Annotated in this window: 56 protein-coding genes (2 of these 56 only partly in view); 25 read left to right on the top strand and 31 right to left on the bottom strand. The window is 66.2% G+C overall.

The genetic code is table 11. From position 1 onward, the window contains the following. The 3 genes from ASF32_RS22875 to ASF32_RS22865 form a co-directional block, all read left to right on the top strand. On the top strand, positions 1–30 hold the 3' portion of the coding sequence (locus tag ASF32_RS22875) for a LysR substrate-binding domain-containing protein (RefSeq protein WP_056434171.1). The gene continues 846 nt to the left of window position 1, outside the view; the window shows 30 of its 876 coding nt (coding positions 847–876); the start codon falls outside the window, past its left edge; the stop codon is at positions 28–30. Continuing rightward, positions 27–842 carry a DeoR/GlpR family DNA-binding transcription regulator gene (locus tag ASF32_RS22870; protein ID WP_056434169.1) on the top strand — a complete coding sequence of 272 codons (816 nt, stop codon included), beginning with the start codon at positions 27–29 and terminating at the stop codon, positions 840–842. The genes ASF32_RS22875 and ASF32_RS22870 overlap by 4 nt, the downstream gene beginning before the upstream one ends. Positions 843–953: 111 nt before the next feature. Then, positions 954–1,811 (top strand): EamA family transporter, encoded by an 858-nt coding sequence (locus ASF32_RS22865; RefSeq protein ID WP_244477944.1) that lies wholly within the window; start codon positions 954–956, stop codon positions 1,809–1,811. Between the two features lie 241 nt (positions 1,812–2,052). Here the strand turns inward: ASF32_RS22865 and ASF32_RS22860 are convergent, their stop codons facing one another. Next, positions 2,053–2,733 carry a L,D-transpeptidase gene (locus tag ASF32_RS22860; RefSeq protein ID WP_056434279.1) on the bottom strand — a complete coding sequence of 227 codons (681 nt, stop codon included), beginning with the start codon at positions 2,731–2,733 and terminating at the stop codon, positions 2,053–2,055. Between the two features lie 432 nt (positions 2,734–3,165). Between ASF32_RS22860 and ASF32_RS22855 the strand changes: the two genes are divergently transcribed. Next, on the top strand, positions 3,166–6,189 hold the full coding sequence (locus ASF32_RS22855) for a M10 family metallopeptidase (protein ID WP_056434167.1): 3,024 nt from the start codon (positions 3,166–3,168) through the stop codon (positions 6,187–6,189). A 46-nt stretch (positions 6,190–6,235) separates the two neighbouring features. Here the strand turns inward: ASF32_RS22855 and ASF32_RS22850 are convergent, their stop codons facing one another. Beyond that, complete coding sequence (locus tag ASF32_RS22850) at positions 6,236–7,108, bottom strand: type 1 glutamine amidotransferase (RefSeq protein WP_082470091.1); 873 nt, start codon at positions 7,106–7,108, stop codon at positions 6,236–6,238. A gap of 307 nt (positions 7,109–7,415) precedes the next feature. Between ASF32_RS22850 and ASF32_RS22845 the strand changes: the two genes are divergently transcribed. After that, a complete protein-coding gene (locus tag ASF32_RS22845; RefSeq protein ID WP_056434164.1) occupies positions 7,416–7,799 on the top strand; it encodes a hypothetical protein in 384 nt (127 codons plus the stop codon). A gap of 154 nt (positions 7,800–7,953) precedes the next feature. On the opposite strand, the gene ASF32_RS22840 is transcribed toward ASF32_RS22845, so the two are convergent. After that, a complete protein-coding gene (locus ASF32_RS22840) occupies positions 7,954–8,145 on the bottom strand; it encodes an Rmf/CrpP family protein (protein WP_244477943.1) in 192 nt (63 codons plus the stop codon). Between the two features lie 254 nt (positions 8,146–8,399). Between ASF32_RS22840 and ASF32_RS22835 the strand changes: the two genes are divergently transcribed. After that, entirely contained in the window at positions 8,400–9,068 is a 669-nt protein-coding gene (locus tag ASF32_RS22835; protein WP_056434163.1) for a DUF4142 domain-containing protein, read from the top strand. A 59-nt stretch (positions 9,069–9,127) separates the two neighbouring features. Here ASF32_RS22835 and ASF32_RS22830 read toward each other — a convergent pair whose 3' ends face one another. Next, positions 9,128–10,006 (bottom strand): DUF4336 domain-containing protein, encoded by an 879-nt coding sequence (locus ASF32_RS22830; RefSeq protein WP_082470088.1) that lies wholly within the window; start codon positions 10,004–10,006, stop codon positions 9,128–9,130. A gap of 269 nt (positions 10,007–10,275) precedes the next feature. Between ASF32_RS22830 and ASF32_RS22825 the strand changes: the two genes are divergently transcribed. The 3 genes from ASF32_RS22825 (at position 10,276) to ASF32_RS22815 (ending at position 12,727) form a co-directional block, all read left to right on the top strand. Next, entirely contained in the window at positions 10,276–10,479 is a 204-nt protein-coding gene (locus tag ASF32_RS22825; RefSeq protein ID WP_056434273.1) for a hypothetical protein, read from the top strand. A 503-nt stretch (positions 10,480–10,982) separates the two neighbouring features. Further along, complete coding sequence (locus tag ASF32_RS22820; protein WP_056434271.1) at positions 10,983–12,443, top strand: DUF2252 domain-containing protein; 1,461 nt, start codon at positions 10,983–10,985, stop codon at positions 12,441–12,443. A gap of 74 nt (positions 12,444–12,517) precedes the next feature. Beyond that, positions 12,518–12,727 carry a hypothetical protein gene (locus ASF32_RS22815; protein ID WP_056434160.1) on the top strand — a complete coding sequence of 70 codons (210 nt, stop codon included), beginning with the start codon at positions 12,518–12,520 and terminating at the stop codon, positions 12,725–12,727. Positions 12,728–12,824: 97 nt separating this feature from the next. Here ASF32_RS22815 and ASF32_RS22810 read toward each other — a convergent pair whose 3' ends face one another. The 5 genes from ASF32_RS22810 to ASF32_RS22790 form a co-directional block, all read right to left on the bottom strand. Continuing rightward, positions 12,825–13,526, bottom strand: coding sequence for a sensor histidine kinase (locus ASF32_RS22810; RefSeq protein WP_056434158.1), 702 nt, complete (start codon positions 13,524–13,526; stop codon positions 12,825–12,827). Positions 13,527–13,566: 40 nt separating this feature from the next. Beyond that, a complete protein-coding gene (locus tag ASF32_RS22805; RefSeq protein WP_056434155.1) occupies positions 13,567–14,310 on the bottom strand; it encodes a Crp/Fnr family transcriptional regulator in 744 nt (247 codons plus the stop codon). Between the two features lie 131 nt (positions 14,311–14,441). Then, positions 14,442–14,813 carry a response regulator gene (locus tag ASF32_RS22800; protein ID WP_056434152.1) on the bottom strand — a complete coding sequence of 124 codons (372 nt, stop codon included), beginning with the start codon at positions 14,811–14,813 and terminating at the stop codon, positions 14,442–14,444. Next, a complete protein-coding gene (locus tag ASF32_RS22795) occupies positions 14,764–17,712 on the bottom strand; it encodes a PAS domain S-box protein (RefSeq protein WP_056434150.1) in 2,949 nt (982 codons plus the stop codon). The genes ASF32_RS22800 and ASF32_RS22795 overlap by 50 nt, the downstream gene beginning before the upstream one ends. A 229-nt stretch (positions 17,713–17,941) precedes the next feature. Next, a complete protein-coding gene (locus tag ASF32_RS22790; RefSeq protein ID WP_348271432.1) occupies positions 17,942–18,343 on the bottom strand; it encodes a response regulator in 402 nt (133 codons plus the stop codon). A 344-nt stretch (positions 18,344–18,687) separates the two neighbouring features. On the opposite strand from ASF32_RS22790, the gene dinB reads away from it, so the two are divergent. Together dinB and ASF32_RS22780 are read left to right on the top strand one after the other, a co-directional pair. Continuing rightward, the gene (dinB, locus tag ASF32_RS22785) at positions 18,688–19,779 is read left to right on the top strand and encodes a DNA polymerase IV (RefSeq protein ID WP_056434148.1); all 1,092 of its coding nucleotides are present in this window, start codon (positions 18,688–18,690) and stop codon (positions 19,777–19,779) included. A 117-nt stretch (positions 19,780–19,896) separates the two neighbouring features. Further along, positions 19,897–20,283: a phage holin family protein gene (locus tag ASF32_RS22780; protein WP_056434146.1), complete on the top strand. Its 387-nt coding sequence runs from the start codon at positions 19,897–19,899 to the stop codon at positions 20,281–20,283. Positions 20,284–20,333: 50 nt separating this feature from the next. Here the strand turns inward: ASF32_RS22780 and ASF32_RS22775 are convergent, their stop codons facing one another. Then, a complete protein-coding gene (locus ASF32_RS22775) occupies positions 20,334–20,963 on the bottom strand; it encodes a 2,3-bisphosphoglycerate-dependent phosphoglycerate mutase (protein ID WP_056434144.1) in 630 nt (209 codons plus the stop codon). Positions 20,964–21,024: 61 nt separating this feature from the next. Further along, positions 21,025–22,041 (bottom strand): ribosome small subunit-dependent GTPase A, encoded by a 1,017-nt coding sequence (gene rsgA / locus ASF32_RS22770; RefSeq protein ID WP_056434142.1) that lies wholly within the window; start codon positions 22,039–22,041, stop codon positions 21,025–21,027. Positions 22,042–22,181: 140 nt separating this feature from the next. Between rsgA and ASF32_RS22765 the strand changes: the two genes are divergently transcribed. Further along, positions 22,182–22,478, top strand: a complete 297-nt coding sequence (locus ASF32_RS22765; RefSeq protein WP_244477941.1) for a hypothetical protein — start codon at positions 22,182–22,184, stop codon at positions 22,476–22,478. A 45-nt stretch (positions 22,479–22,523) separates the two neighbouring features. On the opposite strand, the gene ASF32_RS22760 is transcribed toward ASF32_RS22765, so the two are convergent. Further along, entirely contained in the window at positions 22,524–22,790 is a 267-nt protein-coding gene (locus ASF32_RS22760) for a hypothetical protein (protein WP_056434138.1), read from the bottom strand. A gap of 202 nt (positions 22,791–22,992) precedes the next feature. Between ASF32_RS22760 and ASF32_RS26730 the strand changes: the two genes are divergently transcribed. Further along, positions 22,993–23,301 carry a hypothetical protein gene (locus tag ASF32_RS26730; RefSeq protein ID WP_244477940.1) on the top strand — a complete coding sequence of 103 codons (309 nt, stop codon included), beginning with the start codon at positions 22,993–22,995 and terminating at the stop codon, positions 23,299–23,301. A gap of 282 nt (positions 23,302–23,583) precedes the next feature. Here the strand turns inward: ASF32_RS26730 and ASF32_RS22750 are convergent, their stop codons facing one another. Both ASF32_RS22750 and ASF32_RS22745 read right to left on the bottom strand, forming a co-directional pair. Further along, entirely contained in the window at positions 23,584–23,844 is a 261-nt protein-coding gene (locus ASF32_RS22750; RefSeq protein ID WP_056434137.1) for a hypothetical protein, read from the bottom strand. Between the two features lie 472 nt (positions 23,845–24,316). Then, positions 24,317–25,189 (bottom strand): aldo/keto reductase family oxidoreductase, encoded by an 873-nt coding sequence (locus ASF32_RS22745; protein ID WP_056434135.1) that lies wholly within the window; start codon positions 25,187–25,189, stop codon positions 24,317–24,319. 93 nt (positions 25,190–25,282) lie between these two features. Here ASF32_RS22745 and ASF32_RS22740 point away from each other — a divergent pair, with 93 nt between their 5' ends. Next, positions 25,283–26,191 (top strand): LysR family transcriptional regulator, encoded by a 909-nt coding sequence (locus ASF32_RS22740; RefSeq protein WP_056434133.1) that lies wholly within the window; start codon positions 25,283–25,285, stop codon positions 26,189–26,191. A gap of 33 nt (positions 26,192–26,224) precedes the next feature. Here ASF32_RS22740 and ASF32_RS22735 read toward each other — a convergent pair whose 3' ends face one another. From ASF32_RS22735 to ASF32_RS22725, 5 genes are all read right to left on the bottom strand, one after another. Continuing rightward, positions 26,225–27,328, bottom strand: coding sequence for a helix-turn-helix transcriptional regulator (locus tag ASF32_RS22735; protein WP_056434131.1), 1,104 nt, complete (start codon positions 27,326–27,328; stop codon positions 26,225–26,227). Between the two features lie 358 nt (positions 27,329–27,686). Next, entirely contained in the window at positions 27,687–27,965 is a 279-nt protein-coding gene (locus tag ASF32_RS22730; protein ID WP_056434129.1) for a hypothetical protein, read from the bottom strand. 250 nt (positions 27,966–28,215) lie between these two features. Further along, positions 28,216–28,368 (bottom strand): hypothetical protein, encoded by a 153-nt coding sequence (locus ASF32_RS26090; protein WP_200919237.1) that lies wholly within the window; start codon positions 28,366–28,368, stop codon positions 28,216–28,218. 71 nt (positions 28,369–28,439) lie between these two features. Then, positions 28,440–28,589 (bottom strand): hypothetical protein, encoded by a 150-nt coding sequence (locus ASF32_RS25670; RefSeq protein WP_156467939.1) that lies wholly within the window; start codon positions 28,587–28,589, stop codon positions 28,440–28,442. 266 nt (positions 28,590–28,855) lie between these two features. Beyond that, the gene (locus ASF32_RS22725) at positions 28,856–30,142 is read right to left on the bottom strand and encodes a calcium-binding protein (protein ID WP_056434128.1); all 1,287 of its coding nucleotides are present in this window, start codon (positions 30,140–30,142) and stop codon (positions 28,856–28,858) included. Between the two features lie 296 nt (positions 30,143–30,438). Here ASF32_RS22725 and ASF32_RS26085 point away from each other — a divergent pair, with 296 nt between their 5' ends. After that, positions 30,439–31,536 carry a helix-turn-helix transcriptional regulator gene (locus tag ASF32_RS26085; RefSeq protein WP_056434126.1) on the top strand — a complete coding sequence of 366 codons (1,098 nt, stop codon included), beginning with the start codon at positions 30,439–30,441 and terminating at the stop codon, positions 31,534–31,536. Positions 31,537–31,623: 87 nt separating this feature from the next. Further along, the gene (locus ASF32_RS22715) at positions 31,624–32,781 is read left to right on the top strand and encodes a LuxR C-terminal-related transcriptional regulator (RefSeq protein ID WP_056434124.1); all 1,158 of its coding nucleotides are present in this window, start codon (positions 31,624–31,626) and stop codon (positions 32,779–32,781) included. A 112-nt stretch (positions 32,782–32,893) separates the two neighbouring features. Here ASF32_RS22715 and pqqA read toward each other — a convergent pair whose 3' ends face one another. The 3 genes from pqqA to ASF32_RS26725 all read right to left on the bottom strand — a co-directional run bounded on the left by pqqA (position 32,894) and on the right by ASF32_RS26725 (position 34,202). Continuing rightward, complete coding sequence (gene pqqA / locus ASF32_RS22710; protein WP_018043773.1) at positions 32,894–32,983, bottom strand: pyrroloquinoline quinone precursor peptide PqqA; 90 nt, start codon at positions 32,981–32,983, stop codon at positions 32,894–32,896. A gap of 187 nt (positions 32,984–33,170) precedes the next feature. Beyond that, positions 33,171–33,986, bottom strand: a complete 816-nt coding sequence (locus ASF32_RS22705; RefSeq protein ID WP_056434122.1) for a shikimate 5-dehydrogenase — start codon at positions 33,984–33,986, stop codon at positions 33,171–33,173. Between the two features lie 84 nt (positions 33,987–34,070). Then, complete coding sequence (locus ASF32_RS26725) at positions 34,071–34,202, bottom strand: DUF2735 domain-containing protein (protein WP_244477938.1); 132 nt, start codon at positions 34,200–34,202, stop codon at positions 34,071–34,073. 604 nt (positions 34,203–34,806) lie between these two features. On the opposite strand from ASF32_RS26725, the gene ASF32_RS22700 reads away from it, so the two are divergent. Continuing rightward, positions 34,807–35,310 carry a ferritin-like domain-containing protein gene (locus ASF32_RS22700; RefSeq protein WP_056434120.1) on the top strand — a complete coding sequence of 168 codons (504 nt, stop codon included), beginning with the start codon at positions 34,807–34,809 and terminating at the stop codon, positions 35,308–35,310. 42 nt (positions 35,311–35,352) lie between these two features. Here the strand turns inward: ASF32_RS22700 and ASF32_RS22695 are convergent, their stop codons facing one another. The 3 genes from ASF32_RS22695 to ASF32_RS22685 form a co-directional block, all read right to left on the bottom strand. After that, entirely contained in the window at positions 35,353–36,681 is a 1,329-nt protein-coding gene (locus ASF32_RS22695; RefSeq protein ID WP_056434118.1) for an LLM class flavin-dependent oxidoreductase, read from the bottom strand. Between the two features lie 117 nt (positions 36,682–36,798). Continuing rightward, complete coding sequence (locus ASF32_RS22690) at positions 36,799–37,908, bottom strand: GNAT family N-acetyltransferase (protein ID WP_244477937.1); 1,110 nt, start codon at positions 37,906–37,908, stop codon at positions 36,799–36,801. 77 nt (positions 37,909–37,985) lie between these two features. Next, positions 37,986–38,918 (bottom strand): hypothetical protein, encoded by a 933-nt coding sequence (locus ASF32_RS22685; protein ID WP_056434114.1) that lies wholly within the window; start codon positions 38,916–38,918, stop codon positions 37,986–37,988. A 295-nt stretch (positions 38,919–39,213) separates the two neighbouring features. Here ASF32_RS22685 and ASF32_RS22680 point away from each other — a divergent pair, with 295 nt between their 5' ends. Together ASF32_RS22680 and ASF32_RS25665 are read left to right on the top strand one after the other, a co-directional pair. Next, positions 39,214–40,326 carry a hypothetical protein gene (locus tag ASF32_RS22680; RefSeq protein WP_056434112.1) on the top strand — a complete coding sequence of 371 codons (1,113 nt, stop codon included), beginning with the start codon at positions 39,214–39,216 and terminating at the stop codon, positions 40,324–40,326. 85 nt (positions 40,327–40,411) lie between these two features. Next, positions 40,412–40,573 carry a hypothetical protein gene (locus tag ASF32_RS25665; protein WP_156467938.1) on the top strand — a complete coding sequence of 54 codons (162 nt, stop codon included), beginning with the start codon at positions 40,412–40,414 and terminating at the stop codon, positions 40,571–40,573. Positions 40,574–40,624: 51 nt separating this feature from the next. Here the strand turns inward: ASF32_RS25665 and ASF32_RS22675 are convergent, their stop codons facing one another. The 3 genes from ASF32_RS22675 to ASF32_RS22665 are packed head-to-tail and all read right to left on the bottom strand — an operon-like array spanning position 40,625 to position 44,032. Beyond that, positions 40,625–41,962 carry an O-antigen ligase gene (locus tag ASF32_RS22675; RefSeq protein ID WP_056434110.1) on the bottom strand — a complete coding sequence of 446 codons (1,338 nt, stop codon included), beginning with the start codon at positions 41,960–41,962 and terminating at the stop codon, positions 40,625–40,627. Between the two features lie 13 nt (positions 41,963–41,975). Continuing rightward, a complete protein-coding gene (locus ASF32_RS22670; protein ID WP_056434108.1) occupies positions 41,976–42,941 on the bottom strand; it encodes a glycosyltransferase in 966 nt (321 codons plus the stop codon). Further along, the gene (locus tag ASF32_RS22665) at positions 42,938–44,032 is read right to left on the bottom strand and encodes an endo-1,4-beta-xylanase (protein WP_056434106.1); all 1,095 of its coding nucleotides are present in this window, start codon (positions 44,030–44,032) and stop codon (positions 42,938–42,940) included. The genes ASF32_RS22670 and ASF32_RS22665 overlap by 4 nt, the downstream gene beginning before the upstream one ends. 368 nt (positions 44,033–44,400) lie before the next feature. Between ASF32_RS22665 and ASF32_RS22660 the strand changes: the two genes are divergently transcribed. The 6 genes from ASF32_RS22660 (at position 44,401) to ASF32_RS22635 (ending at position 51,979) form a co-directional block, all read left to right on the top strand. Then, positions 44,401–45,762, top strand: coding sequence for a hypothetical protein (locus ASF32_RS22660; RefSeq protein ID WP_056434104.1), 1,362 nt, complete (start codon positions 44,401–44,403; stop codon positions 45,760–45,762). Between the two features lie 100 nt (positions 45,763–45,862). After that, positions 45,863–46,843 (top strand): DUF6492 family protein, encoded by a 981-nt coding sequence (locus ASF32_RS22655; RefSeq protein WP_244477936.1) that lies wholly within the window; start codon positions 45,863–45,865, stop codon positions 46,841–46,843. Between the two features lie 257 nt (positions 46,844–47,100). Next, entirely contained in the window at positions 47,101–47,913 is an 813-nt protein-coding gene (locus ASF32_RS22650; RefSeq protein WP_056434102.1) for a class I SAM-dependent methyltransferase, read from the top strand. Continuing rightward, a complete protein-coding gene (locus ASF32_RS22645) occupies positions 47,910–48,746 on the top strand; it encodes a polysaccharide deacetylase family protein (protein ID WP_056434100.1) in 837 nt (278 codons plus the stop codon). Before ASF32_RS22650 ends, ASF32_RS22645 begins: the two co-directional genes overlap by 4 nt. A 363-nt stretch (positions 48,747–49,109) precedes the next feature. Further along, the gene (locus ASF32_RS22640; RefSeq protein WP_056434098.1) at positions 49,110–51,149 is read left to right on the top strand and encodes a GumC family protein; all 2,040 of its coding nucleotides are present in this window, start codon (positions 49,110–49,112) and stop codon (positions 51,147–51,149) included. Next, positions 51,146–51,979 (top strand): WecB/TagA/CpsF family glycosyltransferase, encoded by an 834-nt coding sequence (locus tag ASF32_RS22635; RefSeq protein WP_056434095.1) that lies wholly within the window; start codon positions 51,146–51,148, stop codon positions 51,977–51,979. Before ASF32_RS22640 ends, ASF32_RS22635 begins: the two co-directional genes overlap by 4 nt. A 91-nt stretch (positions 51,980–52,070) precedes the next feature. On the opposite strand, the gene ASF32_RS22630 is transcribed toward ASF32_RS22635, so the two are convergent. From ASF32_RS22630 to eno, 3 genes are all read right to left on the bottom strand, one after another. After that, on the bottom strand, positions 52,071–52,727 hold the full coding sequence (locus ASF32_RS22630) for a DUF1345 domain-containing protein (RefSeq protein ID WP_056434093.1): 657 nt from the start codon (positions 52,725–52,727) through the stop codon (positions 52,071–52,073). A gap of 110 nt (positions 52,728–52,837) precedes the next feature. Next, positions 52,838–53,254, bottom strand: a complete 417-nt coding sequence (locus ASF32_RS22625) for a DUF393 domain-containing protein (RefSeq protein ID WP_056434091.1) — start codon at positions 53,252–53,254, stop codon at positions 52,838–52,840. Between the two features lie 178 nt (positions 53,255–53,432). Continuing rightward, positions 53,433–54,479 carry the 3' portion of a phosphopyruvate hydratase gene (gene eno, locus ASF32_RS22620; RefSeq protein ID WP_056434089.1) on the bottom strand. The gene runs 243 nt beyond the window's last position, so 1,047 of the gene's 1,290 nt are visible here — the last part of the coding sequence; its start codon lies beyond the right edge, outside the window; the stop codon is at positions 53,433–53,435.

Raw genomic sequence — 54,479 nt, 5'->3', positions numbered from 1 at the left:
GCGGTCGATGCGGCGGAGGCGACGCGATGAGCCGGAAGCCCTCCGCACCGGAGAGCCGGGCGCTGGCCGCCTCCCGCCACGACGCGATTCTGGCACGGCTCGGCCAGGACGGCAGCGTCAGCGTCGAGGCGATGGCGGACCGTTTCGGCGTCTCCCGCGAGACGATCCGGCGCGACCTGAAGGCCCTGGCCGAGCAGGGCCGGCTCGCCATCGTGCACGGAGGCGCGACCCGGCGCGCGGACGAGCCCGTCCTGGCCATCCGCGAGCGCGACAATCCGGCGGGCAAGGCTGCGATCGGACGGGTCGCAGCGGGGCTCGTCGAGGACGGCATGGTGGTGGTGCTCGATTCCGGCGCCACCACCCTGGCGGTGGCGAACGCGCTGGCCGGCCGCGACCCGCTCTTTTCCCGCCCCATACCCAAGGGGCTGACGATCTGCACAAACAGCCTGCCGGTGGGGCTCCTGCTCTGCCGTGTCGCCGGCGTGCGGGTCCATTTCCTCGGGGGCGAGATCGAGGGCGCAGACGAGGCGGCTTTCGGCACCGAGGCGCTCACCGCCCTGGCGCGCTTTCGCGCCGACCTCGCCTTCGTGGGTGCCGGCGGCATTTCACCAAGCGGCGAGATCACCGACTTCGCGCCGCTCCCCACCGAGTTGCGCACCCACATGCTGGCGGCGGCGGAGCAGGGCTATGTGGTGGCCGACAGCACCAAGTTCGGTCGCCTGACCCCGATCCGCCTCGCGCCGATCCCGGCGGCGACCGGTCTCATCGTCGATGTCGAGCCCCCGCCCCTTCTCCGGGACGCCCTGACCCGACGCGGCCTCGACCTGATCGTCGCGCCCTGATGTGGTTTTTTGTGGCTTTTTGATTTCTTTTGCAGCGGGCCTGCATTAGGAACGAACGACGTTTTCGGCCGCTCGTCGGCGTGACGCTGCCCTCACCGGACGCGAGATCTCATGATGGCCACCGGCATGAGCCTGCCCGTCTTCTGCGCGGTGCTTGCCGCCGCCTTCATGCATGCGGGCTGGAACGCGGTGGCGAAGCTGCGCCTCGAGCCGATTCTCACCATGGCGCTGATCTCGGCCTCGGCCGGGCTGTTCGCGCTTCCGGCCTCGATCTGGTTCGGATGGCCCCAAGCCGCCGCCTGGCCCTGGCTGGCGGGTTCGATCCTGCTGCATCTCGGCTACTACATCGCCCTGGCCGAGGCCTACCGGCACGGGGATATGGGGCAGGTCTACCCGATCGCGCGCGGCAGCGCCCCGCTGCTGACGGCCTGCGCCTCGCTCCTGGTGCTGCAGGAGGCGCTGGCCCCCCTCGCCGCCCTCGGGATCGGCATCCTCTGCGCCGGGGTCGCCCTGATGGCGTTCGCGAAAGCCGGCGGCCAGCGCCTGAGCCGGGCGGCCCTGGCACACGCGCTCCTCACCGGCGCCCTGATCTCCGGCTACACGCTGGTGGACGGGCTCGGCGCGCGGGCGGCGGGCGACCCCCACGCCTATGCCGCCGCACTTTTCGTGATCGACGCGATCCCGCTGCCGGTTTTCGTGCTCTGGACGCGGGGCCGCGACGTGCTGCGCTCCGTGCGGGGCCTCATGGTGCCGGGACTCGGGGGTGGAGCCCTGGCCCTCGGCTCCTATTGGATCGCGATCTGGGCGATGACGGTCGCGCCCATTCCCCTGGTCGCGGCGACGCGCGAGACCAGCGTCCTGTTCGCGATGCTGATCTCCGTCATCGTGCTGAAGGAGCCGCTTCTCCTGTCGCGAACGGCGGCGGTGGTCATCATCGTGGCGGGGGTCGTGGCCATGCGCCTGGCCTAGAGGCTCGATTTCGCGGCGCGCTCCGACGATCGAGCACCATGCCGCGAGGGATACGCGAAGCGCGGCAAAGCGGAGCTCCCGATGCGAGGGAATGGATCGTCGGAGCCGCCGGGCCGGGCGACCGTCTCTGACGACGAGCACTTGATTGCGTGCAGGCTGCGAATACCCACTCATGAAGCAAAGCCGGTCCCCGCGACGATGACGCGAAAGTACCGCTCCGGGCGTGTTCCTGCGCGTTTGCTTACGCCGGCAGGATGACCACCTTGGTTTTGACCGGTGTCCGCGAATACAGGTGGATCATGTCCTGGCTGAGCAGACCGACACAGCCGCTCGTGATGCCCGTGCCGATCGTGTCGGGCTCGCTGCTGGCATAGATCGTATAGAGCGTATAGGCGCCGTTCTGGTAGAGATGAAGGGTGCGGGCGCCGAGCGGATTGTCCAGGCCGCCCGGCATGCCGCGGGCATATTTGGCGGCCTCCGGCTGACGCCGGATCATCTCCTTCGGCGGTGTCCAGGTCGCCCATTCGGACTTGCGGCCGACATAGGCGTCGCCGCTCCAGAGGAAGCCATCGCGGCCGACATTCGCGCCGTAGCGGGTGGCGGAGCCGTCGCCCTCGATGCGGTAGACGTAGAAATTGCCGGGATCGACGACGATCGTGCCGGGAGCTTCCTTGGTGTCGTAGCGAACCGTCCGGCGATAATATTTCGGGTCGACCTTGCTGATATCGGCGGCCGGGATCGGGAATTTCTCGTCCGGCATCGGCCCGTAGATCTTCGCCGCCTCGGCGAGGATCAGGCCGTCGGATGTCGCGCAGCCGGCGAGCCCCAAGGCACTCAATCCAGCGGCCGAGCCGGCCAGGAAAGACCGGCGGGTGAGCGGCCGCGTTCCATGCCCGAGCGGATCGATAATCCCACCGTCCATGATCATGATCCCGGACCTTCCCTGCCCTGCGGACCGAAGAACGCGTGCTCCGGTCGCGCCTCAATGGCCAGCTAAGACTGGCAAGCTCGGCTTTTGCGTCGAGAGTATGGCGAAACTCTCTCGTTGCCGGGGATGGGGGGACGACAACGGCCTTTGAGCGTCTTCGGTGAGGACGATGACTTGCGATGCGAACGACCGGTGCCGCGCCGTCGCGCGAAGAGGCCTCGACGGATCAGGCTCAGCGACGCCCGATATCGGGTCGGCGCCAGCGAGGTGTCGCACCGGTCTTCGCCAAAGCTGGCCGTACGGGTTTCTTTACAGAATTCATCGATGACATGGAGCGATGTTGCAGGGGCTGTCGCCATGCTCCCGATCGATCTCAAGATCGGGAACGGCTCAGTCCGCCAGACGTGCGGGTGATGGGTCGATACAATGGCGACGGGCGTTCAGAATTCTCAGGTCCTCATCCCTCTCTACACCTCGGTCGGGAAGCTGGCCTACAGCCCGCTGGACTCTGCCGGCCTGCAGAGCGGCATGTACGCGCATGTCTCCGTGGTCGGCATCGCCGGGGCCGACGGAAAGCCCGTTCCCGCGTCGCTGAGCCAGACCCTGCCCGCGGCACATTCGACCCCCGGTGCGACCCCCGAGGCGAACCACGGGACGGGGGTCGACGTGTCGCCCGCCACCGGCATCTTCCAGGTGGATACCGGATCCTGGGCGACCGTCCTTCCGCAAGAGCTCGTCGAGGCCGCGGTCGGGCCGATCGATTGGACGCAGTATCCAGAATATCAAGAGGGGAGCCTGACATACAGCAGCGACGGCATCGTCGAAACCGGGCACTGGGTTCCGCTGATCCTCGCCTTCCCCGACGCGACCCTGCCGGATGGCAGCGTGCCGACGACCACGGTGACGGCTCTCGTCCGCGGCGAGGGCACCAAGACGCATATGCTCGGCGTCGGGTTCAACACCGGCTTCGCCACGGATGTGAAGGGGACCACGCTCACCTCCGCGAACAATGCCGTCCTGAACCTCGCCGAGATGAAGAGCGGGGAGATGGCCCATAGCTACATGATCGATCGCGAGGGCATGCATCTCGGCTGGTCCGGCGCCGACGAGGGGGCGGGCTGGACCGTGCAGAAGCTCGACGAGGCCCTTTCGGCGCCGTTGCCGGGCAGTCCGCAGGATTGGCTCTGGCCGACCGGCTCCGTCGTCATCGACGGCACGGTCCATAGTGGAATGGACCTGCTCTTCGACACCGGCACGCCGGAAGCCTTCGTCCATTACCCCGGCATCACGAAGCCGGGCCATTTGATGCCGGATGGCAGCGCATTCACCGTGACCGTTCCCGGCTCGAACGGTGCGGCGACCAGTTACGGCTTCGTCCTCGGCGACGAGAGAGGGGATACGCCCTCGAACGTCTGGGAGAGCCGCGCCACCCACGGCTCGGCCTCGTTCATGAATACGGGAGCCCATTTCTTCCGCGACCACACCTACGTCTACGATGCGGATAAAGGCCTGATCGGGTTCAAGACCAACGGCGCGCCGGTCTCTCCGACGATGGCCGAGGAGGTTTCGTTCATCAACGGGCTCTCGCCCGACGGAACGCTGACGGAGGCGAGCTTCGCCGGCTGGGAGGGTAGGACAGCGCATAAATGGGGGGCGCCCACCGCCGGAACCGGAGCGACCATCACCTATGCCTTCGATCCGGACTCGTCGTTCTCCGCGAACGAGCAGGCCACCGTCCTGCGGGCCTTCGCGACCTGGTCGGGCGTGGCGGATGTCCGTTTCGTGGCGGCTTCGTCGAGCACGGCCGCCGACGTCCTGATCCATCGCGGGAACGATGGCCGGGCCGACACGAGCAACACGAGTTCACGCGGCAGCGGAAGCACCCTGGGCACGCCTCAGAGTCAGGTCGTGGTCTCGATCGATACGAGCAAGCATGGGTTCGACCTGTCGGGCTCCCTCCACAAGGCCGCCGGATACGGGTTCGGGACCATCGTGCACGAGATCGGCCATGTGCTGGGTCTCGGACATGATGGCCGCTACAACGGCAAGGTCGATCCGGCGACCCAGCAATTCAGTGCCTATGACGACCGCGAATGGTCGGTCATGTCCTATATCGACTGGACCAAGGCGCATGACGCCAAGTACCGCGCGAGCGATCCGGTCGCCGGCACGGATTGGGGCCATGCCGATGGCGAAACCCGCAAATCCAGCCAATCGCTGATGCAGCTCGACATCCTTGCGATCCAGCAGCTCTATGGCGCCGCGTCGCCGGCCGGCACGCCGTTCTCGGGCGGGCAGACCTACGGCTTCAACAGCTCGATCACCGGTCCCCTGGAGAAGATCTACGATTTCGGCCTCAACACGCAGCCGGTTCTGACCCTCTTCAACGAAGGCCGCCACAATATCCTGGACCTGTCGGGTTTCGCGAAGGCCGCCTTCGTCGATCTCCGCGCGGGGGCCTTCAGCAGCGTCGCCGGCCTGACGAACAACATCGCCATCGCGCAGGGCACGGTGATCGAGACCGCCATCGGTGGAAGCGGGCGCGACACCATCGTCGGCAACGATACCGCCAACCTTCTCGACGGCGGCGGCCGGTCCGACTTCCTCTACGGCCTGAAGGGCGGCGACACCTACATCGTCGATAGCAAAGCCGATCGCGTCTACGAACTCGCGCATCAGGGCTACGACCGGGTTCTCACGGATGTCGGCTACGCCCTCGGCACCGGCCAGTCCGTCGAGTTTCTGGCCGCCAGGGACGCCGCCGCCACGGACGCCTTCAAGCTCGTGGGCAACGAGATCAACCAGGTGCTGCGCGGCAATGCCGGCGACAACGTCCTGAACGGCAAGGGCGGTACGGACAGCCTTTACGGCGGTGCCGGCAACGACACCTACATCGTCGACCGCCTCGCCGACCGTGTCTTCGAGACGGGCGACGAGGGCCGCGATACGGTCGTGGCGTCGACGAGCTATGCCCTGGCCGCCGGCCAGGAGATCGAGATACTGAAACTGGCGATCGCCACCGGAACGTCGCGTCTGCACCTCGTCGGGAACGAGTCCGACAACCTGTTGCGCGGCAACGAGGGCGCCAACACCCTCGATGGGGGATTGGGTTCCGATATCATGAGGGGGCTCGCCGGACGCGACGTCTTCGCGTTCTCGACCACACTCGGGGCCAACAATATCGATCGCCTTACCGATTTTACCGTGGGCGAGGATCGCATCCGGCTCGACGACGCCATCTTCACGGCGCTGGCCCCCGGTCGCCTCGCCGCCGACGCGTTCAAGGATGTGAGCGTGGCCAGGACCGATGCCGACGATCGCATCCTCTACGATCACGACACCGGAAACCTGTTCTATGACGCGGATGGCAGCGGTGCGGGACAGGCCGTCCGGTTCGCCATCCTGAACGACGGGGTCGATCTCGGCCACCACGACCTCTTCGTGGTGTGAGAGCGAGCCGCGCCGGCTCTGCCGGATGGGGTTCTGTCACGCGCGATCAGGGCGCCAGTGACCGTCCATGCCTCAGCAAGGCGTCGATGAAGTTCTGGATTTCCGTCTGGCGCCGCTCGGAGTCGGTGACCTGATCGTCGAGACCCAGCCGCCAGGCGAGGTCGCGCCGGTCCGGCTCGCGATGGAGGTTCTCGACCAGGGCGGCCTGCGCCTCGACCTCGGCGGGGGACAGGGCGAGCCCGCTCTCCACGAGATCGTCGGCCTGGCGGCGCAGGGCGCCCGCAACCTCGTCGAGGCCGATTTCGGGGTGGTACTGCACGCCCCAGAAGACACCCCCGTCATGGCGGATCTCGGCGGCCTGGACCGTGGTACCCCGGTTGCTCGCCAGGAGGGACGCGCCCGCCGGCAGGGTCTCCACCTCGTCGGTATGAATGCTCGGAGCGTCATAGGCGGCGGGTCGGCCGGCCAGCATGGGATGGGCACGGCCACTCTCGGTGGCGGTGATGCGGCGGGCAAAGCCAGCCTCCGGGCCGTGAAGGTTGCGTCGCACGGTTCCGCCGGCTGCGACGGTGGCGAGTTGCAGGCCGGCGCAGGAGCCGAAGGCGGGGGTGCCCGATGCGAAAGTGGCCCGCATGAAGGCGACCGCGCGCCGAACTTCCGGTGTCTCCTCGTAGAGGGCGAGCGGCGAGCCGCTGAACAAGACGGCATCGTAGCCGCCCGGCGATTCACCCGGCGGCAGGGCGCTGTCCGCGTCGGCCGGCGTGACCCGGTGACAGGTCGCGCCGGGGGCGAGTCGAGCCAGGAGATCGAGATAGGTTTCTCCGGATGACCGCCCGACGCTTTTCCGGCGTTCGTCGCGCGCTTCGGGAGGCTCGCTTTCGGCGATCAGGAAGCGCAACCCGGCTGTGGTGACCTTCAAGGAAACGCGTGCTCCGGAGAGTTATTCTCCGGTACCCGAACCGGTGGCGGCGATCCGCGTTCCAGCCTCGGCGAACCTGCCGCAGGGGGCTCTACGGTCCGCGCCACCAGCGTCGCGCTCATGACGCGTGGGGGGATCGGCGCATCATGGCTACGGTTCCGAAGTCCAGTCCCGGATGTTCCGCCGAGCCGGAGCGTCGGCTTCGTTTAAGATTTTCTCCGGGTCCGACACATCCAAAACGAAGGTCCGGGAGTTTTCAGGGCAAGCCGTCTTCGGGCGGCGTGTCTCGTGACTGAAGGAGAAGACGATGAGACTGCTCGCCTTGGGCGCACTCTCTGCGCTGACCCTGGGAGCTTGCTTGAGCGTCGGTTCGGTGACTGCACAGGCCGGCGATTACGGCTATGGCGGCTACGATGAGCCCGCGACCGTGGTCACTCGGCGCACGGTTGTCGAGCGCCAGGTCGTTCGCCCGCAACGGTTCGTGCGTGAGGAGATCATCGAGCGACCGCCGGTCTATGCGCCGCGCCGCGTCGTCCGCGAGGTGATCGAGGAAAGGCCGGCCGTCTATCGGCCGCGTCCGGTGGTTCGGGAGGTCATCGTGGACCGGGAGCGCGTCTACGACCATCGCCCTTATGGTCCTCGTCCGGTCGGGTTTCGGCACCCTGGGCCCGATTTCGAGCCTTACGATTGACGGTAGCCGACAGGGTGTAAGCCCGTGGGACAGTGCGAGGGGCCTGTGAGGCCCCTCGTCACGCTCAGACCGGGCCTCGCTGAGGCTGACATTATCGAGGCTGACTTGCCGAGACCTTGCCGCTTCAGGCCTTCCCACTTCAAGCCTTCCCACTTCAAGCTTTGCCGCCCTCGCCTTCCCTGACCGCCGCATCATATCCGGCGATCCATTCCGCATGCGCCTCGGTGCCCTCGGCATAGGGGCAATCCTCGCGCCTCAATCCCTTGCCGGGGGCGTAGTAGCCGAGGGCGCGGTGGTCGAGGTTGTCGTCGGGCGGCTGTGTCATTGCCGCAAGGTAGGGCGCCATGAGCCCGGTCCAAGAGGGCGAAGCCCGATGAAGGGCTGCGGCGGAAAGCTTGAGCGCAACAATCGCTGTATCAGGCTATTTGATCCGGGACCCCAAATATCGTGCGATGATTGATATTTGCTATAAACCTTCTATAATTGACGCGATGTCGCCATTTATTCTTGGAACATTGCTTGATCAGCATGGTTTTTGGCTGAGCACCGAAAGCTAAGCTACATCGGCGAGGTGCGCCCTCAAGCACTCGGAGCACTGCAATGCATCGTCGCGCCTTCGTACTTGGCATGCTCACGGCCACCGCTTCCCTTGCCGTCACCCGCACCGCGGCGGCCCAGCCTGTTCCCGGTGGTGGCATGCCCACGCCGGTCTACCTCAACATGGCGACCAAGGGCGGCTTGTTTCTCGAGAACACGGCGCGTGATGCGTTCGACAAGACGACCAACCCTCGGCTGAAGAAGTTCTCCCGCGCGGAAGTGGTCGAGCAGGTAAGCCTGTCCCGCAAATTGGCTCCCTATTCGGAGGGGTTGGCCTCCGCGGCGGCAGGCGGTCCTCCCGGCCCCGGAGGTCTCATCGGGGGCCTCGTCGCGGCGCCTCTGGCTGTCGCGGGTGGGGTGGCCGGCGCCGCTGTCGGTGTCGCCGGCGGTGCGCTGGGGGCCCCTCCGCCCAGCGGCATGACCACGGACGAGCAGAAGGCTCAGCTTCTCTCGCAGCTTGCCGCGACCCAGCCGGGCCTGCAATATGATGCGGCCTTCGTGAGCGCCTCGTTGCAAGGCCACCAGGAAGCCTATGCCATTCATGGCTCCTACGCCGAGAGCGGCGAAGATCCCCAGCTCCGCCGCATTGCCCAGGGCGCCATCCCGCTCATCCGGCTTCACATTTCCCAGCTGACCAAGATGCAGGCGATGATGGGCGGCCAACGCGGCTGACCGTCCCGGCGTTGCGGCGCGTGAAGGGCTCGGCGGGGTTCCACCGGGCCCTCTCCGTTTCAGGAACGGCGGCGCCCTCGTCTGACCCACGCAACGAGCGCGGCGACGCCGACAAGGGCCGCGCCGGCGAGGACGGCCCGGGGCCATGGAGCGACGGAAGATGGGCCGCTCGGCCGGGACAGAAGTCGCCCGCCGCCGCTGTCGTGTCCCAGAAGCCATGAGAGCGAGCGGCGCAGTTTCGCGGCCGCGTCACGGTCGAACCATTCGCCGTGCGTGAAGATCACTCTCTCCGGCTCGAATCCCACCAGACGTTCGGCCGCTCGCGCGACCTCGCTACGGTTCGCGCGCAGAAGAAGCCTGAGATAGAGCGGCGCCTTTCCGTCGGGGGAGACGATCCCGAGCATGCGGGCCAGGGACCGCGGCACGGCGGACAGATCATCCGCCCGCAGGTTGATGATGAGGTCGGTGAGGAGAAGCGTGCCGCTCGGTCGGTGAAAGAGGCAGACCTCTTTGAACACGGGGCCGGCGACCAGCACCTGGTCGATCTCGTCGGCCCAGAGGCGGGGCGGTCTGTTCCCGAGCTCGGCGTCGATCCGGACACCGGAGCGGCGAACCTGGCCACGATCCTCGAGTCCCGGGACCGCCCAGGTGATCGCGTTCGTGCAGGCCGCCTGCCAATCCCGGAGGAACATCCAATGGCCGACGCTCGGGGCCACGAGATGACCGATGCGGCCGAGTTCCTCCAAGCCGCGCTGTAGGCCTGGATTGTACGGGATGGGCGAGTGCAGGAGCAGTTCGCCGCCCGCCAACCGTAGAACCGTCATGCGGATCGGCAACGGTATCCCGCCCGCATGGATGGGGGCCGCGTCCACGATCCAGACGCCGTCAGCAACCTGTTTCAGGGTATTCAGAGGTGGATAGCCGGTTTCGTACGCCACGCCATGGATCTCCGGGTTCGCTGTCCATCAGAGGGTGAAACGTAGGAACCGGGCGCGAGGGTCCCATCTTGGGCGTTACTCGACGCTCGAAGGCTCTGTCTTAGAACCTGCGGCACGAGATGCCTTCTGTAGCGTCGGGCGTACCGGCTATAGCCGGTGGCCGGGGAAGCGGGCTACTAAGTCGCACACGAAAAGCCCCCGAAACCCGGCGGGCGCCGGGGCTTTTCCGCGCATTGATGCGTTGGCCGCTGCCGAACAAGGAGACCCTCATGGCAGCGAATGACAAGGCCACGACCTACACCCTGAAACAGGCCCTCGCGGCGAAGGTTGGCGACCACGTCGAGATCGCAGTGGAAGCCGAGGACGGGACCAAGTTCAAGATCGTGGCGACCGCCGAGCAGCTGGACGCGCTGACCGGCGATCTGGAAAGCATCCTTGATGAGGACGACGCAAAGGTCGAGGCCGCGGAGTAACCGCCGATCCGGCATGGCGATCATTGATTATTAACTATATTGCCCCCATCTAGGGGACATACCGATCGCGACCTCGTCGCTTCATCGGAGACGGCCACGATGCCGGGACAGGGTGACGCCGGATGTACGCGCACTTTGGCCCGGCCTTCGTGGCCGTTGGCTTTGACAGGAGCCGGGAACTCTTCGCTGAGCTTCCAACGCGACGTCTCTTCTGTCCGACATCATGTCATCCACGGGCGGGAAAGCATGCGCCGCCGCACGGTCGAACCGGGCCGTGAGCGAGGTGGAGTGACGGGCGGCCCATCCGCCCGCCTCGGGCTTTCCCATCGCTAATGTCTTCTCCTCGCGCATCTCTTCGAGGCTGTTCGCGATGATGTGTTTCGTGAGATGTCGAATGAATGCAAAAGCTGCCGGCATCGTGTTGCCCGCGATCCACCCCCGTTCTAATCCATCGCTTTGAGAAGGATCGCGACTTGGATCGATCGACGGATGTTTCCGACGTCATACACGCCGAGCCGAACGATAGCGTCGAGACTGGGCCGGACGCTGTCCTGGAACCGTTGGCGGACTTCCCCCACATCGATCTCCGCACCGGGGTAGAGCCCTGGGAGAAGCGCCGGGCCGCCGGCAAGACCTTGCGGGGGAAAGTGCCTCACGCGGTCCATGCCTCTCTCGACATCGGCTCCGACCGTCCCGATCCGGTCTCGCTGATCGAGGGCGCTCATGATGGCAGGCAGGCCCATCTGATCCCGCTCAGGGTCGCCCGCATGGCGAGCTCCCCGTTCGCCTTCCTGCGCGGCGCGGCGCATGTGATGGCCTGGGACCTGGCGCAAGGACCCCACGGGACGATCGACGTCGTGATGAACGGCGACGCCCACATCTCGAATTTCGGCTTGTTCGGGACACCGCAGGGCGAAGTGGTGTTCGATCTCAACGATTTCGACGAGGTGACGATCGGGCCCTGGGAATGGGACCTGAAACGGCTCTGCGCCAGCATCGAGGTGGCGGCGCGCGACGATGGCGTACGGGCCGTGGAGCGGCGGGCGGCCGTGCTCGCGGCCGTTGCCGGGTATCAGCACACCATGGACGATCTGGCGCCCCGTGGTTCCCTCGATGTGTGGCAGCGGGCGGCGCGGGCCGACCAGCTCGAATTTTCCGGTATCGAGATCGACGCGCAATCCCAGACGGTGGTGCGCAAGGCCGTCGAGAAGGCGCGCCGCAAGAACAACAAGAGCCTGCTCGACCGGGTCGGCGAGCGGCGCACGGATGGCAGCTGGCGCTTCAGCGAGGAGCCGCCGATCCTCATGCGCGTCGACGAGGAGACGCGCCAGAACGTGACCTCGGGCCTCGAACGCTACGCCGAGACCTTGCCGCGCGAGCGCCGCTTCATGCTCAACCGCTATCACGTCGTCGATGTGGCCCATCGGGTGGTCGGGGTCGGGAGTGTCGGAACCCGCGCCTATGTCGCCCTGCTCTGCGGCAATTCCGATCAGGACGCGCTCTTCCTTCAGGTCAAGGAGGCCGTTCGCCCGGCTCATGCGCCTTATCTGACCGGCATGCCCGAACCCTATGCGAGCCACGAGGGCGAGCGCGTCATCTACGGGCAGAAGCTCCTGCAGGCGGTGGGAGACCCCCTGCTCGGTTGGACGTCGATCGACGACCGGCCGTTCTATGTCCGCCAGATGAAAAACATGAAGGGGGAGATTCCCATCGCCAGGATGGCAGGGCAGCCCTTGCTGTACTTCTCCCACGCCTACGGCGCCCTCCTCGCTCGGGCGCATGCCCGTACGGGTGATGCGGCCGCCATCGCCGGCTATTGCGGTCATGATGGCCGCGCGGATCTGCGCGAGGCCTTCGCGGACTGGGCGCACGCCTACGGAGATCAGAACGAGGCGGATTACCGGGCGTTCCTGTCCGCGATTGCTGATGGCAGGCTCGAGGCTGCGCCGGATTCCTGCCTCTGATCGGGGAGGCGGGAGGGATGGGCGCCTCGGCCCATTGCCCTATCTCGCCATGGTCGCCGAGCAGGGAACCGACCATGAGCACCGAACGCGCCGAGGGCTATCACGAGGCATTGTCGAGCGTCAGAACCACGATCCAGCGACGCGTGAAGGCCGCCGACATATCGCATGAGGGGAAGCTGGAACTCCTCGACCTCCTGTCGATGCTGGACGATATGCTGAATTCGGGCAAGCGGGACGAGGATGCCGACCGGTCCCCACCCGTGCCCCTGAGCGGCAGCTTCTGACCACCCGTCGTCACCGCGGGGAGGTTTGATAGCGAACGCGGTCCGATCCTCCGGACGGTGCCGAGCAGGCATCGTCGGAGACGGCATCGATTCCCTGCTAAGGGTGCCCGTCCCTCTTCTCGGGGAGCGAAAGGGGGACGGCGTCCCCCTGCAGGGTCCGGCTGGTGAGGGGCATCGCCATGCGGTAGCGCAAGCCGTCGGGCGTGAAGGTGAAGCTCGCCTCGGCCTTCAGGTTGTGCGCCAGCATCTCGCCCAGAACCACCGTGCCAAAGCCCTTGCGGCGGGGCTCGCGCTCGTCCAGCGGCACGCCACGCTCCACCCAGTCGAACACGAGGTAGGGGCCGCCATCCCGCTCCTCGATTTTCCGCTCCTCGACCCGCCATGTCACGGCCAGGCCGCCCCCCGGCGTGGACAGGGCCCCGAACTTGAGGGCGTTCGTCGAAAGCTCATGCAGCGCGAGCGCGAGTGGTTCGGCCGCGCGCAGATGCAGCCGCAGGTCCGGTCCGTCGACCTGCGTGCGTCCATCCTGGTAGGCGAGCGCGCTGGTGAGTTCGTCAGTGACGAGGCGGTCGAGATCGACCCCGGCCAAGGGGTTCTGGATGATGACGTTCTGCACCCGGGCCATGGCGGCCAACCGCCCGTCGAGATGCGCGGTGTAATCCTCCAGGCTCTCGCTGAATTCGGCCGAACGCCGCGCGATCATGCGCATCGTCGCCAGCGTGTTGCGCACTCGGTGCTGCAATTCGGCCAGCAGCACCACCTGCTCTTCTGTGTCCGTCGGGTTGGATCCCATCGTCATCGCAGCTCCACGGCATGCTTGAGGCAGAACCGGTTCAGGATCACATCGATCCGTTGGCATCGAAATGATGGCCTTCGTGGTCGAGGTGAAGATAACTCGGATTGAACAAGGATGCCCTCTGTAGGGCAAGAAAGTCGGGAATGGTCAGGCGCCCACCCTTCAGCACGATCAGGCCGGTGCGTCGCAATTCCTGCAGCGTGCGGTTGATGTGCACGTTCGAGAGCCCGAGCGCATCCGCCAGTTCCACCTGCGTCAGCGGCAGGTCACAGGTGGTGCCCTCCGTCAGGCCGACGCTCTGCAAGCGCAGGAAGAGTTCGCAGAGGAGATGACCGACGCGCTCGAAGGCCGTGCGCTGGCCGAGATTGACCGTCCATTCGCGCTGGACCGCGACCGTCACCAGGGTGTCCCACCAGAGTGCCTTGGTGAGCCGCACATTGTCGTTGGCGATCTGCTCCAGCGCGGCGCGCGAGATCTCCGCCAGTTTGACGGGGGTGAGGGCAACGATGGAATGGTCCATCTCGCGCAGGAGATAGACGTGGCTGTCGCAGAGATCGCCGGGCACGAAGAAGGAGATGATCTGACGCCGGCCATCGTCGAGCTGCTTGTAGCGACAGGCCCACCCTTCCAAGATCAGGTTGACGTGATGAGGATCGTCACCTTCGCTGATGATATCGGAGTGTTTTGCAAAAATCCGCTGCTTGCTGGCCGCGATCTCCAAGGCCTGCCGGTCGTCATGCGAGAGCTTGGTGAAGTGCTCAAGCTTGCGAAGGAGATGTTGCGGCATGCTTTCCTCGTCGTGCGCAGAGCACGAATAGAGAATTGCCCACACACAATAATTTACTTGTGTTAAGTTTTCGGGGAGCTTCTCATTGCCCCCCCTGGAAATGAAAGCAAGACCTTGCACGGGTGCCGCCGTCAAGCCTTGAGGAGCGTCTCGATCGCGGCAAGCACCGTTTCGGGCTCGACCGGCTTTTCCAGGCGGAGAACATGGGCGTAGGCGTCCGGGATGACGCCCTGGTCGTAGCCCGTCGTGAAGACGAACGGCACGGATCGGGCGATCAGAACGTCCGCGAGCGGGTAGACGCACTCGCCCCCGAGATTCACGTCCAGACTTGCTGCATCCGGCTTCGTACGTGCCTCCAGGATCTGGAGGCCGCTCCGCACGGAGGCGACCGGGCCCAGCATTTCGGCTCCGGCATCCTGCAATTCGCGCCGCAACTCGTCCGCCAGGAAATACTCATCCTCCGCGACGAGGATGCGTCGGCCTTGGAATATGCTGTGCGGCATCGGTGTCCTTCTGGCGGATCGTGCGTTCCGATACGGGAAGTGCAATGGTGCAGTGAATGCCGTCGGCTTCCATCACGTAGGTTGTTCTGGCCCCGAGTTGGTAGGGCAATGCCCGTTCGATCAGTTCGCGGCCGGAGCCGCCTCCCTGCGGCTGATCATCCCGCGATGGCATCCGCACGCCGTGCTCACGCCAGTCCACATGCAGCCATGGGCCATCTTCCGGTCTGGGATACTCCACGTGCCAGCGAATTTCGAGGCGTGCCTGCCGCTGCGCGAGCGCCCCGTATTTCAGCGCATTCGTCGCCAGTTCGTGTAGGGCCAGGGCGAAGATCTGGACCGTCGAGGAGCGCAGCGCGATCGCCGCCGGCCCGATCATGCTGACGCGGGAGGCCCCGCCGTCGAGCGCGGCCACTTCGCTCCGGATCAACTCGTCGAAACTGACTCTCTCACCCTCGGCGAGGCGGGACAGTAATCCCTGCACACGGGCGAGGGCCGCCAGGCGCGGGCCGTAGCGCGCCCGGAAATCGGCGAGATCCGTGCTGTTGCGCAGGGTCTTGTCGACGGTGGCGCGCACCACGCCCATGAGATTGCGGGTGCGGTGCTGCAGCTCCGCCACGAGCACGCTCATATGCTCGGCCGTCTCCTTCTCCTCGGTGATGTCCCGGCCGACGCCGCCGATCCAGCACACGGCACCGGCCGCGTCGCGCATGGGAAAATCGGTGTCCCGCAGCCAGCGGATGCCGCCGTCACTGGGCCGCCTGACGCGATACTCGAAGGTGACGCTCTCGCCCGTCCGGACCCGTTGCAGGCTCTCGACCGCACGCTCGCGGTCTTCCGGCACGATCAGCTCGACCCAGCTGGTCATGTGGTCGCCGGCGACTGCCGTCGCACGGTCGAGACCGTAGATCGTCTCGAAGGCAGGCGTGAGATAGACCCACTGGAAGGTCGAGGCATCGCGCATCCAGAGCACGTTGGAAGAGGCTTCGCCGAATTGGCTGAGGCGCTCCTCGCTCTCGCGCAACGCCGTCTCGGCTTTCCTGCGCGCCGTCACATCGCTGGCCGTTCCCAGCCATTCCTTGATCTCGCCCCACTCCGTGAGCGTCGGCACGGCACGGGACAGGCTCCAGCCGAGCGACCCGTCGCTGCGGATCACCGCATGTTCCAGCTCGAAGATCGATCGCGTCGCGATTGCCCGGTCGATGGCGGCGCGGACCTCCGCCTGGTCGCCGGGGCGGATGTAGCGGTCGAGCCAGGTCTTGTTCGGCTGGTCCGTGGCGCTCCGGAAGGCGCGTCCCTCCAGCCGTTGCAGCTCCGACCAGTCCGGGCTCATCCGGTAGACGACGTCCGAACTGGCGGTGACGAAGGCACGGAAGCGCTCCTCGCTCTCCCGCAGGGCCGCCTCGGTGCGCTTGCGAGGTTGGATGTCCTTGAACAGGATGGCGACCCGCTGCTGTTCGGTGGTGCCGACGCGAAAGGCATAGACGTCGTACCAGCGCCCGATGGCGCTCGACCGGCGTTCGAACCGTTCCGCCACGCCGTTCAGGGCGATCCGGCCGAACGTCTCGAACCAGTTCGCCTCGAGCCCGGGGAGCAACTCCCGCATCGTCCGGCCGACGGCGTCGCCGAGCCCGGTCTGGTGACCGAATGCAGGATTGACGGAGAGGAACCGGTAATCGACCGGACGCTGCCGGTCGTCGAAGATCATCTCGACGATGCAGAAGCCCTCGTCGATGGAGTTGAACAGATGGCGGTACATCGCCTCGCTCTCCTCCAGTTTCGTTTGCGCGACCTCGTCTTGCAGACGCAGGATCTCCTCCTGAGCCGCCTTCCAGGCGGTGATCTCCTTGGCAGTGGTCGCGACGCCGTCGCCGAGTTTCACCACCGATTGGTAGAGCCAGCCGTCTCCTCGCTCGTGTGCGTAGCGGCGTTCGGCGACCGAGGACCGGCCTGTCTGCACGACCTGCCGAAAAGCCTCGAAGGTCCCTTCCTGAACCACGCCCGGACTGCGTTCGAGGAGGCTTTGTCCCCTCACCTCGCCGAGGTGCCGTTCCGACGTGTGGTTGTTCAACCGCCAGCGGAAATCGACAATCTCGCCCGAAGCGTCCCGGACAGCCTCGAAGACCTGGATCATGTCCATGGAACTGTCCAGCGTAGCCTGCAGCAGGTCACGGCTCAGCTTCAGCTCGGCCGTGTGTTCCTTCACCTCCCGTTCCAGTTCGGCACGATGCCACGCTTCGGTTTTGCGTAGTGCGTCATGGGCTTCCGTCAGGGCGCGGGTACGGTCCATGACCCGCTGCTCCAGTTCGCTCCTGCCGGCCCGTGCCTCATCGAGGGCGCCGGTCATGGCGTAAGCGGCGGAGGCGAAGTGCGTCAGCCGAGTGAGGAGCCTGAGATCCTCGCCGTCGAAGCCGCGATCGGGGTCATGCATGCCGGCCCAGAGCGTACCGACCGGCTCATCGCCGGCACGGAACGGCACCAGCAGGAGTTCCCGGATCAGCGGCTCGACACGGGCGGCCGGGAAGCGGGTATGGGGGCGGGAAAGCAGCAGGGGAATATTGCGGCTCACCACAAGTCCGCAGGGGCTCTCGTCGAAGGAGATCGAGCCGCCCATATGCGCGGCCCATGGTCCTGCGATTGCCGGCCAGTGGAAGCTTTTCGTCGGCTCTCCCGACCCGAGAATGCTGATGCCGGCCGACTCGGCCATGCCCATCTCGACGACGAGATCCGCCAGACGCTGCAGGACCGTGTCCGGCCGGACGGCCAGCGCCTGGGCCAGTTCGGCCAGCGCATGGGCTTCCGCCTCGTAGTCGGGAGGCCGTACGGGACGCCTCAGCAACGCGTCGGTGATCAGGACCTCTTCGAGGCCGGCCAACGCATCCGGTGACTCCGTGAGGGTCATCTCTCTTGGGTGCTCGTCGTTCGTTCGAGGTCGAAGCAGCCAGGAACACCGACAGCGTACTCAATTTCGCTCTCCAGCGCGAATGTCATCAATCTTTCCGCGATAGGGCGCGCTGAATCAATTTAAACTTGTGCCGAAAGCCGAATACGCATTGGTCCAATCTCCAAGGTGCCGCTTTCACTCGAGACGGACCGATCGACGTCGAGGGGACGAGCCGGCGGTGCGCGCCCTATCCGTCCGCGTCCGTCCGGGATGCCCGGTCGCCGAGGATGAGGTCGAGCTCCCGAAAGACCGCCGCATTGCTCACCGGTTTCTCCAGCCGCCGAGCGGATGCGTATCGGTTCGGGATCGTCGCCAGATCGTAGCCGGTGGTGAACAGGAACGGTACGTCGAGGGCACGGAGGGCATCGGCCACCGGGTAGACCTCGTCACCCCCGAGATTCACATCCAGGATGGCGGCGTCGGGCCGCGTTGGGCCTTGCAGGAGGCCGAGGGCGCCCTCGATGGTGGCGATGGGACCGAGCACCTCGGCGCCGGCATCGGACAAACCGCGCGACAGTTCGTCGGCTAGGAAGTACTCGTCCTCCACCACCAGGATACGCCGGCTGCAGAGCGTCCGCTTCGGCATCATGTCTACTCCATTCCCCCGTTGTGAAACGGATGGAACCATGATGCCGTCAACGTCATCTTCTTCCATCACGTAGATTGCTTATGCGTCGAACCAGTCGGGCGGGGGGCGATTACTCAGCCCACCGGCCGGATCATCCCGTTTATAACGATGCGCTCCTGCGTGGGAGCGGACCCTGCGGGCGGACGAAACACGTCATGCGTCTTGAAACCGGTTCGGTTCGATGGCTCGCCGGCAAAAGCCGGATCCTCGTCGCCGGTTGACCCGAGGGCTGAAAATCGCGAGGAACAAAGGCCGAACGCGTTGCCTGCCTGCTGCCCCGTGCACCGATGTGACAGCCCGATCCGATGTCGAGCCCTGCCGACACTGCCCCCGTCCGCAAGATCATCCATATCGACATGGATGCGTTCTACGCATCCGTCGAGCAGCGCGACGATCCGGCTCTACGAGGGCGGCCCCTGGCGGTCGGCGGGTCGCGCGAGCGCGGCGTGGTGGCGGCCGCCAGCTATGAGGCGCGAGCCTTCGGCGTGCGCTCGGCCATGCCCTCCGTCACGGCCCGGCGCCTGTGCCCCGACCTCGTCTTCGTCAAGCCGCGCTTCGAGGTCTATCGGGCGATCTCCGAAGAGATCCGCGCGGTCTTTGCCCAGCATACTGCGATCATCGAACCGGTGGCCCTCGACGAGGCCTATCTCGACGTCACCGAGAATCTGCAGGGGCTGGCCACCGCCACCGAAGTGGCGCGGGCGATCCGGGCCGAGATCCTCGCGCGGACCGGCCTCGTGGCCTCGGCCGGCGTCTCCTACAACAAGTTCCTCGCCAAGGTCGCCTCGGACTTCCGCAAACCCGACGCGCTGTTCGTGATCACGCCCGTGATGGGCCCTGGCTTCGTCGAGGATCTGGCCATCGGCCGGTTCCACGGCGTCGGCCCCGTCACCGAGGCGAAGATGAAGCGCCTCGGCATCCTCACCGGCCGCGACCTGAAGGCCCGCTCCCTGGAAGAGCTGCAGGCGGCCTTCGGCAGCTCGGCGGCCTATTATCATTCGGTGGCGCGCGGCATCGACGAGCGGCAGGTGCGTGCCCATCGGATTCGGAAGTCGGTGGGGGCGGAGACCACCTTCTCGGAGGACCTCACCGAGTTCGATTCCATGGAGGCGCGACTGGCGCCGCTCATCGACAAGGTCTGGGCGTCCTGCAGCGCCAAGGGCGTCGCCGGCCGCACCGTCACGCTGAAGGTGAAATTCTCGGATTTCGTCCAGATCACTCGGGCGCAGTCCTTCGAGGCCCCGGTCGCCGGCCGCGATACGATGATGCTCTCGGTGCTGGGACTGCTGCGCACGGTGTTCCCGCTCCGCCGCAGCGTTCGCCTGCTCGGCGTCTCCCTGTCGGGCCTGCAGCAGGGCGAGACGGAGGGACCGCGCCAGCTCGGGCTCGCGATCTGATCCCGGCAGCGGGCAACGGCGGATGACGATTGCCGCGCGACACCGGCGCACTATCTGAATTGTGCAGCTCATGGATCGATCGGGTCCGGACCAGGACGTGCGGATAAGAGGGAATGCATGAGCAGCCGGAATGACAAGGGACTCCTGCTCCTCCTCGGCGACGCCATCGGCGAAACCCAGATCCTCCTGTCCAAGCAACTCGCCCTGTTCCAGGCCGAGATCGGGTCGGCGGTCAATCAGGTGGCGCGTCCGCTTGCCCTCTTCCTGATGGCGGCACTCTTCGTCCTGATCGGATTGTTCGTGCTCCTGGTCGCCTTCGTCAAAGGGCTGGCGCTCCTGATCGGTTCGGAGGCGATCGCGTCGCTGATCGTCGGCGGTGCCTTCGCCGCCGTGACGCTCGGTCTCTTCGCCTTCGGGTATCGGTTGATGTCCCTCTCGAACCTGGAGCCGATGCGGACGCGGCGCCAACTCGCACGGGACCGGGACGCTCTGAGAGCCCGCTGACGCCGAGCCAGCAGCCGCCTTCCGGTCTCCTCGCCGATCGACCTCCGGGCTCAGGCGGAGATCGCCTGTTTGTCGACCACCCCGCCCCGCTCGTCGAAGCGGTAGGCCAGCATCTGGGCCGTGGCGAGATGCACGTCGGCCACCTCGGTGGCGCTGATCCCGTCGAGATGCATGATCAGCGCCCGCAGCGAATTGCCATGCGCCACGAGAAGAACCCGCCTGCCCTCCCGGATCCGGGATTCGATCTCGTCCCGGTAATACGGCAGCATCCGGTCGGCGGTCATCGCCAGGCTTTCGCCGCCCGGCGGTATCGCATCGAAGGATTTGCGCCAGGCACGGACTTGCTCGACCCCCCAGCGTTCCTGGGATTCGCGCTTGTTCAACCCGGCGAGCTCGCCGTAATCGCGCTCGTTCAGCGCGGCGCTCCGGTGGACGGTGAGTTCGGGTTGCCCGAGGCCCGCCAGGATGAGGGCCATCGTGCGCCGGGCCCGCGTCAACTCGCTGGTGAAGGCGAGATCGACGACGAATCCGAGCTCTTTCAGCCGGCGCCCGGCGCTCTGCGCCTCGCTGACGCCGCGTTCCGTCAGATCGGGATCTCGGATGCCGGAGAAGAGGTCACGCTCGTTGTCGTGGCTCTGCCCGTGGCGGACGATGACGAGAGTTCGGTCGGGAAGGAGCATTCGGGGAGGGGCGTCCGCAGGAGGTCGGGCGAAGTCGGGTTGTGCGAAGTCAGGCGGCGGGTCAACGCCTACGGCTGCCGCGCGGGCCGGTGACCACCGGGGTGTTGGCCCGGTTCTCGTCGAGGAGCTTGCGCCACCGGATCAGACGTTCGGGATCGAGCGTGCCCTCCGTGACGGCGGCCTGAACGGCGCAGCCCGGCTCGTGGGCATGGGTGCAGTCCCGGAAGCGGCAGGAGGGGGCCAGCTCGACGATCTCGGCGAACAGCGTATCGATGCCCTCCGCGGCGTCGCTCACATGCAGCGTGCGCATCCCCGGCGTATCGATGACCCAGCCGCCGCCCGCGATGGCATGGAGGGAACGCGACGTGGTGGTGTGGCGCCCCTTGGCGTCGTGTTCGCGGATCCCGCCGGTCTCCTGGGGGAGGTCCTGGTCCGGGCCGGCGAGCGTGTTGACCAGGGTCGATTTCCCCACCCCCGATGAGCCGACGACCGCTACGGTCAGACCTTCGCCGCACCAGGGGGCGAGGAGCGTCACGGCGTCCGGAAGGCGCGGATTGACCGTGACGACGGCGAGGTCGCGCTGCAGGCCGGCGGCCTGCCGCCGGTAGCTCTCGGCATCGGGCGCCATATCGGCCTTGGTGAGGACGATCACCGGGTTCGTCCCGCCCTGATTGGCGAGCGCCAGGTAGCGCTCCAGCCGGGCGATGTTGAAATCGGCGTTGCACGACGTGACGACGAAGAGGGTATCGACATTGGCCGCCGCCAGCTGCAGCGGGCCTCCGCCTTCGTTGCGCCGTTGCAGCACGCTCCTGCGTGACAGACGGCGCTGCATCGTCCCTGTCTCGGGCTCGACCAGAACCCAATCGCCCACGGCGAAATCGCCGGTCTGGGTATGGACCGGAAGCACGAGCCCCACCGGCCCCGTGAGGGATAGGGCGGTCAGCCGGGAGCGGTGGACCGTCGCGATCCGCATGGGCACGAGACCGGCCTCGGCCGGTTCACGTTGCTCCTCGAAGAAGTCGGACCATCCGAGACGGGAGGGCCGCAGGGGATGGGAGTTGCTGAGATCATCGGTCACCGGTCAGCCATGACAGGGCCTTGGCGGATTGACCAGCGCTTCGCCGTCCCCTGGCGCCCTCCCCTTGCTCCGTGGCGGCAAGGTGACCGATCATCGAGGCAACGGATTAGGAAGAATGGATTCCAGGGATGGGTCAGACGATGTCGAAGCTCGAGGAGAAGCGCGAGGAGATCGCGGCCCTGATCGCATCGGAACTCGGTCTCGGCGATCTGACCGGATTGAGCGAGGCCGACCGCGCGGCCGTCGATCGCCAGACCTCGGAGGTGATCGAGGGCTGCGCCCTCGACACGGATGAGCCGGCCGATTGCGAGGAGGCGGGCACGCAGCTTCAGCAGCGGCTGCGAGAGTACCGCGCCCTGCTGGAGTTGCGGACGGACGAGGCGGATGCCCGGCTGGCCGAAGAGGGCGAGGTGTTCGGCCGCGAAGATGATGCGTGAATCCGGCCCCGCCGGCCCCGGCGGAATCGGAAGACTGCCCTTCGCCTATGTCCTCGAGGGAAGTCCGTTCGCGACGGCCCCGCCCGACGTGTCGAGCTTGGCCCGACACCCGACCGCGTAGACATTGGGCGGCCGGCTGCCGACCTCACGCTGCCAGCGGCAGGTTTGCGTGAGCCTCACATAGACATCCAGAACCGAGGCGTGATCGCCGAATTGCTGGCGGAGGCGGGCGACCCGATAGATGCCCCGGCGCTCGCAGGGACCGCAGGCGATGACAAGGTGCGAGGCCCTCACGTCGCAGAGGCGCTCCATGTCAGGCCACCGAACCGGGAGATAAGCCCCGGATCCTGCTCTGCGCCGGTGCGACGTTGCCGGTAGCTGCCTCCCCGCCGGCCATGTTCGTCGCTTCGGACGTAGCTAGGGCCGCAAGCCGCAGCAAAGGATCGGCCAGCATGGTGGACACTCCGCGCATAAGAACATATAGAGAACATAGGGTTCAAGCGCGGAGGTCAAGATGCAGACGGCCGACCTGTGGATATCGGGAAATCTCTCTCTCGCCGGCCTGCCCTCGGGCATGGCGAAGCGTGCGAATGCCGGTTCGGCGGCACGCGTGCCGTCACCCCGCACGAGCGGAGACCGGGCCATGCATTTCGACGTGCTGGAGGAGCGGGTCGGGCGCTGGGGCTGGTCACTGCGTGACGCTTACGGCCAGGAGGTCGCCCATTCTCCGATGCCGTATCCGAGCCGTGTCCAGGCCTCGGCAGCGGCCTTGGCCTTTTCCCAGCTCGTGGCTTACGCCGGCAAGCAGATGCGCCGGCCCTGAGGCCGGACGGCGAGTGTCTGCCGGGTGTGGGTTCCCTCGCGCCTCGTGCGAGCGAATGACGGATCGACCCGTTCCCCTAACGGATACTGCCGCAGGGGAGCGAACCGATCCTGCCGGGGATCTCGAAGATCGTCCCGGATTGTAGTCCGGGACGACGTGTTACGAATTTATCAGTATATTGGCGGAGCCCACGATGGTCGCGGCCAGCATCACCGATGCAACGCCGACCATGATGTAGGAAAAGACTTTCAGCATCGATGCCAATGAACTGTCCTGACTGGGTTAGCAGCGGCTTCCGCCGGACGTCTGGCCGTATTGCATGACGTCGCGGGTCTGCTGGTTTGCGTTGCCCTCCGCAGCCGAACTCATCGGACAACCGAAGGACGCGGGGGCTCGACGATCGGCTCGGATCGCGTTGGTGGTCTCGACGTCGTAGGGAGCGAACGCCGTGTAACGCGAGGGACGCTCCATCGCCATCGTAGGCGAGATCGATGTCAGTCCCACGACGAGAGCAGTCGAGAGGGCGGCGATGTAAGACTTCATATGGGCAATGACTTTCTTTTCTTGTGAAGCCTCCGTATCCCGGCTGCTTCTTCTGTGTGAAGCCAATATGAATTAATAATTTCCTTTGTGGCGTGTCGGCACGCACGTGGTGCAGCGGATTAAAGATCCTGATCAAGCCTATGTCATCGATGTATATGGCATTCCGGCATCGAATTATTTGACGGGACAATCAAATACAAAAGTGTTGGTTATATAATCCCTGAATAGTTTGGGAATGAGTGTCGCAGGGCCTGCGATGGCGGAAGTGGCTGTGACCAGGGCCTGATTTCGAGAATGGCCGTTCCGGTCTCGCCCATGCGAGTGCCATTCGGACGAGTTGTGCCGACGGCGTGTGGGCGGCTCTCTTCCCCCTCACGCCATCGTCCGCATCGGTTCGCGCGCCGGATCATCCCCGGTCGATCATCGGCGAAGAGCATCGCCTCGCTCGTCGATGATCCTCTGCCGGCCTGTGTCAGGTCGAGGGTGCGATACGGTCGAGCGCCGCCATCGTGTTGTCGGACAGGTCGAGTTCCACCGCGGCCATGTTCTCGCGCAGGTGCTCGACCGACGACGTGCCGGGGATCAGCAGGATGTTGGGAGAGCGGCGCAGGAGCCAGGCCAGCGCGACCTGCATGGGCGTCGCGCCGAGCCCCTCGGCAATCTCGTTCAGGGCCGCCGACTGGATCGGGCTGAAGCCGCCGAGCGGGAAGAACGGGACATAGGCGGTGCCGGATGCGGCGAGATCGTCGATCAGTGCGTCATCGGCTCGATGGACCAGATTGTACTGGTTCTGGACGCAGACGATCGTCGCGAGGGATCGGCTCTCCGCCACCTGCCGCGCCGTTACGTTGCTCAGCCCAATCCGGCGGACGAGGCCCTGTCGCTGGAGATCGGCGAGGATGGAGAGCGGCGCCTCGATGGAGCCTTCGGCCGGTCCATGCACGTCGAGCATGATGCGCAGGTTGACCACGTCGAGGGCGTCGACGCCGAGGTTGCGCAGGTTGTCATGGACGGCGCTCGTGAGCTCCGCTGCGGAGAAAGCGGGATTCCAGGAGGCGTCCGCACCGCGCCTGGCTCCGATCTTGGTGACGATCATGAGGTCGTCCGGATAGGGGTGGAGCGCTTCGCGGATGATCTGGTTGGTGACGTGCGGTCCGTAGAAATCGCTGGTGTCGATGTGGTTGACGCCGCGCTCGACCGCTTCGCGCAGCACTGCGATGGCGGCGGCCCGGTCCTTCGGAGGACCGAAAACGCCCGGCCCCGCCAATTGCATCGCGCCGTAGCCCAGGCGCTTCACGGTGCGGTCCCCGAGGGCGTAGGTCCCAGCCTGTCCGATCTTGGTCATGCGACTCTCCTGTAGGATGACCAGGACTGTAATGCCTCATGGATTGCGTGATAATGCGCCCTTATCCGCACGGGATGTGCGAAAAGGCGAACAATGGCGACCGATCTCGGGGATTTGGCGGCATTCGTCGCCGTTGCGGAAGCCGGCGGGTTTCGCGACGGCGCACGGGCGAGCGGCGCGAGCGCATCCGGCTTGAGCGAGGCGGTCCGCCGGCTGGAGGCCAGGCTGGGCGTCCGGCTCCTCAACCGGACGACCCGCAGTGTCGCGCCGACCGAAGCGGGCGCACGCCTCCTCGAACGATTGATGCCGGCCTTGGGCGAGGTTGATGCCGCGCTGGACGTCGTCAACGGCTTTCGCGATCGTCCGGCCGGCACACTCAGGCTCAACGTGCCGGTCAGCGCGGCGCGGCTCGTGCTGCCGCGGATCGTGCCGCCTTTCCTCGAAGCCTATCCCGATATCAGGCTCGACATCGTGGCCGAGGACGGTTTCGTGGATGTGCTGGCCGCTGGATGTGACGCCGGGATCCGCTACGACGAGCGGCTCGAACAGGACATGATCGCGGTTCCGATCGGGCCGCGCCGGCAGCGCTTCGCCACGGCCGCCTCCCCGTCCTATCTCGATCGTCACGGGCGTCCCGCCCATCCGAGAGACTTGCTGAGCCACGCCTGCCTCGGCGGCCGTTTCGCGAGTGGCGCGACGACGGCGTGGGAATTCGAGCGTGAGGGCGAGGTCGTTCGCATCGACCCCAGCGGTCCCCTCATCGTCCGGGTCGGGGCCGCCACCGACCTCGCGGTGGATGCCGCCATTGCGGGGACCGGGATCATTACCCTGTTCGAGGATTGGCTACGCCCGCATCTCGAGAGCGGGGTTCTGGAGCCCGTGCTGGAGCCATGGTGGCAATCGTTCTCCGGCCCGTTCCTGTATTATCCGGGCCGGCGCTACCTTCCCGCGCCGCTGAGGGCCTTCGTCGACTTCATCGGCGCGCATCGCGATCCTCGCTGATCTCGCCGCGTGACCGAGCGCCTCGTCGTCTGCTCAGAGGCCGAAGTTTCGGCTCAGGACGATCATCAGTTCCGTCTGGCTCGCCGTATCCGTCTTGACGAAGATCTTCTTCAGATGGGTCCGGGTGGTATGGATCGATATGCCGAGCCTGTCCGCGCATTCGCCGGTGCTGTGGCCGGCCAGCAGGCTGTGGCAGAGCTCGGCCTCCCGTGGCGTTAGCCCGTACAACGTTTTCAGGATGTCACCGGCGAGTTCCCGGCTGTCATCGAGGTCCGTGATCGTCAGAATGGCGCGGCAGCCGTCGAAATACTCCAGCCCCGCCTTGCGCAGGGGCTGAACCCGGAGAGTGAGAGGCCGCTTGGCCTCCCGGCGGATGACGATCGGCGCGGAGGCGAGTGAGACAGCTTGCGGATTGGACCAGATGGCGCCGGTGATATGCGCGCGAAGCCGGGCCGTGGCCTGAGCATCGGAGGGAACGACGAGTTCCCCGAGCCGCACAGTCAGATCGGGTCCGAACAGGCGTTCCGCGCCGCTGCTCACCCGCAGAACCCGTCCCGTCCTGTCGAGGAGCACGCTAGGATTGCGGACCGTTTCCAGGGCGTCGGCGATGCCCGTGAGACGCGCCTCGCCGAGGCTGTGGGCCAGTTGGGCGGCCCGGTTGAGGGGGGCGATGAGGCGCCGCAAGGCGATCTGCTCATCCAAGGTGTAGGGCCCCTGTTGGATGGTCCGCTGCATCATCATCACCCAAGCATCATCGCCCGCCTGGACCATCAGTCCGGCGGACCATTGAAAGCCGTGGCTGCGCAAGTAGTCGGCGTAGAACGCTTCGGATCGCATGGCCTCCGGCGTCGCGTAGTCCTGATCGACGAACATGCCTGTCTTGAGAAGCTTGGGGACGCCTCTCACGCGGTAATCGTTCTTCGACCAGCCGTCGCGAAAATAGCCGTCGGCCACCGCTTCGAGACTGGCGCTCATCGGCAGGCCGGGTACGCGTCCCTTCAACGGGATGGCGACGACCCCTCTCGCGCCCGTGGAAGTCGCGATTTTGGCGACTGCTTTGTCCCAGTCATGAGACTGAAGCGCGGATGTGACGAGCGAGTTTTCGATGTCTTGCAAAGTCTCGTCGTCGAGGAACATCTTGATCCTTCAGCGGCGTCGAACGCTCCCGCGTAAAGCGATGCACTCTCGGCTGAAGAAAAATAACCCGGCTGAACTAAATTGAAAAGACCTTGATATGTTTTTGTTGGATGAGGTGCCTATTTTATAAACGGATCATATTGTGGTTGAAATTTCTGGCAATATTGCAATATTTACTGATAGTTATAAATAGATAGAGCGTTCGAAGAGCTAGCGGTTGGTCAAAGATTCGGACCTGCATAGAGCAATCGACGGTCAATAGTTGCAAGAACGCTGCAGGGCGGGGGAGCTGGATCCCTTCGATCATCGCCACGCCGCTCGCTTCGCCGCGCCTGGGCTTGCCGCTCCATCGCCGGCATCAGGCCGGCTCGTAGGCAGGCGCCGACAATCGAGTGCTGTCCGAAGCCGTTTCCTGTGAAAGCGCACCCAGGGGGCCGGCATGAAGCCGGGCGATCAGCCGTGCAATGTCCTCGGGCAGGTCGGCAGCGCTCTCGAGGCCGAAGGCGAGATCGAGGCCGGGTATCATGCTACGTAGGAAGGCCTGGGATGCCTCCGCGCCGGGGCGGGGAAGCTCCGCCCCCCTGGGCGGGATGTGCAGGACGGGCGTGCCGAGGGTCGTTGTGGGGAGAGCGAGCATGGCTTCCACGGGGTGCGCGACGCGCCTTGCGCAATCCCGCCGCCACCGGACCGGGGCGGCCTATCTCGTAAGGCTGCCCAAGCTAGACCATACTGGTTGAACCGTAGCTGAAGGGAGCCGGTGGCCTTGCCGCTCCATCAATGTTCTGCCGTCCAACGAGGGCGAGCGGCTGAGATGAGGGGATGCCATTCCGGAATTCCGGGAACAGGACGACGGATTCCGCGAAGCTGCCGCCGATCCGGGATCAGGATCAGATGTAGTGGCGGAAGACGACCTGACTCTGAGCATCCTTCGCCTTGCCGCGTTCACATCCGTCGACCGGAGGCCGAGCCTGGATCAGCGATGCCGGCAGGACCAGCGTGACGAGGGCGAGCAGCCAGCGGAAGGGACGTGCAACTGTCATGTCGGATTCCTGGGGCTGCGTCGCGGTCGGATCGTCACCTTGAGATCATGCGCCTATGGCGGCTGAATGGTTCATAGCTGGCCGCGATCCGTTTCGCTGTGCCGGCGCGCACATCGGCTTGGCCGTTCATAAGACAGAAACGGCTTCAGCAGCGGTGCGGTCGCCGCGCCCAAGGCGCCGAGCGCGATGAAGAGCCGCCAGACGTGAAGATCCGTGATCATGGAAGCCTCGATCTTGCCGCCGTTCGGCGCGTGAATGCCACATCATGGCGGCGATACGTTGCGGCGTGGTTTCGAGACAGGGTGAACGATGTCTTCTACCGTTCCGAGGCCATGGCGCCTCGGTCCCCGCCTCCCCGGGGAGCCCGGGGCAATCCCCAGACCGGGCAGTTTCATGCCGCCGGGTGTCGGCGCGTGGCTCTTATGAAATCGGGCTCCCGCCCCGTTCCGCGTGACCCCGATCGTCAGCGGGAGGCCCGTCAGGTGTCCTAGACCATGAGGATATCTTGGAATGTCAGGACTGGGCGCGAGGTGAGGAGGGCGAACTGGAGGGCGTCGGCCGATCCGCTGCCGTCCACGTCGTAGGAGACGGCGCCCGTCCGCGAATCGTAGAGGATCCGGTCGTCCGCATCGAGGATGGCACCGGCCGCGCCGAGATCCTTGAAGGCACCCGCCGCCAGGGTTCCGGTCTTGGTCAGTGCCGTGAAGATTCCGTTCTCGAGTCGGAGCGTGTCGTCGATGGCGGCGAAGTCGACGATGCTGTCGACATTGCCCGAGCCGAGCGCCGTTTTGAAGAAGAAGATGTCGGCACCGGCTCCGCCCTTCAGGATGTCGTCGCCCAGACCGCCATTGAGCATGTTGGCACCGCTATTGCCGGTGAGCGTGTTGGCGAGGTCGTTGCCATTCCCGATGATGTCCGCGCTGCCGGTGAGGAGAAGGCTCTCGAGCTCGTTGCCGAGGCTGAACGCCACCGAACTCCGCACGAGATCGATGCCGCCCCCCGCCACCTCGAAGATCTTGTCGCCACCATCGGTGATGTAGGTGTCGTTGCCCAATCCACCGGTGAGCCTGTCGGTACCGGTCCCGCCATTGAGGACGCTGGCGGCATCGTTGCCCAAAAGCACGTTGTCGAGGGCGTTGCCCGTCGCCTTGATCGCCCCCGTTCCGGTGAGGGTGAGGTTCTCCAGATTTCCGCCAAGGGTCAGGGTCGCCGAACTCCGAACGAGGTCGGTTCCGGCGCCGAGCGCCTCGACGATCGTGTCGCCGCCATCGGTGACGTAGATGTCGTTGCCGAGGCCACCGATGAGGGTATCGCGGCCAGTGCCGCCGTCGAGGACGTTGGCGGCGGCATTGCCGGTGATCCGGTTGGCCAGGGCGTTGCCGGTGCCGTCGAGGGCGATCGCGCCCGTCAGGGTCAGGTTTTCGACATTGTCGCCGAGGGTTAGGGAGACCGAGCTCAGGACGAGGTCGGTGCCGCCGTCCAGGGCCTCGGTGACGTAGGTGTCGTTGCCGAGGCCACCGATGAGGGTGTCGTTCCTGGCCGATCCGATGGTGGTGACACCAGCGGTCAGGCCGGCATTGGAAACCAGCACCGAATCCGTGCCGGTAACGCTGGAGGGGGAGCTGAAACGAAGGTCGTCGACCGTCACGGTAGCCGTCTCATTCCCGCCATATGCAGCGGAGGCCGCGATCGTATCTCCGGGATCCGAAGCCGCGATGGCATCGGCGATCGTTGCGTAGGTGCCCGGAACGTTGCGCGTCGCCGTGATGGTCATCTTCCCCTGGAAAGGCGTCGTGACCGTCTCGAATCTCGAACATCACGACGGTCATTCGTTTGCCCGGCGCGGTTAGAGCACCCGATTGCATGCCGCACATCCCCCAAACGGAGTATGTCGAGTCAACGATTCGCTTGTGGACTGTGCTGGTGGGCTCAAGCCATGATAAGCCATGCCTTAAAATCAAGCATTTCGGCATTCATGCGGAGTCCGCCGCGGCCGGCCCATCGATGCGGATTACATAATGATGTCGATCTTCATCATAACGTGTGCTGGATCTGGTTTAGACGATGCCAATGACCGTCAGTTCCGAAGTCCTGATCGACCATATCTACGAAGCCGCCGTCATTCCGGAGATGTGGCCTAGTGTACTGGCCGAACTGGTGCGGGTCGGCGAGGGACAAGGCGCGCTTTTGTTCACGACGGTGGGCAGCGAGTTCAGATACGTCACGTCCCCGGGCTTCGAGGCGGGGATCGCCGAATATGTCGCCGGGGGCTGGCCGGCGCGGACCGACAGGCCGGCGCGGTTGTTCGCCAGGGAACATGCCGGCTTCCTCACCGACCTCGACGTCTACACCGCCGCCGAGATGGAGGTGGAGCCGGTCTTTCGGGACTTTCTGCGGCCGAGGGGCCTGGGTTGGGGCGTCGCCAGCGCCATCGCGGTGCCGAGCGGGGATCGGCTCATCCTCAACGTGGAGCGGGAATTCGCGCGCGGTCCCGTCCCCGGCGAGATCGTCGCCCGCCTCGATGCCCTGCGCCCTCACCTCGCCCGGGCAGCCACCATGTCGGCGAGGCTGCGGCTGCAGACCGTCAGGGTGGCGGCTCAGGCGCTCGATGTCGTCGACATTCCCGCCGCGATCCTCGGCAGGCAATCCCAGATCCTGGCCATCAATGCCGGCTGCGCGGCGTTCCTCGGAAGCACCATCCGGGAGGCGCATCGCCTGACCCTGTCCAACCCGGAGGCGGACCGCCTGCTGGAGCGGGCCCTCGAAGGACTGGCGACGGAGCGGCGGACCTCGACCCGGTCCATCCCGATCCCGGCCACGGACGAGCGCGGCCCGGTGATCCTGCATCTCCTGCCGATCCGGCGGGCGGCGGCGGACCTGTTCAACGCCGCCTCCGCCATCGCGATCTTCACGCCCGTGGCGCAAGGCGCCGCGCCCGACCTCACTGTTTTGTCCGGCCTGTTCGACCTGACCGTGGCCGAAGCGCGGGTGGCGCGCGAGATCGCCCTGTGCAGGACGGTGGAGGACATCGCCCTGCGGACCGGCGTCGCCACCAGCACGGTCCGGACGCAGCTGCGATCCGTCCTGTCCAAGACCGGAACCAACCGCCAAGCCGAACTCGTCGGGCTCCTCGCGGGAACGACCCCGCCGGACTGGCGGACATCGTAAGACGATCGGACGAGCCGATCCGTGTCCTGTTGTCCCGTGGAGTTGCCTGTATGAAAAGCGCCGCCCACTCGGGTTCGTCGGATCGCCATGACCAATCCTGACCCGCTGCGTCTCGTCGATGCCTGCTACGCGGCCGCCCTCGATGCCTCGCTCTGGCCGGGTGTTCTCGAGCAGGTGAGCGCCTGCCTCGGAGCGCGGGGGACGGTGATCGTCTCCTACGATCCTCGCCGGACGGCGGACACACTCCATTCGGACAGCCTGCGGGAGGTGCACGACGCGTATAGCGGCGGGTGGTGGGAGCATGACAGCCGTATCGCCCGCGCGCGGGGGCTCGGGATGCGGCCCGGCCTCGTCGTGGCGGATGCGATGCTGTTCACGCCGGAGGACAAGCGCAAGGATCCCTTCTTTCAGGATTTCTGCGCCAAGCACGGGCTCGACGAACTCGTGGCCTTCTTCGCCCCCGATCCCGGCGGCGGACTGATGACGGTGAGCGCCCTGCGCGAGGCCGGCAAAGGCTACTTCGAAGCCGGGGAGATCGGCCTGCTCACGCTGTTGGGGCCGCATGTCGCGCGGGCCTTCGACCTCACGGCGCGGCTCGGCGTCGCCCACCGGCAGGCGGCCGATCTCGGCTCGGCCCTGGCGCGGGCGGAGATCGGCGTCGTCCTGCTCGATCGGGGTGGCGCCGTGCGGTTCGTCAATCCCGGCTCCGAGAGGATGGTTGCCGGTTGCCTGAAGATCGCCCTGGGCCAGCCCGTGAGGACCGTTGTGGCGGCCGATGGCCCGCGACTCGACCGCCTCGTCGCCTCCGCCCTGGCGGAGAACAGGCCCTGCGCGGCCGAACCCATCATCCTGCGCTCGTCGAGTGGGTCCCCCTGGCTGCTGGCGGAGGCGATGCCCCTGCGCACCGGTGAGCCCGGTCTCGAATTGATCGGCTCGGCCAAGGGCGGGGTCCTGCTCCTGCTCCATCCCGTCACGCCGCCAGTGTTGGTTTCCGTTGCCCCGCAACTCGAGCAACTGGGCCTGACGCGGATGCAGGCTCTTGTGGCGATGGAGATCGGCCGGGGAAGCTCGCCCCGGGAGGCGGCGGAATTGCTCGCGGTCCGGGAGGGCACGGTGCGGGTTCACCTGAAAGCGATCTTCGGCAAGCTCGGCGTCAGGCGTCAGAGCGAACTCGCCATCATCGTCGCGCGCCTCGATGCCATCCTGAGCCGACGGCGCGAGCGCGAAGCCGATACCAAACCCTGAACGGTGCAGGCGTCACCCAGTATCATGAACGCAAAAAGCCGCCCGAAGGCGGCTTCTCGCGGAGACCTTGGTCTCGCTCTATCGGTGGGAAGCGTAGACGCTTCCGGCCGACTTAGTTGAAGGTGTCGATCTCAGCCGACTCGTAGCTGGTGACTTCCATGCCGACACACACTTCCTGAACGACGGGGGCAGTCCAAGCCATGATATTTCTCCTGCGTTGCAAGTCTTCTTTAGAAGACATCTCAGATGCGCGGCACGACCGCGCTTGAGCAATACCTATTGTCCGCCCTGCCCCATAGCAAGCAGAAAGACGGAAATATTCTGCAGGATTCCCTTAGTTTTCTCTCATGGAAAAGAGGGGGAAGCCGCATGCGGACGGACCGCTTCCGTCAGGTCCGGGCGAAGGCCGCGGCCTCTTTCACCTGATTCTCGTCGGGAGTTCGGCCCGTATAGAGAACGAACTGCTCGAGAGCCTGCAGTACCACCACGTCGTGGCCGGTGATGACGCGCTTTCCCATGCTTTCGGCCGCCCGTAGGAAGGGCGTCGCCGAAGGCAGCGCCACCACGTCGAAGGCGACGATGCAGGCAGCGATCTGAGGGGGCGGAAAGGCGAGGGTTTCGGCCTCCGGCCCTTCCATACCGAGGGGTGTGACGTTGATGAGGAGCGGGGCCTGCGCCTCGCCGATCTCGGGGCGCCAGCCATAGCCATGGCTTTCCGCCAGGGCGCGCCCGGCCGGTTCATTACGGGCGACGACCGTACCATCCACGAAGCCCGCATCGCGCAGGGCTGAGACGACGGCCTTGGCCATCCCGCCGGACCCGCGCAGGAGGAACGGTGTCTGCGGATCGATGCCGTGCTTCTCGATGAGCAGGCGGACCGCGATGTAATCGGTATTGTAGCCGGTGAGGCAGCCGGCCTCGTTCACCACCGTGTTGACGCTGTCGATGGCCGCGGCCGAAGCTTCGAGGCGATCGAGAAGCGGGATCACGGTCTCCTTGAACGGCATCGAGACGGCGCAGCCACGAATGCCCAGAGCCCGTATGCCGCCGATCGCAGCCGGCAGGTCGGTCGTGGTGAAGGCCTTGTAGACGTAGTCGAGCCCCATGAGCTCGTAGAGCTGGTTGTGGAAACGCGACCCGAAATGACCCGGCCGTCCCGACAGGGACATGCAGAGCGTGGTCTCGCGTCCGATCGGGGGCTTCATCGCGGTCTCCGGTCGCTCGGAGACGCGGCATGCCCCGCACTCCGGCACCGGAGCGATATCACGTCCCGCGATACGTCGCGCCCGTCAGGCCTTGCGGTTGCGCCCGTCGTCCAGGATCGCCTCGGCGTGGTACCAGCCGTCGCAGAAATCCATCCTCGGCAGTTCCATGGGGCGCGAGATGCGTGAAGCGAGGTCCACCACGGCGTTGCTGCCCATGCGTGTGCCTGTCGAATGGGCACGCGCCGATGCTGCAACCTTCCTGGGCACGAAAGCAAAGATTTCGGCTGAATTCCGAGGTGAGCTCAAAGTCATGATCCAACGTCTCCAAAAGCTGCTGGGCCTTCATGCCCCCGACGTCTCGTTATGATATGAGCGGTATCTGATATTTGCACTGGCTAAACGTGAGAAAGGCACGCCATGCCGGTAATTCGAGCATGCCTGAATTTGTTTCATGCGTGAATGTATGGTGCGCTGCCGCCGCCGGACTCCTCTTTCGCTCCTGCTCATGCCGATGACGGACGGCTTTGTGGCGATTGTGCTTCGTCATCGGCGCGCTGCCCTCGAGCAGCCGAGCGTATCGTCTTGCTCCCATGTGAGGGCGGATCAAATCCAGACCTCCCGCGCATCAGGTCGTTCGGAACCATGACGGCGTAAATATCTTGATCAAGCCTAGCAAGCGCACGCCGATATCATCGCTTAACTTGGGTCAAGCTTTGCCGTGTGCGCATGGATGCTGGAGAACGATCCGGTCCATATTGTGTCCGCCGGATCGATCCCGTTTGGCCTGTCACGACGTCATTCAAACAAGGAGGAACGAGCCATGGGTCTTTTCAGCAAGGACATCCAGACTCTCGACGATCTGTTCGTCCATACCCTGCAGGACATTTATTACGCCGAGAACCAGATCACCAAGGCGCTGCCGAAGATGATCGCCAAGGCGACCGATCCCGAACTCAAGAGTGGGTTCGAGAAGCACCTTTCGGAAACTGAGGGTCAGATCAAGCGGCTGGAGCAGGTGTTTCAGATGCATGGTCATACGCCGAAGGCAGTGACTTGCCCGGCCATCGACGGGATTATCAAGGAGACCAACGAGGTCTCCGGAGAGATCGGCGACAAGCAGGTCCTCGATGCCGCCCTCATCGCCTCCGCACAGGCGGTGGAGCATTACGAGATCACGCGCTACGGCACCCTCGTCGCCTGGGCCAAGCAGCTCGGCCGGGACGATTGCGCCAGCGTGCTGCAGCAGACCCTGAACGAGGAGCGCGCCACCGACGAACGCCTGACGCGGATGGCCGAGAGCCAGGTCAACCGCCGCGCCGCCTGACCCGAGAACGCCGCCCTCCCCGGTCGGAGGGCGGCCCGTCCGTCAGGTTGGGAAGAATTGGTTGGCTGGGCGCGGCAGGCCGAGATGGTCGCGCAGGGTCGTGCCTTCGTATTCGGTGCGGAACAGGCCCCGGCGCTGGAGTTCGGGCACCAGGGTATCGACCACGTCGTCAAGGCCTTCCGGCACGAAGGGGAACATGACGTTGAACCCGTCGCAGGCCCGCGTCACGAGCCATTCCTCCATCTGGTCGGCCACCTCGGCCGGCGTCCCCACCATGGTGAGCCCGCCATAGCCGCCGACACGCTGGGCGAGTTCGCGCACCGTGGCCCCGGTCTTCCGGGCATAGCCGACGATCTGGGCTTGGGCGCTCTTGCTGGCATTGGTCTCCGGGAGATCGGGCAGGGGCGCGTCGAGGTCGAACTCCGAAGCATCGACGCCGAGGCGCACCGAGAGGTTGGCGATGCCGCTGTCCGTGGGCACGAGCGCATCGAGCTGGGCCTTCTTGGCCTCGGCTTCGTCGCGCGTCTCGCCGAGGACGATGAAGGCGCCGGGCAGGATCTTGAGATGGTCGGGATCGCGGCCGGCGGCGGGCATCCTGCCTTTCACGTCGGCGTAGAATTCCTGGGCGGCGGCGAGTTTCGAACCGGCGCCGAACACCATTTCGGCGGTCTCGGCGGCGATCTGGCGGCCGGCTTCCGATGCCCCCGCTTGCACGATCACCGGCCAGCCCTGGATGGGGCGTGCGATATTGAGCGGCCCCTTCACTTTCAGGAACTCGCCGGCATGGTCGAGGACATGGAGCTTGTCGGGATCGAAATAGACCCCCTCCTCCACGTCGCGGATGAAGGCGTCGTCGGCCCAGGAATCCCACAGGCCGGTGACCACATCGAAGAATTCCCGCGCGCGGGCATACCGGACCGCGTGGTCGAGATGGGCGTCCCGGCCGAAATTCAGGGCCTCGTCCGGGTTGCCGGAGGTGACGAGGTTCCAGCCGGCGCGGCCATTCGAGATATGGTCGAGGGAGGCGAACTTCCGGGCCACATGGTACGGCTCGTTATAGGTCGTGGAGGCCGTGGCGATGAGCCCGATCCGCTCGGTGACGGCAGCGAGCGCCGGCAGCAGGGTCATCGGGTCGAAGGACGTCACGGTGGCGCTGCGCTTCAGCGCGGCCATGGGCATGTTCATCACCGCCAGATGGTCGGCCATGAAGAACGCATCGAACTTGGCCGCCTCCAGGCGCTGGGCGAAGCGCTTGAGATGGGGAAAGCTGAAATTCGCGTCCGGATATCCACCGGGATAGCGCCACCATGCGGTGTGGATGCCGATCGGCCGCATGAAGGCGCCGAGATGGAGGCGACGAGGCTGGGTCATCCGAGGCTATCTCCGTCCGGTGCGTGAAAGCACGACTTCGGAATAGAGCAGCGGAGAGAGAAAAGGCTCCCGGATTTCGAGGGAAATGGCCGGGAAAATCTCAGCGCCGGTTCGCCGTCACGGGCGTCGTTCCCGCCACAGGATGGCGGCCCGGCGGGCGACGTCCCGCATCCGCCGGTCGAGGGCGGGATAGCGGCGGAGGGTCGAGACCAGCCGTGCCCGCGCCGCGCTCTTCAGGCCACGCCAGCCGAGGGAAACGGTGAAATCGACCAGCGGCAGGGGCTCGACGTTGAAACGGCGCTTGTAATCGTAATCGCCGATGCTGAAGTCGAACGAGCGGCAACCCTCTTGATGAAGTGCCTCCATGGTCTTGTCGATGACGAGGCGCCCGGGCGAGCAATGGGACCATTCCCCCCCGGCATTGCTGATGCGGATCATGACGTAGGTGTCGGCATTGCGGATGCCGAGCAACGCCGCGACGACCTCGTCGCCCGATGTCAGGGCGCTGACGACGGCGTAGCCGTGGCCGAGGCCCCGTCCGACGAGGCGACGGTAGAAGGCGTCGAACTCGGCCTCGTCGAGGCGGTAATCGGCGCCGATGCTGCGCATGCGCGCCTCCTGCTGGCGCGCCATCACCTCGAGAACCCGCTGGGCCTCGCCCTGGTCGGTGACGATGCGGAAGGCCGTCTCGGACTCGCGGGAAAACACCCTCCAGCTTCGCTCCAGCTCCTTGCGCACGGTCTTGGCGAGGCTGCGATGATAGGCCTCCCAATCCTCGCCCGTCCTGACCTCGTTGCCGTTGAGCGGGCACGGGGACACACCCCTGAGGAGGGACAGCGGATTGGGCCCGTCGGCGAAGGTCGCCGGCATCTTGCGCAGAGAGAGAAGGTCGGCGCGGGGCAGCGCAGAGCGGATCGCCTGCCATAGCTCCAGGGCGCCGGCATGGTCTCTCGGAGCCGCTGGGCCGAGGAGCGGCGCGTTGTAATCGGTGAGGCCGAGATCGGCGAAGGCGATGATGCGGCGGGGCCCCGTCTCGTCGACCACGAGGGGAAGATGCAGCGCGAGCACCCCCGTTGCCCTGTCCCGCGCCGTCACCAGGAGGGGCGTCAGCCCCGCGCGGTCTTGGAGCGATTCATACCAGGTCTCGATCCAGACCGGATCCTGAAACGGCGTCGGCGCACCCGTCCATCCGGGCACGCACTCCGTCCAGTCGGATGCGATCGCCACATCATAGCTCCGCGCTCCGGAGGCGCCGGTTCCCGATGGCGCGATGCTCCGGCGATGGGCCGGCAGCGCCGTCCCGCTCACGCCGGAGCGGAGAGTTCGAGGATCTGGCCCGGTCGTGCCGCATCGAGGCGGAAATCGACGGCACGGCGGGCCGCGCGCTCCTTCTTCACCCAATCACTGTTGCGCAGCAGCTTCTGCATCACCGCCTTGGACCAGTAGCCCGGCCCGGTGATGGCGTGGCTCGCCGGCTCGCGGCCGAAGCGATGGCGCAGCATGCCGTTGGCGAGGTTGACGATCTGCTTGCGGCGGATCGGCTCGTCCACGAAGGAGACCGTCATCGACACGTTGAGGCAGTCGAGATTCTCGACCCGGTGCGGGGCATTGAGCGGCCAGCTCAGCATCTGGCCGGGCGACAGCTCCATCACCTGGGCATGGGAATCGTACCAGGGCGCATAGGGCATATCGACCTCAACATCGAAGAGGGCGATGTCCTCGAGATGCTTCGGCGTCACGAAGGGCGGGGTCGAGGGATAGACGTAGACTCGCTTGGCGCCGATGATCTGCCACAGGTGCTGCCCCGGCAGGTCGGCATGATAATAGACCTGGGCGTTGGGCGACGAGATCAGGATGCCGCAGGTGGATTTCGCCGGAGAGAAGCCGGGTACTCGCTGGGCCAACTCCTCGAACATGGCGTCGAGCGTGTCGCGGTAGCGCCGGTCCACGGTCTCAACATTGCGCAGGTTGAGCCACATCCGCCCCTGGGCGATGGACTCGATCACCTGCGCGCCGGGAAGTCCCCCGGTCTCGCCCTCGCGCCAGAACTTGCGCTGTCCGGCGGCGCCCATATGGACGAGGCTGTACTGGCCGCTTGGATAGGTGTCGATCAGATCGGCCAAGGCCTCCCGCGAGAACAGGGGAGACTGGTGCAGCCGATGCTCGAGCCGCAGCGGCTGATGCCCCCAAAGGGCGCTGTCGGGCTCGTCCCAGGAGGTGAAGATCGGGTCGTTCATGGCTACGGTCAATCCGTATCGTGTCCCGCTGTTCTTCAGATGAGGTGGGTCGGTCCCCCTGCGGGACAGGGCCGATCCATTTCCGGACATCATATCCGACGGTGATGAAATCTTTGCATTCGCGGTGCCGACTGAAAAAGATTCCTGCGTGGGCCGGGTGAATACGGTGTCATGCTCCTCGTAGAAGGGCCGTCGGCGGGTGGATCGAACGTTTCAAACTGCTCGGCCGAAAGTCTTTCGCAAGCGACGGCCTGCTAGGACAGGCCGGTCACGTCCTTCTCCGGAACCTCACCGCATGACGCAACGCCCTGGACCGGGGGAGACGAAGGCGCCCTCCCCCTGGCTGCATCTCGTCGGTACGGGGCATCCGCCCTGCGGGGTCGGCGATTTCGCCGGACAGTTGATCGAGGCCCTCAGGCGTCAGGGTCAGCCACAGGAGACCCTCCCCTTGGAGCCGGGCCGCGTGCCGCTCGGCGAAATCTGGCGCGCCGTGGGGAATGCCCGCGCCGTCATCGCCAATCTGCCGCTGGTGCCCTGGAAGCGGGCGCTGATCGGCCCCCCTTCGGCCTTCGCCATCGCGTTCCTGCGGCGTCGGCGACGGGTCGCGATCCTGCATGAATGGGGCAGCATGCACCGCCTGCGCCGGCTCGTCCTCCGGCCGCTTCTCCTCTTCGCGGACACGATCGTCCTCCTGTCGCCCCAGGTCCGGGACGAGTTCGCCGCCGATCCCGTGATCGGCCGTCTCGCGCGGCGGGCGGTAATGATGCCCCTGCCCCCGAACATCACGCGGCCCGAAACCACCGTGCCGAGCGCCCTGTCCGCACAGATGCGCGCCGCCCGCGAGGGAGGGCGTCTCGTGGTCGGTCATTTCGGCTCGATCTATCCGGGCAAGCAGCCGGAGGCGATCCTCGACATCGCCGCCAGCCTGAAGGCGCGCGGCGCCGACCCGCTCGTCGTCTTCATCGGTTCGTTCATCCGCGCCTCCGACGGGATCGAAGAGATATTCCACGCCAAGGTCGCGGCGCTCGGTCTCTCCGAGACGGTGGTGGTCTCCGGCTATGTCGCCTCGCCGGAGGAGCTGTTCGGCCTGTTCGACGAAGTGGACGCCTTCGTCTACGTCCTCCCGGAGGGCCTCACCGCGCGCCGCGCCAGCATCCTGGCCTGCGTCCAGGCCGGCCGGCCGGTCATCGTCACCGAGCCGGTGCGCGCGGACGAATTCGATCACCATCCGCGCTTCCAGGCGCTCCTGTCCGGTGGGGCCATCGTCCTCGCCCCGGGCGGAGCCGGACCCGAGGCCTATGTCGACCTCGCCCTTGCAGCGTCGACACGGCCGACGCTGCCCCCCGCCATCGATCGCCAAGTCTGGTTCGCCGATGCCGCCGGCAGCCTGAGGGACGCCCTCGGTTGAGGCGCGACCAAGCTTGGGAGGTACGAAGCTTGGGAGGTGTGAACTTTGCCCTCTCCCTGGGATCGACGGGCTGAAGAGGCATGCCATGACCCAATCTGATCCAGGCATTGTGCCGTATGAGAACAAGACCGGCTGGTCCGCGCATTGGGCGGTCGGAGGGCTGGTCGTCGGCTGCGTCGCGACCCTGCTCTGGTTCGGCGCGCTGATGACTCTCGGCGGCTGGGCCGTCGGCATCATCGAGTTCTGAGACTGCCGGACAGGGCGTCCCACTTTCGGGCTGAGACGCCTCCGGGGCGTCTCACGCGCTGCGGAAACGGGCGAGGTAGCGCAGACCGAAGACGGAGATCAGGAAGGTGACCCAGACCGGGTCTCCTCCATCGAAGAAGAAGCTCTCCATGCAGGAGAGCAGCAGGCCGAAGAGCCAGACCTGCACGAACATCGTCACCAGCGGGTCGGCCCGGCCGTTCGCCTCGATCCTCATCACGTCCCGCAGGGGGGCGGCGACGAAGATCGCGAGAACGAGAACGAGGCCGGGCAGGCCCAGGGTGACGGCGGTGTCGAGGTAGCTGTTGTGGCTGTGCGAGGCGTATCCGGCCCAGCTCGACCCGTCATCGGACGCGGCGCGCACGGTGACGTTGTTCCAGAATGCCGAGAAGCCGTAGCCGGTGAGCGGACGCGCCGTGAGGGCCTCGATGGCGAACTGCCATACATCGGTCCGGCCGGTGAAGGTGGAATCCACGGGCAGAGCCCGCACGATGGCGGCCAGGGGCTCGCTCACCACCGTGCCGACGCTGAACAGGTTGATCGTGAAGAGCGGAACCAGCGTGAGGAGGATTCGGCCCGCGAGCGAACGGATGACGCCGAACAGGCCCGTGATCGCCAGCGAAGCCACCAGGAGCGCCGTCGCGCTCTTGCCTTCCGAGCCGAGGAGGAACAGCCCCGACAGGGCGACGATGACGAGGCCCACCGTCACGAGCCCCGAACGCGCCACGGCGATGCCGATGAAGACCAGCATGGCCATGACCGCCGCCGCACTGTTCTTATGGCCGAACACGCCGCGCCAATTGCCCGCGAGCATGGGCTCGCCCACGTCCTTCGCCTGATGGATGGCAAGGTCCGGCGCGAGCAGCATGCCGAGATAGCATGCGCCCAGCAGTAGCAGGGAGGCGATGGCGAGGAGGTTGCGCAGATCGTTCCGCGACCGCGCCAGCAAGGGCAGGCAGGCGGCCGCCAGCATCACGGAGCCCGCCAGGGTCAGGCGCTTGACCGACGTCATGGGATCCTGTGACAGAACGACATTGACGGCGAGCCAGGCTCCGAGCGCCAGGAACCAGGGCGAGGCGAAGCCGCGCAAGGCTTTGGCGTGAGCCGGGAGAGTCAGGGCGAGGCACAGCAGCGCGAAAAGGCCGAAGCTCGCATAGGTGAGCGCCTCCCGCCCCGTGGCGAGTTCCAGGACGTCCGGATTGCTGAGATCCTGGAACGGTTTGAGAGAGATCCAGCTGAGGAGCAGGACAGCGAGGAAGACGACCTTCCGCGCGATGAGGATGGCGGGCGTGTCGGCGAGTACCGCCTGCAGGCGGCGCCATCCCCCGGGCGCTGCCTCCGATGCCGGCACTCCGATCGCCCCCGTCTTCATCGATCCGCCTCCTTCATCTCCCGCGAGTCCGCAGGTGCGGGGTGCTGGCGCGGTAGGGCTGCGGTTCGATGCCCAGGGCCGCGAAGCAGCGCCCGAGGGCCACGAGGATCGGGTGCAGGGCGATGGTGGGTTCCCGTGTCCGGACCAGATTGAGGATGGCGCGTCCGAACGAGACCCCGAGGATGGCGAAGGATTTGCCGGCCAGGGTCACGAGACCAAGACTGCCCTGCGCATGCTTGCGCTCGATCCGGTAATTGACGGCCCCGATCCGCAGGCCGCGTGCGGCGAGCCATCCCGTCCGCGTGCGGGCAAGAGGCACCGTCTCGGTGATGACCGCATCCGCCTCCCAGTAGAAGGTCACACCGGAGCGGCGGGCACGGGTGAAGAAGTCGGTGTCGCCGCCGCCGAGGAAATTGTAGCTCGTGTCGAAGGGTGGAGCTCCCATCAGCGCGAAGGTGCGCCGCGTAATCAGGCAATTGCCGCTGCCGTAGATCACCGGAACCGGCCCGCTCTTGTCGTAGGCGGGGGCGAAGGCGGGGTGGTTGTCGAGGCGGGGCCGTGTTCCCGGTTCGAAGCGCGGGATCACCGGGCCGCCGACGATGCCGACCCCCGTGCGCTGCGCCGTGGCCACCATGCGCTCCAGCCAGTCGGGCTGTGCCAGCTCGTCGTCGTCGATCATCAGGAAATAACGGGTGTCGGGATAGGCCGCGAGGGCAGTGGTGAAGGCCCGGTTGATCGCCGAGCAATTGCCCTGGCGCTGCTCGACCACGCATTGGCCCTGGAGCGGTCCCTTCGCGAACACCGCCTCGGCGGCCACCAAGCCGGCCTGCGACGCGCTGTCGTTGTCCACCACCACGACGGCGAAGCGGAGGCCGGTCCGCTGGCGCGCCAGGGAGGCGAGGGTCTGGACGAGGTGCTCCGGCCGTTTGAAGGTCGGGACGCAGACCACCGCGTCGAAAGGATTGGCGCGCGCTTTCACGACGCGCTTCCGGTGAAGCGCTCAATCACGGTCATCAGCGGCTTGGGCCTCAGGTCGGAATCCAGGGGGAGCGGCCGGTTCGCCGTGCCGTCGGGTCGGGTGAAGTACATCGGTACCCAGGTATAACGATCCGTGATACCCCAGGTAAGGACCGCGCTCGGCGGCGTCACCTCGTCCACCGCGTGGAGGAAATCGGCCGCCTTGCGCGCGATCATCGCATCTCGGGTGGCGGCGTCGGTCGGCAGTCCCACGTCGATCACATCGAGTTCGGTGACCAGAACGTCGAGCTTCAGCGCCTTGATCTCCCGCAGGAAAGCCTGGAGGCCGTCGCGGTCGATCTCCCGATCCGCGAACAGATGGGCCTGCAATCCGATGGCATGAATCGGGATACCTCGATCGACGAGGGAGCGTGCGATGGCGAGGATGCCGGCTCGGCGCATGGCGAAGCGCGGTCCGACGAATTCGATGTCGTATTCGTTGAGGACGAGCTGGGCGGCCGGATCGGCGGCATGAGCCGCCTTGAAGGCGATGGGGATGTACTCGGCGCCGAGGGTCTTCGTCCAGACGAAGGAGCGCAAGTCCCGTGGCGAGACCGGATTTTCGGGCATCGGCTCGTTCACCACGTCCCAGGATCCGATGAAGCCGCGATAGCGGGAGACCACCGCTTCGATATGGCTGGTCAGCACCCATTCGGCCTCGACGGGGCTCGTGATCGCCTCCGCCCAGGCGGGCATGCCGCCGTACCAGGCCAGGGTGTGACCCCGCAGGCCGAGTCCGTTGCTACGGGCGAAGGCGGCGATCGTGTCGGCATCCCCGAAATCGAACGTTTCCCGGTTGGGCCGCAGGACCGGCCATTTCAGGCTTCCCTCCGGGACCAGCAAGCGGCACCTCTCCGCCAGGGCGGCGCGATAGCTCGCATCCGCCGCGAGAGCGTCCCCGCGAACCGCCGCCCCGAACGGGATCTTGCGCGGAGAGGCGACGGCGGCGCGATGGGCGAGCGTGCCTTCCAGCCCGAGCGCGCCTCCCAGCCCGAGGATGCCGCCCAGCGCTCCCTTGAGGATGGTCCGGCGATGGGGAGGGCCCTGTATCATGCCGAGATCCTGGGAAGAGTGAGAAGTCGCCCAAAACGGCACATCCCGCCGGGGGATGGTGGGGAGTTCTGCAAGTTCAGGTCCGTACACAGGTTCTGAGCCGAACAGGGAATGGTATCCGTCACGGATGACCCTGCGATGCATCCATCCTTGTGGGATGCCTCCCGCGATCCGACAGCCGAGACCTATGGGTCCATCAGGACGTGGTGTTCACCAGGACTTGTGCCCTCGGCAGGAATACGCCGATCACCAGGGTATGACGGCGCCCCGTTCTCCAGGATAGGACATCTCTCCAGCCCGACCGCTCCGGACGGAGCCTGCCCTTCTCTTTCCCGCGCCATGGCACGGGCCCTGCGGAAGCCTCGGCCATGACCGCCCAACTGTCCCGAAATCCGACGCCCGTCGCGCCGGCGCTCCCTGCCGGGCGACCCGGTGTGGGACGCCGCATCGGAGAGTTGCATCGCACGCCCATGCGTCTCGTCGCCGGCGCGTGGGCGACCCACCGCACCGTGCTGATCGGTTACGGCCAGCTTCTGGCCGGGGCGGGTGGGCGCCTCGTGCTTCAGATGGTCTATTTCCTGGTTCTCGCCAACACGTTGAGCCTCGCCGAAATGGGGGTCTTCGCCTCCGTCTCGGCGGCGGGCGTGATGATCGGCTGTCTGGCGGGGTTCGGCTTCCAATCCTTCGTGATGCGGTCGGCCGCCGGAAGGCGTTCGTCGATGGGGGGATATCTCGCCGTCTACTATGCCTGTTTCGGACTCGCCCTGCCGATCATGTTCGGCCTCTCGCTGGCTCTCTACGCGTTTCTGTTCCGGGACGTGATCGCCCTGCCCGGCTACCTGGCGATCATCGTGGTCGAGGTGGCGCTCTGGCGCCAGATCGAGCTCCTGGTCCAGGTCAATAACGGGCTCGGCCGCTACGCTGCGGCGGCGACGGTGATGTCGCTTCCCATCGGCTTCCGCGCCGCCGCCGCCGTGGCGTTCTGGGCTGCGGGCGGCGGCAACGCCGAAACCTGGGCCGTCTACTATCTCGTCGGCAACGCGGTCTCGGTCGTCGTCCTCGCCATCCGCTTCCATCCGCGCACGCGGATGCGGTTCCGCGCGGCGCTGCTCAAGGGCCGGCTGCGCGACGGGCTGCTCTTTGCCGCCTCCTATTTCATGTTCCTCGCTCAGGGCGAGATCGACAAACTCATCGTCCTGACGCTGGCCGGCGAGCGCATGGCGGGTATCTACGCGATCTCGATGCGGCTCATCGATTTCACCGGTGTGCCATTGCGGCCGATGTTCATGATGTATTCGCGTAAGCTCATCCAGGCCGGCCGCGCTACCCGGGCGAGCCTGCGCGAATCTCTGAAGGTGGAAGCGATGGTGGCGGTCGTCTCGACCGGCGCCCTCGTCTTCATGGTCGCGGTCCTGCACATCCGCCCCGACCTTCTCGGTCCTAACGTATCGGCGGCCTACGGCATGCTCGCCGTCATCGTCGCCGTGCCGGCGGTGCGCAATCTTCTGGAATTTCATGGCGAGTTGTTCTTCGCCTTCGGTCGGATGGGGTTGCGCGCGGGCGTCACCGCGACCCTCATCGCCCTCAAGGCCCTGGGCTTCGCCCTGCTTCTCACGGCACTTCCCGATCCGGCGCAGTGGAGCCTGTGGCTGAACGCGATCTATGTCGCGATCTACGCGTTCTCCTTCTTTACCCTCTACGGTCTTTTGTGGCGGAACACGGCACCGTGATCGCGACATCGCATGACAGGCGCGGTCCGATGACGGAAGCCTTCACCCTTCCCGGCGCAGGGTCCCCCCGATGAAGGGCGGCGGATCGGAGGAGGTGCGCATGAAGGCCGAGACCGGAGATCGTGCCTTCGCAGCCGCGGAGCAGGGCCGGGCCGAGCAGGACCGAGCCGAGACGGTGGGCCTGATCACCCTCAGCCACCGGGGCGATCTGGAACGATGCGCCCTGCTGTTCGAGAGCATCGATCGGCACGCGGCGTCGCGCGGCTGCCATTACGTCCTCGTCGACGACAGGGACGTGGCGCTGTTTGCGCACTTTGCCCGTCCCGACCGGCGGATCCTGCCGCAGTCGCAGTTCCTGCCCTGGTGGATCAGGCCGATCCCGTTCCTGCGTCGGCGCCGGCTCCGCTACTGGCTCACGCCGTTCGGCAAGCCGGTCAGCGGCTGGCACATCCAGCAGTTCGTCAAGATCGAGGCCACGCGCAGGCTGCCGGAGGCACGCTACTGCCTGATCGATTCCGACGTCTGCTTCTTCCGGGACTTCGACCTCGCCGCCTTGGCCGAGCCCAATCCGACGCCGTTCCACGTCCATCCCGGCGGTGTCGTAGCCAACCGGCCACGCCACATCCAATGGCTCGGCACCGCGAGCCGGCTTCTCGCCACCAAGCCGCAAAGCGTACCCGCCGACGATTACATCGACCAGATCATCATCTGGGACCAGGCAACGACACGGGCGATGACCGACCGGATCGAGGCGGTGACCGGCCGTGGCTGGGTCGCCGCCCTGTGCCGGGACCGCCACTTTTCAGAATACATGATCTACGGCACCTTCGTCACCAACACGCCCTCGGTGATGGCGCGGCATGCGGTGACGACGCAGAGCTTCTGCCGGACCCATTGGGACGACGACGCCCTGAGCGAGGCCGATATCCTGGCGATGCTGGACGTCGCCACGGCGACGGAGCGAGCCTTCTGCATCCAGTCCTTCGGATCGACGCCGCTCTCCACCATCCGCGCCAGTATCGACGCGTTCCGTGCCGAGGGTGGAGAAGAGCGTTCCAAGCTGCGGACGGAAGCGGCCTGAGGCCTCATTCCGCCTGCGCCTCGACTTGCTGAGGCATATCGCACGCCGAGGCAAATCCCTCGCGGGTGATGAATGATGAAAGGGACCGACAGGCGCGCGAACACGTTTCCCCGCGCCCGGTACTTGGAAAAGTAAGATTTGCCGTGTCATGTGCGAGAGCACGGTCGACGCACTTTCCGGAAGGCGGATTCTCTCCCATGCCCTCGCAGAAGTCTTCGCTTCCGTCTCGCCCCATCACGACGGAATAGAGACGGAGCATGAAGGCCACGGCACAGGACGACACCGCCTCCATGGCGGGGCAGGTCGGGCGGGAGGACCTCCACCAGGACACGGAGATGCCGGCGGGCGAGGCCGGGTTCAGCCTCGCGAAGGTCCACGAAATTCTCGAGGAACTGCTTCCGGCGGGCGAGGTCTCGGTCTACGAGGCCGGCGGCGGAGCATCCTCCTATCTTCCGGTCTCGGTGCTGCGCCGCTCCCGCGTGACCGTGGTCGATATCGACCCGACCCAGGTGAGCAACAACGGCTATGCCGATACGGTGATCTGCGGCGACGTCCAGACCCACCGTTTCACGCCCCTGACCTTCGACCTCGTGACGAGCTACAACGTCATCGAGCATCTGCCCGATGTCGGCGCGGCGATGGAGCGCTTCGCCGAATGCCTGAAGCCCGGCGGTCTCCTGCTGATCGGCGCACCGCATCCGCGGTCGCTCTCCGGCCTCGTGACGAAATATTCGCCGCATTGGTTCCACGTCTGGTTTTATCGCCATATCCGCGGCCACGAGCGGGCGGGCGAGCCGGGCGAACCTCCATTTCCAGTCCATTATCACCCGCTCGTCCTGCCGGCCCGACTGAAGCCGTTCCTCGATCGCCTCGGGCTCGAGCCGATCTACGAACATGTCTACGAGAGCCCGCGCTATGCGGAGATGCGGATATGCCGTCCGCGCCTCGCCGCCTTCACCGACGGCGTGACCGATGTGGTGAACAGGGTGACGGGGCGGCGCTTCAACCTGCAGCGCGGTGATTATCATCTGGTGCTGCGCAAGCGGTCCGGGCATCCGACACCGCAATGACCCCCGACGCCATCCTCGATCGCGACGTGACCGAACTCAAGGCGCAGCTCTCCTTCCGGGCGCGGCTCTCGCATCGTCTGTCGCGGCATATCCCGACCGCTCCCTTACTTCCCCGCCTGCCTGGCCCGATGGTGAGCGTCACTTTCGACGACGTGCCGGACAGTGCCTGCGAGACGGGCGCTGCCCTCCTCGACGCGCATGGCGTGAAAGGCACGTTCTACGTCTCCCGCACCCTCCTCGGCACCGCCACCGAGCATTGGCGGGTCGCAGGCGTCGAGGCCTTGGCGGAGATCCATCGCCGCGGGCACGAGATCGGCTGCCATACTCATGATCACCGCCTCGTGCCCACCCTCGACGCAAAGCGATTCGCCGCGGATCTCCGGCGTAACCGGGATGCGCTCGCTTCCCTCGTGCCGGGACTGGTGCTGGAGAATTTCGCCTTTCCCTACGGCTATGCGTCACTGGCCGCAAAGGGCGTGCTGAGCCGGACCTATGGATCCGGCCGCAGCATCATGCCGGGCCTGAATGCCGGACGCATCGACCGCTATTTCCTGCGCGCCAACCCGCTCTTCGACCGCTGCCTCGACGCCGTTCTCCTCTCGCGTCTGATGGACGAGGCGGTGGCCCGTAACGGCTGGGTGATCTTTTTCGGCCATGACGTGACCGAGGGGGCAAGCCCCTACGGCTGCTCCCCCGCCTTGCTCGAGGCCACTCTCCTGGCCGCGAACCGGCGCGGCATCCCGGTGGTCTCGATGGCGGAGGGGATGGCGCGGGCCCTTGGCGTCGCTGGGGAACGGCGCCCCGTGGAAGAGGCATCCCGCCTTTCGGGCTAGACTTCGATGCAGCTCTCGAAGAACGGCCCACGCGACGCGTGAGCCCGCCCGCATCCGAGGCTTCTTGTCCTGTCCGGTGCCATGACGAAGGCGTGTCTTCAGGCGTCCCATCCAATTCCGGCGGGAGGTGTAAAGACGTGATTCATCATCGTTCCGCGTTGTTGCGCATTCGTTGAGGGCCGCCTGAGAATTTAATCTAATTTGGACTCGCAGTTGCTATTCCCTCGTGCATTCGGCCGCGCGCTCTACGGACTGTGCCGGCTCGGGACACGAACGGACCGAAGCGGGATCGTCACACCAGCAATCCCGGGGCGCGCCGGGGCTCGTGTCTTCTCGGAACTCCGTGATGGTGGGAGGCGATTGATGTTGGTCTACGACGATCCCCCTGCATCCGGCAGGCCCGGCCCGGCCGAGCCGGTACGCGACGGTTATCGCCTCTCCGTCGGGGGTGTCTTCTCGGCCTTGCGCCGACGCATCGTCTGGATCTTCGCTTGCGCGCTCGTCCTGGCCGGGATCGGCCTCGTCGGGGGAAAGCTGCTGAGCCCGCGCTACACCGCCGAGGCGCAGATCTATATCGACCCGCGCGACCTGAACCTCGTCTCCCGCGAACTGACCACCGGCGGCCAGGATTCCAACGCCTATCAGAGCGTGGTGGAGAGCCAGACCCGTCTCATCACCTCGAGCAGCGTGCTGCGCCGGGTCGTCGATGCCACCGGCCTCACCAGGGACGACGAATTCACGGCCGCGTCGGGCGGGATGGTCTCGAAGGTCGTCGCTGCCCTGGGGTTCGGAAGTCAGGATGCGCCTTCGGATGACGAGGGCGACGCGAATGCGGCGGTCGGGCTCCTGCAGCAGCGCATCTCCGTGCGCCGAACCGGGCGAACCTACGTGATCGACGTCTCGGTCTGGGCGCGGGATGCGGCGAAGGCTGCGCGCCTCGCCAACGCGGTGGTGGCCGCCTATCTCGCCGAGGATGCCGCCGCCCGGACGGAGGCCGCCAACCGCGCCAATTCCGGACTCACGGCGCGGCTCGGCGAATTGCGCACCGCGCTCAACGCCGCGGAGAATCGGGTTCAGGCCTATCGTGCCGAGACCGGGCTCGTCGGCACCCGCGACGCCCTCGTGAGCGATCAGCAGCTGACGCAGATCAACGCGCAACTCGCCGCCGCCCGCGCTCGGGTGGTCGAGGCGCAGGCCCGCGTCGAACAGAGCCAGCGCATTGCCCGCGCCGGGCTGGATGCCGGGGCGACGGACGATATCCTCTCCTCGCAGACCGTGGCTGCCCTGCGCAGCCAATACGCGGACCTCACCCGGCGTCAGGCCGAGCTCACCAACGAGCTCGGGCCGCGCCATCCTTCCGTCTCCTCCATGGTCAAGCAGGTCGCCCAGGCACGCCGCTCCATCGACCAGGAGGTCTCCCGTTTCGCGCAGGCGGCGCAGACCGACCTCGCCAAGGCGCGGGCTACCGCATCGGCCCTGGAGAAGAACTTCGATCAGGCCAAGGGCCGCACGGTCGGTCTCGCTCAGGCGTCGATCCGCCTGCGTGAACTCGAACGGGAGGCCGAGGCCAGCCGCTCGGTCTACGAAGCCTTCCTCACCCGCTCGCGCGAGACCGGCCAGCAGGCCTATCTCGACATGGGCAATGCCCGGGTCGTCTCCCCGGCGACGAAGCCGATCATGCGCAGCTTCCCGCCCCCGGCGCGGACGCTGATGGCGATGGGACTCCTGGCGGGGCTCGGCCTCGGCATTCTCCTCGCCCTGCTCGACGATTGGGCCCGGTTCGGCCGGTCGGACCCTGTCCGTAGGCCCTGGGTCGCTGAGCCCCCCATGGCGGTGAAGGCCGCCAGTCCGGCACGAGAGCCGGAGCCGGCTCCCAAGATGGCCCAGGCTTTCAAGCGGGCTCCCGTGTCGGAGCCGGTCCAAGCCTTCAATCCGGCGCAGGTTGCGGGGCCAGCGCCCGCCCCCGCTCCCATTCCCGCCCGGCCGCCCGAGCCGCGCCGCGAAACCGAGCCGCGCCGCGAATCCAAGCCGGTCGAGATGCCCCGTTCGGCCGAGGCACCGGTTCCGGCGGGTATTCCGAAGGATAGACGCATCCCGGTGAGCCCGCCCGCCTTCCGCGCGCCCGATCTGCCAGATCCGCGGCGGTCGGCGATGGCTTTCATCCGTGGCAACGCCAAGGACCCGGAGACCAGGCCGGCCATCGAGCCCCCCGTCCGAGTGGAGCCAAGGCGTCCGTCGGAGCCGGTACACGTGCCTAGAGCCGTCTCCCGTCCCGAGCCCGAGCAGGCCCCGAAGAAGCCTTTCGACAAACCCGATCCGGGACAGCGTTCATCGGTCAAGCGTGCCTCTGCCGCATCGTTCAGCGTGTCCGGCGCTGCCGCGCTGATCGGAGGGGCACGATGACGACACCGTCTCCGGTTCTACCCGAACCGGTTCCCCTGACCTCTCTCGGCGGCGTATCGATCGCGGCTCTGGGAATGCGGGAGACCGTGAATCTGATGACCGAGGCCGTGCGCCGTCATCCGCGCCCCGGAACGCCCCTCTACTTCACCTCGGCCAATGGCGAGGTGATGTCACGGCACGCACGCGACATTGAGTTCGCCCGGCTGATGGACATGGCGGATGTCATCAGCGCCGACGGACAGCCGATGGTGACCATGTCCCGCTTCGTCGGGGACCGGGCCCTGCCCGAACGGGTCGCCACCACCGACCTCTATCACGAGGTCGCCCGCAAGGCCCTGGCGGAAGGCGTGACCTTCTATCTCTATGGCGCCACCGAGAACGAGAACCGCGCGGCGGTGGCGACGACACAGCGCCTGTATCCAGGGCTGCGCATCGTCGGTCACCACCATGGCTACCTCGTGGGCGACGCGTTGGCCGCAAAGGTCGCCGAAATCGACGCCCTGGCGCCGGACATTCTCTGGATCGCCCTGGGGGTGCCGCGCGAGCAGGCCTTCGTGCGCGATCACGGTCCGCTCCTGCGGAACGTCGCCCTCATCAAGACGTCGGGCGGCCTGTTCAACTTTCTCTCCGGAAGCCGCAGCCGGGCGCCGGCCTGGGTCCAGCGGATCGGTTTCGAATGGCTCTGGCGGCTGCTGCAGGAGCCCCGGCGCCTGTTCTGGCGCTACTTCCTCACCAATCCGCACTCGCTCTACCTCATGCTCACACGCAGCGGCGACCGCTGGCGGACGCGTCGAGACAAGGCACGAGACAGCCGGGCGAGTGATGGCTAAGTCGATCACGGCCAGACGATCGTCCGGACTGCGACCGATGACGGCGATCGTGTCGCGACACGGGTGAAGGGGTCCTGACCCCCTTCGAGGTTCACTGCTGGGCGAAGCCCGCGGCCATGTTCACCGCCAGAGCCAGGACGCTGGTGTTGAACAGGTAGGCGTAGATCGTCTGCGCCGTCACGATCCGGCGGAACGCCTTACTGGTGATGTCGGTATCGGAGGTCTGTGAGGTCGCCCCGATGGTGACGGAGAAGTAGAGGAAGTCCCAGAAATCCGGCTCCTCTCCGCCGGGAAAGTCGATTCCGCCACGGTTCCGACCCTCGTCGACCTCACCGTAATAGAGATGGGCGTAATGCACGGTGAAGATCACCTGCACGAAGACCCAGGCGCAGAGCATCGTCATGATCGCCAGGGCAAGGTGGGCGAGGCGCGGCGCATCCGGCTCCCGTCCTCCGATCACCAGCATCGCCACGGCGCCGCAACTCGCGAGCCCCGCCAGGATGGCGAAGAGCGAGATCACCGGTGCGCTGTCGTCGAGCCGCGACGCTTCCCGGCGCAGGGCGTCCCGCGACAGGGACGAGGTCCGCCAGATGACGAGGGCGGTGTAGACGACGACGCCGACGCACCAGCCGACGAGGAGGCGCGTCCAGAGCGACGCGAAGGGCAGGGCCACCGACAGCACCACTGCGAACACGATCGCCCCGAGAAGCCGCGGGCGCAGCAGGAAGGCCTGGATGGGGTTCTGCATCGATGGGACTCGCGCTACGGCACCCGGCTATAACGCCGGATCGCGCCAAGCGGTCATCGCATCCCCGTGAAGAGAGTTGCGCTCACCGAGGCCCGGCGGACGGCCTGGTATCACGCCTTGGGTGGGCGGCAGGCGGTGTCGCAGGAGGTCCCCGAGAACCGGGAGAACAGTTTGGCGAGATGAGGGCGCAGGGGCAGGAACCCGCGATAGGCGGCCTCGGCCAGGATCGGCATGCCGGGCAGACTCGCGAAGGCTGCGAGCCAGCCCCAGCCGGGCAACTCGCGCCAGAGCCGGATGAAGCCCGACGCCCCGGAGGCGAGACGCCCCTGATCGTCCCGGACGTGGAAACGTGCTTGCGCGGCTTCGCGGCTGAGATCGGGGCCGAGCGTGGCGGGGGCGTCGTCGCCGCTGACATCGACGAAGGCGAGGCGTTCGGCCCCGCGACTACGCCGGTAGGTCCGGATCTCGGCGGAACAGAGCGGACAGGCCCCGTCGTAATAGACGGTCAGTGCGGCGGGTGGGGTCATGGTGGGCGGTTATGTCCCTCTTCATCGGCTCCGGAGAGGGAGGCCGTGTCCGGGGACAACGCCGATACAAGCGAAACGGCCACACCCTCGATGGAAGCGGAGGTGTGGCCGTCTTTCAATGTGATGACGGACAATGTGATGACGGAGGAGCACCCGTGTTTCGGGACGCCCCCGCGCGTCAGCGGGAGGCGAAGGCCTTGAGGGCGGCCTTGCCGGCGTAGCGGCCCTGAGCGCCGAGGCCTTCCTCGATGCGGATGAGCTGGTTGTACTTGGCCAATCTGTCCGAGCGGGCGAGCGAGCCGGTCTTGATCTGCCCGCAATTGGTGGCGACGGCCAGATCCGCGATGGTGGAATCCTCGGTCTCGCCCGAACGGTGGGACATCACGGCGGTGTAGCCGGCGCGTTGCGCCATATCGACGGCGGCCAGCGTCTCGGTGAGGGTGCCGATCTGGTTGACCTTCACGAGGATCGAATTGGCGGTGTTCTCGGCGATGCCGCGCGACAGGCGGGTGACGTTGGTGACGAAGAGATCGTCGCCCACGAGCTGGCAGCGGTTGCCGACCTTCTCGGTCAGGAGCTTCCAGCCGGCCCAGTCGTCTTCCGACATCCCGTCCTCGATGGAGAGGATCGGGTAGGAATCCACGAGCTTGGTGAGGTAATCGACCTGGGCCTCGATCGAGCGGGTCTGGCCCTCGCCTTCGTAATGGTAGGCACCGTCCTTGAAGAACTCGGTGGCGGCGCAGTCGAGGGCGAGCACGATGTCGGTGCCGGGCTTGAAGCCGGCCGCGGCGATCGATTCCATCACGAAGTCGAGCCCGGCCTCGGCCGAGGGGAGGTTGGGGGCAAAACCGCCCTCATCGCCGACATTGGTGTTGTGACCGGCCTTCTTCAGGGCGCTCTTGAGGGTATGGAACACTTCGGCGCCCATGCGCACCGCCTCGGCCAGCGAGGACGCACCCACCGGCATGATCATGAATTCTTGGAAGTCGATCGGGTTGTCGGCATGCGCGCCGCCGTTGATGATGTTCATCATCGGCACCGGCAGCACCCGCCCCTGGGTTCCGCCGACATAGCGGTAGAGCGGCAGGCCGGCGGTCTCGGCCGCTGCCTTGGCGACCGCCAGGGATACGCCGAGAATGGCGTTGGCACCCAGCCGCGCCTTGTTGGGGGTACCGTCGAGTTCGATCATCGCCTCGTCGACGGCGATCTGATCCTCGGCATCCAT

Source organism: Methylobacterium sp. Leaf91, from assembly GCF_001422815.1.
GTDB lineage: Bacteria > Pseudomonadota > Alphaproteobacteria > Rhizobiales > Beijerinckiaceae > Methylobacterium.
This window is presented reverse-complemented; position numbering and strand designations above follow the sequence as displayed.

Excerpts from the sequence above, each read along its gene's own strand:
- ASF32_RS22870 (WP_056434169.1), top strand. The coding sequence starts at position 27 with ATGAGCCGGAAGCCCTCCGCACCGGAGAGCCGGGCGCTGGCCGCCTCC.
- ASF32_RS22865 (WP_244477944.1), top strand. The coding sequence starts at position 954 with ATGATGGCCACCGGCATGAGCCTGCCCGTCTTCTGCGCGGTGCTTGCC.
- ASF32_RS22860 (WP_056434279.1), bottom strand. The coding sequence starts at position 2,733 with ATGGACGGTGGGATTATCGATCCGCTCGGGCATGGAACGCGGCCGCTC.
- ASF32_RS22855 (WP_056434167.1), top strand. The coding sequence starts at position 3,166 with ATGGCGACGGGCGTTCAGAATTCTCAGGTCCTCATCCCTCTCTACACC.
- ASF32_RS22845 (WP_056434164.1), top strand. The coding sequence starts at position 7,416 with ATGAGACTGCTCGCCTTGGGCGCACTCTCTGCGCTGACCCTGGGAGCT.
- ASF32_RS22840 (WP_244477943.1), bottom strand. The coding sequence starts at position 8,145 with ATGGCGCCCTACCTTGCGGCAATGACACAGCCGCCCGACGACAACCTC.
- ASF32_RS22835 (WP_056434163.1), top strand. The coding sequence starts at position 8,400 with ATGCATCGTCGCGCCTTCGTACTTGGCATGCTCACGGCCACCGCTTCC.
- ASF32_RS22825 (WP_056434273.1), top strand. The coding sequence starts at position 10,276 with ATGGCAGCGAATGACAAGGCCACGACCTACACCCTGAAACAGGCCCTC.
- ASF32_RS22815 (WP_056434160.1), top strand. The coding sequence starts at position 12,518 with ATGAGCACCGAACGCGCCGAGGGCTATCACGAGGCATTGTCGAGCGTC.
- ASF32_RS22810 (WP_056434158.1), bottom strand. The coding sequence starts at position 13,526 with ATGACGATGGGATCCAACCCGACGGACACAGAAGAGCAGGTGGTGCTG.
- ASF32_RS22805 (WP_056434155.1), bottom strand. The coding sequence starts at position 14,310 with ATGCCGCAACATCTCCTTCGCAAGCTTGAGCACTTCACCAAGCTCTCG.
- ASF32_RS22800 (WP_056434152.1), bottom strand. The coding sequence starts at position 14,813 with ATGCCGCACAGCATATTCCAAGGCCGACGCATCCTCGTCGCGGAGGAT.
- ASF32_RS22795 (WP_056434150.1), bottom strand. The coding sequence starts at position 17,712 with ATGACCCTCACGGAGTCACCGGATGCGTTGGCCGGCCTCGAAGAGGTC.
- ASF32_RS22790 (WP_348271432.1), bottom strand. The coding sequence starts at position 18,343 with ATGATGCCGAAGCGGACGCTCTGCAGCCGGCGTATCCTGGTGGTGGAG.
- dinB (WP_056434148.1), top strand. The coding sequence starts at position 18,688 with ATGTCGAGCCCTGCCGACACTGCCCCCGTCCGCAAGATCATCCATATC.
- ASF32_RS22780 (WP_056434146.1), top strand. The coding sequence starts at position 19,897 with ATGAGCAGCCGGAATGACAAGGGACTCCTGCTCCTCCTCGGCGACGCC.
- ASF32_RS22775 (WP_056434144.1), bottom strand. The coding sequence starts at position 20,963 with ATGCTCCTTCCCGACCGAACTCTCGTCATCGTCCGCCACGGGCAGAGC.
- ASF32_RS22765 (WP_244477941.1), top strand. The coding sequence starts at position 22,182 with ATGTCGAAGCTCGAGGAGAAGCGCGAGGAGATCGCGGCCCTGATCGCA.
- ASF32_RS22760 (WP_056434138.1), bottom strand. The coding sequence starts at position 22,790 with ATGGAGCGCCTCTGCGACGTGAGGGCCTCGCACCTTGTCATCGCCTGC.
- ASF32_RS26730 (WP_244477940.1), top strand. The coding sequence starts at position 22,993 with ATGCAGACGGCCGACCTGTGGATATCGGGAAATCTCTCTCTCGCCGGC.
- ASF32_RS22750 (WP_056434137.1), bottom strand. The coding sequence starts at position 23,844 with ATGAAGTCTTACATCGCCGCCCTCTCGACTGCTCTCGTCGTGGGACTG.
- ASF32_RS22745 (WP_056434135.1), bottom strand. The coding sequence starts at position 25,189 with ATGACCAAGATCGGACAGGCTGGGACCTACGCCCTCGGGGACCGCACC.
- ASF32_RS22740 (WP_056434133.1), top strand. The coding sequence starts at position 25,283 with ATGGCGACCGATCTCGGGGATTTGGCGGCATTCGTCGCCGTTGCGGAA.
- ASF32_RS22735 (WP_056434131.1), bottom strand. The coding sequence starts at position 27,328 with ATGTTCCTCGACGACGAGACTTTGCAAGACATCGAAAACTCGCTCGTC.
- ASF32_RS22730 (WP_056434129.1), bottom strand. The coding sequence starts at position 27,965 with ATGCTCGCTCTCCCCACAACGACCCTCGGCACGCCCGTCCTGCACATC.
- ASF32_RS26090 (WP_200919237.1), bottom strand. The coding sequence starts at position 28,368 with ATGACAGTTGCACGTCCCTTCCGCTGGCTGCTCGCCCTCGTCACGCTG.
- ASF32_RS25670 (WP_156467939.1), bottom strand. The coding sequence starts at position 28,589 with ATGATCACGGATCTTCACGTCTGGCGGCTCTTCATCGCGCTCGGCGCC.
- ASF32_RS22725 (WP_056434128.1), bottom strand. The coding sequence starts at position 30,142 with ATGACCATCACGGCGACGCGCAACGTTCCGGGCACCTACGCAACGATC.
- ASF32_RS26085 (WP_056434126.1), top strand. The coding sequence starts at position 30,439 with ATGACCGTCAGTTCCGAAGTCCTGATCGACCATATCTACGAAGCCGCC.
- ASF32_RS22715 (WP_056434124.1), top strand. The coding sequence starts at position 31,624 with ATGACCAATCCTGACCCGCTGCGTCTCGTCGATGCCTGCTACGCGGCC.
- pqqA (WP_018043773.1), bottom strand. The coding sequence starts at position 32,983 with ATGGCTTGGACTGCCCCCGTCGTTCAGGAAGTGTGTGTCGGCATGGAA.
- ASF32_RS22705 (WP_056434122.1), bottom strand. The coding sequence starts at position 33,986 with ATGAAGCCCCCGATCGGACGCGAGACCACGCTCTGCATGTCCCTGTCG.
- ASF32_RS26725 (WP_244477938.1), bottom strand. The coding sequence starts at position 34,202 with ATGGGCAGCAACGCCGTGGTGGACCTCGCTTCACGCATCTCGCGCCCC.
- ASF32_RS22700 (WP_056434120.1), top strand. The coding sequence starts at position 34,807 with ATGGGTCTTTTCAGCAAGGACATCCAGACTCTCGACGATCTGTTCGTC.
- ASF32_RS22695 (WP_056434118.1), bottom strand. The coding sequence starts at position 36,681 with ATGACCCAGCCTCGTCGCCTCCATCTCGGCGCCTTCATGCGGCCGATC.
- ASF32_RS22685 (WP_056434114.1), bottom strand. The coding sequence starts at position 38,918 with ATGAACGACCCGATCTTCACCTCCTGGGACGAGCCCGACAGCGCCCTT.
- ASF32_RS22680 (WP_056434112.1), top strand. The coding sequence starts at position 39,214 with ATGACGCAACGCCCTGGACCGGGGGAGACGAAGGCGCCCTCCCCCTGG.
- ASF32_RS25665 (WP_156467938.1), top strand. The coding sequence starts at position 40,412 with ATGACCCAATCTGATCCAGGCATTGTGCCGTATGAGAACAAGACCGGC.
- ASF32_RS22675 (WP_056434110.1), bottom strand. The coding sequence starts at position 41,962 with ATGAAGACGGGGGCGATCGGAGTGCCGGCATCGGAGGCAGCGCCCGGG.
- ASF32_RS22665 (WP_056434106.1), bottom strand. The coding sequence starts at position 44,032 with ATGATACAGGGCCCTCCCCATCGCCGGACCATCCTCAAGGGAGCGCTG.
- ASF32_RS22660 (WP_056434104.1), top strand. The coding sequence starts at position 44,401 with ATGACCGCCCAACTGTCCCGAAATCCGACGCCCGTCGCGCCGGCGCTC.
- ASF32_RS22655 (WP_244477936.1), top strand. The coding sequence starts at position 45,863 with ATGAAGGCCGAGACCGGAGATCGTGCCTTCGCAGCCGCGGAGCAGGGC.
- ASF32_RS22650 (WP_056434102.1), top strand. The coding sequence starts at position 47,101 with ATGAAGGCCACGGCACAGGACGACACCGCCTCCATGGCGGGGCAGGTC.
- ASF32_RS22645 (WP_056434100.1), top strand. The coding sequence starts at position 47,910 with ATGACCCCCGACGCCATCCTCGATCGCGACGTGACCGAACTCAAGGCG.
- ASF32_RS22640 (WP_056434098.1), top strand. The coding sequence starts at position 49,110 with ATGTTGGTCTACGACGATCCCCCTGCATCCGGCAGGCCCGGCCCGGCC.
- ASF32_RS22635 (WP_056434095.1), top strand. The coding sequence starts at position 51,146 with ATGACGACACCGTCTCCGGTTCTACCCGAACCGGTTCCCCTGACCTCT.
- ASF32_RS22630 (WP_056434093.1), bottom strand. The coding sequence starts at position 52,727 with ATGCAGAACCCCATCCAGGCCTTCCTGCTGCGCCCGCGGCTTCTCGGG.
- ASF32_RS22625 (WP_056434091.1), bottom strand. The coding sequence starts at position 53,254 with ATGACCCCACCCGCCGCACTGACCGTCTATTACGACGGGGCCTGTCCG.